Genomic DNA, 57,292 nt, shown 5'->3' with positions numbered 1-57,292 from the left:
GGCGCCATCTATTGGCATTTCGAGAACAAGGGCGAAGTGCTCGATGCCCTGCTGCTGCGAGCCAAGACGCCGGTGCAGCACCTGGAGGAAGCCAGTCGCAGCAGTGATGAGCCCGACCCACTCGGGCGCCTGCATGCCCTGCTGGCGGAAGTCTTTCGCCAGGTCGAATGCGACCCATCCGCGCGGCGCATCAACGAGATCATAATTCATAAGTGTGAATATACCGACCAGATGTGTGATCTGCGTGAACATATGCGCCTGCTGCGCCTGCAATCGCTGCAGAAGCTGGAAAGCACCCTGCGCAACGCCATCAGCAAGGGGCAGCTACCGGAACAGCTGGATGTGTCCATGGCTGCCCGTTCCCTGCATGCCTACATCATTGGCACCCTGGATACCTGGTTGTTGCGCCCGGAAGACTTTTCCCTGGCCGAGCAGGCCGACCGTCTGGCCAGCGGGATCATCGATATCATGCGCCACAGCCCCGCGTTGCTACTGCCGGCATGCTAGCGCCAACTGATAACCATCCCCTGCCGCTATGCCGCCTTGCTGCCCTGGACGATCCGGGCAGCAAGGGTTTCGTGGTACAGGGCCGACAATTGTTCGCCGTGCGCCAGGGGTCCCAGGTGTTCGTCTACGAGAATCGCTGCCCGCACCGTGGCATCCCGCTGGAATGGGTAGCCGACCAGTTTCTCGACAGCTCCGGAAAACTGATCCAATGCGCCAGCCATGGTGCGCTGTTTCTGCCCGAGTCCGGCGAGTGCGTGGCCGGCCCCTGCAGCGGCGCCAGCCTGACCCCAGTTGCCAGCCACATCGAGGCCGGGCAGGTGTGGCTGGATTCAGACCAGTAGTCCTTCATCCAGGGGCTGCTCCCGTTTCATTTGCCAGTAGCAAAGGGGTTCATCACGGGCACACCGTGGCACCGCTGCCAACCCACTGCCGCGCGGTACTGGCGATCTTCTCCGCCAACTGGTCAATCGCGCGCTGATGGGCCAGTACCAGGCTATCAACCTCCACCGTCGCCGGCTGGCTAATGACGCTGGCACAGGTCAGCGCCGGGCGTGGCGGCTGATGATTGCCAAGTTCCAGACTCCAGACCACATCCAGCGCCGCATGCATGCCGGGCAGGGAGTCAAAACGGCGCACATCGGTACGCACGATCACCACCGGCTGCACCGCATTGCCCGGCAGGCCCGCCAGATCACGCACACCGAGGCGATGTTCCAGCGCGAAGGCCAGCGCGTCATGGAACTCATCCGCCGGCGGCGAAGCCCAGAGGACGTTATCCAGAATCGCCAGGCGTCCGTCACTCTCGCGTACCACCAGTCCCGGTTGGTCGACCTGCACAGGGATGCGCACCGGCATCAACTGCAACTGGAAGTCAGCCTGCGCGCCGCCGGCGGCGGTCGGCTGGGTCGGAATCAGCGTGTGGTAGCGCATGGGCGTTGAACTGCAGGCACTCAACAGAAGACAGCCCAGAATCAGCAGATGGGAACGCAGGGTCATTATTGAAGCTCCGTATTGAGTTCACGCGAGGTCGCACCGCCCTTGAAGCTCGGCGGCGCGGCATCGTTGCCACGACCCCGGATCAGGGATTCGGGATGGCGCCCCAGATAGTCCGACAGCACCCGTACGGAACGTACAGCACGCTGCATCTCCTCCAGGGTATCGGTCAACTGCTGGCGCTGGGGCGAGCCATCGGCCATGGCCCGGTTGGCGTTCTGCAGGGTCTGCTCCGAGCGCTCCAGGGTGCTTTGCAGTTGCGGCAGCACACTGCCATTGACCTGCTCCATGGTCTTGCGCAGCTCGTTCAGGCTACCGTCGAGGTTGTTGGCCAGCGAGTCGATAGGCAGTTTGCTGAGCTTGTCCACCACCGCCTGCAGTTGCTCCTGCAACTTGTCGAAGCTGCCGGGAATGGTGGGGATCATCAGCGGTCGAGCGTGCGCATCAAACACCACGGCGGGGGCACGGCGATCGAAATCCAGTGATATGTACAACTGGCCAGTCAACAGATTGCCGGTACGCGCCTGGGCCCGCAGCCCGCGCTCGACGAACACCTGCATCAACTGCGCATTGCGCTCCTCACCGTCGCCGTCGATCTGCGCCAGCAGCTTGTCCTGCGCGCCACCGAGCCGGTTGGGGTAGATAAGCGCACCCACCACCACCGGAAAACTCTTGCTCTGCTCGTCATAGTCGAGGTCGACCGCCACCACATGTCCAATCGGCACGCCAAGAAACTCCACCGGCGCATCGACATTGAGCCCGCGCAGAGTCTGGTCGAAACGCATCTGCACGAAACGCGCCGGCCCATCATCGGGCGCCATCGCCTGACTCATATCGTTGAACAGCTGAAACGCACGGCCCTCGGCGGCTGGTTCGGGATCAGGACTGTAGTTGGGCGCGCGAAAGGCAATACCGCCAGCCAGAATCGCCGACAGCGACTGGGTATTGACCTTGAAGCCATCAGCGGCGAGCGAGACATCCACGCCACTGGCGTTCCAGAAGCGCGTGTCGCTGGTCACGAAGTCATCGTAGGGCGCATTGACGAATATCTGCACCACCACGCCCTTGCCATCATCGCTCAGGGCATAGGAGACCACCTGGCCTACCGGAATGCGGCGGTAGTAGATGGGCGACCCCACACCCAGCGAGCCGAGGTCGCTGGTGCGCAGGGTAAAGCGCTTGCCTTCCACACCGAAGGTCACCGGCGGCGGCTCTTCCAGGCCGATGAACTCACGCTGGGTGCCCTGTGCGTCCCCCGGGTCCGCGCCGATGAACGAGCCGGACAGCAGGGTATCGACTCCGGACACACCACTGGCACCAATGCGCGGGCGCACCACCCAGAACTGGGCATCTTCGCGGGTAAAGGCCTCGCTACCCTGATCCAGCTCGATATTGGCAATCACCCGGGTGCGATCCTCGCTGAGCGTGATGCCGGTAACGCGACCAATGACCACGTTCTTGTACTTGACCTGGGTCTTGTTGGCCTCAAGCCCCTCTGCCGTCAGAAAGCTTACCGTGATCTGTGGGCCGGCGGACAGCCAGTTCTGCACCACCATGGACAATCCCACCAACGCGGCAACGATAGGCACCAGCCACACCAGTGAAATGCGCACCCGGCGCTGCCTGATATCCGGCTCACCGGTACGGGTGGAGGCGGGGTCATACGGGTTATCTGACATCGTTTTTCTCTGCATCCCAAATCAATCGAGGATCGAAGCTCATGGCGGCCATCATCGTCAGCACCACCACCAGGCCAAAGAACAGAATGCCCAGCCGCGGCTCTATGGTGCTCAATGCACGAAATTGCACCAGCGCCGCCACCAGAGCGACCACCAGTACATCAAGCATCGACCAGTAACCGATGATTTCAATGAAACGGTATAGCCGCGAACGCTCCGGCATGGCCCAACGGCTGCGGCGCTGGACAGTGACCAGCAGCAGCCCCAATACAAAAAATTTTATGCAGGGCACCACCACACTGGCGATGAAGATCAGCACGGCGATATCCCAGGAGCCACCCCGCCAGAACTCGATGACGCCACTGAGAATGGTACTTTCGCTGCCGTTGCCGAGCATGTCGGTATACATCACCGGCAGCAGGTTGGCCGGCAGATAGAGAATCAACGCACCGATCAACAGCGCCCAGGTGCGAACCAGACTGTTCGGCTTGCGCGGGTGCAGCACAGACCAGCAGCGTGGACACTCGTGCGTATCGAGGAGGCAGACCTTGTCACAGGTGTGGCACAGCTGCAGGCCGAGTTCACCGGCATAGGGCGGCGCACTCATGGACGCCCTACTCCCAGTTCGTCCCACAGCCCGCGCACATCACGGCCGCCGATCAGGATGATCAGCACCGTGAGCATGGACATGGCCCACAGCCCGATCCCCGGATGCACCTCAAGCATGCCTGCCAGCTTGATGATAGCCACCAGAATACCGAGCAGGCAGACCTCCAGCATGCTCCACGGCCGCAGGTGCTCCAGCGCACGCATGCAGGCGCGAAACCCCGGCGCCACCCGTCCGGCTCGGGCATGGACCAGCACCCAGGCCAGCAGAATGATCTGCAGCGCTGGCGCGAAGATAATGCTCAGACCGGTCACCAGCGCGATCAGGGTGATACGTCCCTGCGCCAGTGCCTCGACGGTTTGCCACAAGGTCGCTTCGTTACTCAGCCCCTGCATGCTGATGCCCATGATGGGAAAGGTATTGGCAAACAGGAATACAATGGCCGCGGCCATGGTCAGCGCCAGCAACTGGTCGGTACTCAAACGTCTCCCCCGCGCCAGCAAGGCGCCGCACCGCTGGCAGTGGGCCGTCTGCTTGCGGGCCAACACAGGGCGTTGATAGACCGAATCACAATGTTCGCAAATGACCAGCGGTGCTCGACTTGCCTCTGCCTCTGCCATGACTACTCCTGCGGGCGCTCAAGAACAGCACGTCTTAGAGACTGTTAGCGCAGCGTCGCAATCTGCATTGCTGCGGCCGCGTGAGTGGGCTGTTCAATTCCCCGAATAATCCACCGGCAACTGCCCGGCCACTTCCAGCCCCCGTGGCGAAGGCCGTACCGACCAGGCCAGCACCTGCACCCCGGCGGCCTGCGCCTCGCGCAGCAGACTGCCGTACCGCGGATCGATCTCGTCCGCCGGTCGCACCCGGGTGATGCCACTGTGCATCACGCAGAACAGCAGGCAACTGCGCTGACCGCTCTGCGCCAGCTCGGTCAACTCACGCAGATGCTTCTGCCCGCGCAGACTGACCGCATCGGGGAAGGCCCCCTCGCCGTCACCCAGCGCCAGGGTCACGCTCTTGACCTCGACCACGCAGCTGTCTTGTCCATGCCCGCTCAACAGGAAGTCGAAACGGCTGCCACCCGGGGCCAGGGTGACCTCGCGGCGGATATCCGTATACCCGGCCAACGGCAGGATCAGGCGCTCGGCCAGCGCCGCGGCGACCACCGCATTGGCCCGGGCGCTGTGCACGCAGGCCAGTTGCCCCGGCGCAGTCTCCACCAGCTCCCAGGTGCCCGGCAACTTGCGCCCGGGGCGCTGGTGCAGGTCGACCCATACCCGGCTGCCCGGCTCACCGCAGTTCTTCATCGAGCCGGTATTCGGGCAGTGCAGGGTCAGTTCATGACCGTCATCCAGCCGGATATCCGCCAGGAATCGCTTGTAGCGGCGGACCAGGGTGCCGCCGAGCAGCGGCTGCGCAAAGGGAATCAGCATCCCGGCCAGCTCTGCAGACCGCGGGCGATGCGCTCCGCTGCCTGCTCAAGGCGCGGCAGCGAGTTGGCATAGGCGAAACGGACATGTTCGGCGGCCCGATGATGACCGAAGTCCAGGCCCGGGGTGATCGCCACATGCTCGCTCTCGATCAGGTGCCGGCACAGCTGCTGGCTGTCGGGACCAAAGGCGCTGCTGTCGGCATACAGATAGAAGGCGCCAGCCGGGGTATTGGGAATACCGAAGCCCAGTTCGCGCAATACCGGCAGCAGGAAGTCACGGCGCTGGTGGAAGGCCTCGCGCCGCGCCTCGCAGATCGCCAGCGTCTCCTCGCTGAAGGCCGCCAAGGCCGCCTGTTGCGACAGGTGCGGCGCACAGATGTAGAGGTTCTGCGCCAGCTTCTCCAGTTCCGGCACCGCCTCTTGCGGGGCAACCAGCCAGCCCAGCCGCCAGCCGGTCATGCCGAAGTATTTGGAGAAGCTGTTGAGTACCCAGGCGTCGTCCGCCACCTCCAGTACCGAGGCTGCATCGCAGCCATAGGTGAGTCCGTGGTAGATCTCGTCGACGATCAACTGGCCGCCCAGGCGCCGGGTGGTATCGGCCATGGCCTGCAGCTGCTGGCGGCTGAGCACGCTGCCCGAGGGGTTGGCCGGCGAGGCGCTGAGCACCGCGACACTGTCGGCATCCCAGTATTGCTCGATCAGCGCCGGGGTCAGCTGGTAGTCGCTGTCCGGCCCGGTGGGAATCAGGGTGGCTCCGCCTTCGACCAGGCGCAGGAAGTGCCGGTTGCACGGGTACGCCGGATCGGCCATCAGCACCCTGGTGCCGGCATCCACCAGCAGCGCGCTGACCAGCAGCAACGCCCCCGACCCACCGGGAGTGATCACCACCCGCCGCGGGTCCAGGTCGATGCCGTAGCGTTGCTGATAGAAGGCCGCCACCGCCTCGCGCAATGCCGGCAGGCCCAGCGCTGGCGTATAGCTGGTGTGCCCCGCTGCCAGGGCCGCCTGGGCGGCACGCATGATCGGCTCGGGCGTGGTGAAGTCTGGCTCGCCGATCTCCATGTGGATGACATCATGGCCCTGCGCCTGCAGCTGCTTGGCCCGTTCCAGTACCGCCATCACATGAAAGGGTTCGATATCCCCTATCCGCTGTGCCCAGCGTCGTTTCAGCATGCCCACCTCCGTTACCACCACCGGCAAAAAGCGCCATGATACCCGCCGCGGCGACGATTGGCCCGCCCCGAGCCGCATTCGGCCGCAGTACCGGATACCGGCAACGGAGGGACATTGCGAAAGCTCGACAGCCCCGGTCCATTTTCGAGCTATGCTGACATCATGAAATGATCTTTAAGTCGGCAAAAAGTAGCTTCGCTGATCGGGTTCTGGTAGTTTTGCCCGCTTGCAGGCCACAGGCCGCACCCCCGCAGGTCAGCAGAGGTTTCGACCTGGCACAGGATGATTGAGCTAAGAGTGAGGCTGTTCTATGCCCAGCAATACCAAAGAGAAGAACTCATTGTTGATTCGCGGCTTCGTTCCCTATCAGGAAGAGAAAGGCGAGGAGTACATGAACGAGCGTCAGCTCGCGCATTTCGCCGACATCCTGAACAGCTGGAAGCGTGAGCTGATGGAAGAAGTCGATCGCACTGTGTCCTATATGCAGGACGAGGCAGCCAACTTTCCCGATCCAGCCGACCGCGCCAGCCAGGAAGAGGAGTTCAGCCTGGAACTGCGCACCCGCGACCGCGAGCGCAAACTGATCAAGAAGATCGATCAGACCCTGCAGCGCATCGAGGATGATGATTACGGGTTCTGCGACTCCTGCGGTGTCGAAATCGGCATCCGTCGCCTGGAAGCCCGCCCCACGGCCACCCTGTGCATCGATTGCAAAACGCTGGCCGAAATCAAGGAAAAGCAGATCGGCGGCTGATCTGCACCCGATCGGCGGCATGGCCTGCCCGACTGTCGCCGATCACCTCTGCGCAAGGCATTGCGGCCATGCCCTCCCCAGCCTATATCGGGCGCTTCGCCCCCACCCCCAGCGGTTATCTGCATTTCGGCTCCCTGCTCGCCGCCGTCGCCAGCTATCTGGACGCCCGCAGCCAGCAAGGCCAATGGCTGGTGCGCATCGAGGACCTGGATACACCACGCAATGTCGCCGGTGCCAGCGAACATATCCTGCGTACCCTGCAAGCCTACGGCCTGCACTGGGATGGCGAGGTGGTACGGCAAAGCCAGCGGCTGGCCTTGTACGAGAGCGTGATCGACCACTGGCTGGAGACCGGCCAGGCCTATCATTGCGACTGCTCACGACGCCAGATCATCGCCCATGACGGCATCTACCCCGGCACCTGCCGCGATCGCCAGCTACCGGCGGCGGCGGACCACGCGGTACGCGTCAAGGTCAGCGCGCAGACCCTGAGCTTCGATGATCGACTGCAGGGGCGCTTCAGCCAGGAGCTGGCCAGCAGTTCGGGTGACTTCATCATTCGCCGGCGCGACGGCATCATCGCCTACCAACTGGCGGTGGTGGTCGACGACATCGCCCAGGGTGTCACCGATATCGTGCGCGGTGCCGACCTGCTCGACTCCACGCCGCGGCAACTGTGGCTGTATCACTTGCTGCGCCAGCCGGCGCCGCGCTATCTGCACGTACCACTGATCATGCGCCATGAAGGCGAGAAACTCAGCAAGCGCCTCGGCTCGACCCCGCTGGAACCGGCACAGGCCTCGGCCACCCTGTACCGCGCGCTGCGCATCCTCACCCCGCAGCCACCCACCGCGCTGGCTGCGGCGCCGGTCGCCGAGCAGCTGCAGTGGGCCATCGACCACTGGCAACCACAACGCCTGCCGGCCACCCGGCAGATACTGGAGCCAAGCTAGCAGACCCCGGGGGTGACAAGCCAACCCGGCCTGATTACCATCGCTGCACAGCCTGAGGACACCCCCCATGTATATCTACCGACTGGTATTGCTGCTGGTCATCGGTATCTACCTGTTTTCACCCGCCATCATGGACTGGTGGATCGAGCCCATGGGCGCCTGGTACCGCCCCTACGTACTGTGGCTGATCCTGATCATCGCCGGCATGCTGCTGCAGAGCCCAAGGGATACCGATGAGCTTTGAACTGAGTCTGCTGATACTGCTCAGCGTCGCCTACCTGATCATCCTGTTCAGTGTGGCCTGGGCCACCGAGCGCGGCCTGCTGCCCCGCTCACTGGTACGCCATCCGGCGATCTACACCCTGTCGATCGGTGTGTATGCCAGCGCCTGGGCCTTCTATGGCACGGTCGGCCTGGCCTACCAGTACGGCTATGGCTTCCTTACCTATTATCTTGGGGTGTGCGGCGCCTTCCTGCTGGCACCGGTGCTGCTCAACCCGATCCTGCGCCTTACCCGTACCTATCAGCTGTCATCGCTGGCTGATCTGTTCGCGTTCCGCTTCCGCAGCACCTGGGCAGGCACCCTGACCACCCTGTTCATGCTGGTCAGCATGCTGCCGCTGCTGGCGCTGCAGATCCAGGCGGTCGCTGACTCGGTGCAGATCCTCACCCACGACCCACGCCAGCGCCCGGTGGCGCTGGGCTTCTGCCTGCTGATCATCCTGTTCGCCATCCTGTTCGGCGCACGCCACATCTCGGCCCGGGAAAAGCATGAAGGCCTGGTGTTCGCCATTGCCTTCGAGTCGGTGGTCAAGCTGGTGTGCCTGTCGGCGGTCGGCCTGTATGCGCTGTTCGTGGTGTTCGAAGGCCCCTCCGGGCTGGAGCTGTGGCTCAGCCACAACCAGGAGGCGCTGAAGACGCTGCACAGCCCGCTGCAGGAAGGCCCCTGGCGCACCCTGCTGCTGGTGTTCTTCGCCGCCGCCATCGTCATGCCGCACATGTATCACATGGCTTTCACCGAGAACCTCAACCCCCGGGCGCTGAGCGCGGCCAGCTGGGGGCTGCCGCTGTTCCTGCTGCTGATGAGTCTGGCGGTGCCGCCGATCCTCTGGGCCGGCCTGTACCTGGACGTGCCGACCAACGCCGAATACTACACCCTGGGTCTGGGGGTCGCCGCCGGTGCCGACTGGCTGACCCTGGTCGCCTTCATCGGCGGCATCTCCGCCGCCAGCGGGCTGATCATCGTGGTTACCCTGGCGCTGTCCGGCATGGTGCTCAACCACATCGTGCTGCCGGTCTACCAGCCCAGCGCCGACAACAATATCTATCGCTGGCTGCTGTGGACCCGGCGCAGCCTGATTGCCGCCATCATCATGGCCAGCTATGGCTTCTACCGGCTGCTGGGTACCGACCAGCACCTGTCCAACCTGGGTATCACCTCGTTCGTCGCTACCGTGCAATTCCTGCCCGGCGCGCTGTCGGTGCTGTATTGGCCGCAGGCCAACCATCGCGGCTTCATCAGCGGCCTGATCGCCGGCATGGCGGTCTGGGCCCTGACCCTGCTGCTGCCGATGATCACCGGCGTCGAGACCCTGCAGATGATGGGCCTGGAGGTGACCCTGGACTCCGAGTCCTGGCACATCGCCGCGATCGTCTCGCTGACCACCAATATCGTCGTGTTCACCCTGATCTCGCTGTTCACCCAGCGCTCCACCGACGAGGTCAGTGCCGCCGAGGCCTGCCTGGTGGACAACGTCCGCCGCCCGCAGCGCATGGAGCTGGTCGCCAGCTCGCCGCAGGAGTTCGCCCAGCAACTGGCCAAGCCGCTGGGCAACCGCGCCGCGCAACAGGAAGTGGAGCAGGCCCTGCGCGACCTCAAGCTGCCGTTCGACGAGCGCCGGCCCTATGCCCTGCGCCGCCTGCGTGACCGCCTTGAGGCCAACCTGTCCGGGTTGATGGGCCCGGCAGTAGCCCAGGAAATGATCGAAACCTTCCTGCCGTTCAAGCTGGCGCGCAACGGCTACGTCACCGAGGACATCCATTTCATCGAGAACCGTCTGGAGGACTACCACTCGCGGCTGACCGGCCTGGCCGCCGAGCTGGATGCACTGCGCCGCTACCACCGCCAGACGCTGCAGGACCTGCCGATGGGCGTCTGCTCGCTGGCCGAGGACAGCGAGGTACTGATGTGGAACCGGGCGCTGCAGGCGCTGACCGGTATCGCCGCCGACAGCGTAGTCGGCTCGCGCCTGGAAAACCTGCCGGCGCCCTGGAACGAGCTGTTGCAACGCTTCGTCGCCGACGAGTCGGCGCACCTGCACAAGCAGAAGCTGCTCAACAATGGCCAGACCCAGTGGCTCAGCCTGCACAAGGCGGCGATCGACGAACCGGGCAATGCACGCGGTGGTCTGGTACTGTTGATCGAGGACCAGACCGATACCCAGATGCTCGAGGACGAACTGATCCACTCCGAGCGCCTGGCCTCGATCGGCCGGCTCGCCGCCGGCGTCGCCCATGAAATCGGCAACCCCATCACCGGCATTGCCTGCCTGGCGCAGAACCTGCGCGAGGAATCCGAACAGCCGGAAGCGCATGAGGCGGCCGAGCAGATTCTCGAGCAGACCCGTCGGGTCTCGCGGATCGTGCAGTCGATGGTCAACTTCGCCCACGTCGGCAGCCGGCACAACAATGCCAATGATGAGGTCGACCTGGCCGCCTGCACCAACGAGGCCATTCACCTGCTGTCGTTGAGCCGCAAGGGTCCGGAGATCAATTATGTTAACCTGTGCGATGCCAGCCACCGGGTCGCCGGCGACAGCCAGCGGCTGGTGCAGGTGCTGATCAACCTGCTGGGCAATGCCCGCGACGCCAGCAGCGACGGTGACAGCGTCACCGTGCGCACGGTCCAGGATGAACATCAGATCCTGCTGAGCGTGGAAGATCAGGGCAGCGGCATCGACCGGGCATTGATGGATCGCCTGTTCGAGCCGTTCTTCACGACGAAGGCACCAGGGACGGGAACCGGGCTGGGACTGGCGCTGGTGTACTCGATCATCGAGGAGCATTATGGTCAGATCACGGTAGACAGCCCCATCGACGAGGCCACGCAGCGGGGCACCCGATTCACCATCACCCTGCCGCGCTATGGCGTCTTTAGTTCCGGTACCTCCGCTTGATGGATGTCGGACGGTCACCGCAAGAGGTAGATATGTCGCATATTCTGGTTGTTGAAGACGAACCCATCATCCGCTCCGCGTTACGACGGCTGCTGGAACGCCACCAGTACCAGGTCAGCGAGGCTGGCGCCGTTCACGAAGCCGTGGAAAAGTACGACCTGGACCAGTTCGACCTGATCATCAGTGACCTGCGCCTGCCCGGCGAGCCCGGGACCGAGTTGATCCGCCGGGCGGAAAACACCCCGGTGCTGATCATGACCAGCTACGCCAGCCTGCGCTCGGCGGTGGACTCGATGAAGCTCGGCGCAGTGGACTACATAGCCAAGCCCTTCGACCATGAGGAAATGCTGCAGACCGTGGCACGCATCATCGAGGCGAGCCAGCAGCGCAGACAGGCCAAGGACCAGCCGGCAGCACCGCCCGAATACCACGCCGAGCAGTCCGACAGCCAGGACATGGGCATCATCGGTGCCAGTCCGGCGATGCTCACGCTGTTCAAGCGCATCCGCAAGGTCGCCCCGACCATGTCCACGGTGCTGATCCGCGGCGAATCAGGCACCGGCAAGGAGCTGGTAGCCCGCGCCCTGCATGAGAACTCGCCACGGGCCCATGCGCCGATGATCTCGGTCAACTGCGCGGCGATTCCGGAAACCCTGATTGAGTCCGAACTGTTCGGCCATGAAAAGGGCGCCTTCACCGGTGCGGTGGCCGGCCGCACCGGCCTGGTCGAGGCCGCCAATGGGGGCACCCTGTTCCTCGACGAGATCGGCGAGCTGCCGCTGGAGGCCCAGGCACGCCTGCTGCGCGTACTGCAGGAAAGCGAAATCCGCCGAGTCGGCTCGATCCAGTCGCAGAAGGTCGACGTACGGCTGGTCGCAGCGACCCACCGTGACCTCAAGAGCATGGCTCGCCAGGGCCTGTTCCGCGAGGATCTGTACTACCGTCTCAACGTGATCGAACTGCGCCTGCCGCCACTGCGCGAGCGCGACGATGACGTCATGCTCATCGCCGAGGCGCTGCTGGCAAGCATTGGCCGCAACATGAACACCCCGACACTGCACTTCAGTCGCGAGGCAGCCGAGTCGATCCGTCACTACCAGTGGCCCGGCAACGTGCGCGAACTGGAAAACGCCATCGAGCGGGCCGCCATCCTCTGCGACGAGGATGAGATATCCACCGATCTGCTGGGGATCGAACCGGATATCGAACAGGAACGTACCTCGCACGCCACCAGCGCCCTGGAATCCATGCGCAGCCCGGATACCGTCAGCAGCGAACCGGCGGAGAACCTGTCGCTGGAGGACTACTTCCAGCACTTCGTGCTTGAACACCAGGAACACATGACCGAAACCGAGCTGGCTAACAAGCTCGGCATCAGTCGCAAGTGCCTTTGGGAACGCCGCCAGCGCCTGGGCATCCCGCGCAAGAAGACCGCCAACTCCTGAACACTGCCGGCCCTCCACACCGAGGGCCGTTGCCGGGGGGACCGCCCGACAACAAGTGTTACCTGTTACCCACACCCCAGGGAGAAAAGTGTTACCCCTAGTCCAAATGAGGTAACACTTTAACGAGGCGTACGGTAACACCCCCTCCCTCCCGCCTCGTCCACCAATCCACAAAAAACACCAAGTCATTGTTTTTAAAGCAAATTAGAAACATGGCACGGCAAATGCTTTATTACAGACACAACAAGAATAAAAACCAGCAAGACCCCATAACAAAAACAAGATTCAGCTCCACACCTAACAAGAACAAAACGTGCGAGTGCAGCAAACTGATTTTTTTGGAGAATGGGAACACAGCAAGCGAACGATCTGTTCGACGGGATGCCCGAAAGGGCACAGAGAAGAATAAAAGTTGCCCAAGCAACCTACCGATCCCGATGCCAAGTCTGGCCACTGCTGTCTCCTGAGCGTCCAAAGCAATCCGCTTGCTTTAGGCAACCCGGGATGGGTTTAACGGGGTGGCACTGTCACCCAGCCCAAAAGAACAAGAAACAGCTCAGAAAATAAAAACAAAAACCATTAGGGGGAGTGAATACTCCCCTTGAGCTTTCCCCTCCGGCCTCACCTTCCTTACACTTCCCCGGTCATTCACGCTAGAATGTGCGCTTGTTGATACAGGCAACACTGTATTCGAACCCGAACGCGTGTCTATCCAGTGCTTTGCCCATGACCTTCATGCATGTTAACTTCGGCTTCCTGAAGCCTCGGTAAAGTGTACCCAGCCAGGGACATAGGCGAATCCAGCGATCCAGCAGCATGTACGATAGTAGATGCGCATGACCGGCAGGATTCCCGGCTGCACCTGGGCCGCCATTTTCCCGGGCTCACAGGCCCTGGGGTTGGATACGCCGGTGGACTACCCGCTCATATGATTCGCAAGCTACTGAAAAAGATTCCCTCTCCTTTCGGGCGTCCCGCCCACAGGCGTACCACGCCTGCGATAATCCCTGCCAACCAGCATGCTCTCAAGCGCAGCCAGATCAGCCGCAATGCGGTGACCGTGGTCGAGCGCCTGCAGCAGGCCGGCTACCAGGCGTTCGCCGTCGGCGGTTGCGTCCGCGACCTGCTGCTCGGGCTCGATCCGAAGGATTACGATGTGGCCACCAGCGCCACCCCCGAACAGGTGCGCGCCACCTTTCGCAACTGCCGCCTGATCGGCCGGCGCTTCAAGCTCGCCCACGTGTATTTTGGCCGCGAGATCATCGAGGTGGCGACCTTCCGCGCCGGCCATGCCGATGGCAACGACAGCGACCTGGGCCGCGAGCAGTCGCTGCAGAGCGAATCCGGCCGCCTGCTGCGTGACAACGTGTATGGCAACCTGGAACAGGATGCCCAACGGCGCGACTTCACCATCAATGCGCTGTACTACGATGTGTGCACCGGCAATATCCATGATTACGCCAACGGCGTGCAGGATATCCGCAACGCCCGCGTACGCCTGATCGGCGACCCGGTGCAGCGCTACCAGGAAGACCCGGTGCGCATGCTGCGCGCCGTGCGCTTTGCCGCCAAGCTGGATTTCGAGATCGAGCCGCACACCGCCGCGCCCATCGAGGAGCTGGCCGAGCTGCTGTACGACATACCGGCAGCGCGCCTGTTCGACGAAGTGATGAAACTTCTGCTCAGCGGCCAGGGTGAACGCACCTTCGACCTGCTGCTGGAATATGATCTGTTCGCGCCGCTGTTCCCCGATACCGACGAGGCCATCGACGAGCAGCCGGACTACACCCTGAAACTGGTTCGCCAGGCCCTGCGCAACACCGACGAGCGTATCCGCGAAGAGCGCCCGGTAACGCCGGCGTTCCTGTTCGCCGCCCTGCTCTGGCCGGCCCTGCCGCAACGCACCCGCGAGCTGGAGCAGCAGGGTATCCCGACGATTCCCGCGCAGCAGCAAGCAGCCCATGAGCTGCTGGCCGAACAGTGCCGGCATACTGCCATTCCCAAGCGTTTCAGCCTGCCGCTACGGGAAATCTGGGACATGCAACCCCGCCTGGAACGGCGCAATGGCCGACGCGCCGACCAACTGCTGGAGCATCCGCGCTTCCGTGCCGCCTACGACTTCCTGCTGCTGCGTGAAGCCGCTGGCGAGGACACCGGTGGCCTGGGCCGCTGGTGGACTCGCTACCAGGAAGTCGGTGCCGATGAACGCCGCCGCATGATCCAGCAACTGAGCAGCGGCGAACCGGCTGCCAAGCGCTCGCGCCAACGGCGCAAACGCAAACCCGGCGGTGGAGCCCAGCAGTAATGCAGCGTTGCTTCATCGCCCTGGGCAGCAACCAGGCCGATCCGGCGGTCCAGGTCACCAAGGCCTGTGCCGAGCTACGGGCGCTACCGCAATCACGACTGCTGGCCTGCTCGTCACTGTACCGCAGCGCACCGCTGGGGCCGCAGGACCAGCCGGCGTTCATCAATGCGGTGGCCATGCTCGACACCCAGCTGGAACCCGAGGCACTGCTCGATGCATTACAGGACATCGAGCAGCGCAGCGGCCGGGTACGCAAGGCCGAACGCTGGGGGCCACGCATTCTGGATCTTGATCTGCTGCTATACGCCGACCGGATTATCGATACGCCGCGCCTGCAGGTACCGCATTATCATATGCATGCCCGTTCCTTTGTACTGTATCCGCTGGCAGAATTGGCAGCGGATCTGACCATGCCTGATGGCACACCGCTACAGCAGCTGCTGCAGGCCTGCCCGCCCAGCGGGCTGGAACGCCTGCCAGGTACCGCTGGACAGGGTTGAGACATGTATTTTCTGGAGCATCATCGTTCAAGTCAGGAAGACTATACTGCTGAGGCTGTTATCAACCTGAGCAATCGGAGCGACAGACAGTCCGCCTGCCTGCCGATCACAGCCATGTTGCCTCTCGAAGGCCGAACTACTGGAATCTGCCATGCCTGACATTACCGTGACCACGCTGAACAAGCTCAAACAGAGCGGTGAGAAATTCGCCTGCCTGACAGCGTATGACGCCACCTTCGCCCATCTGGAAAGTACCGCCGGAGTGGAAGTGCTGTTGATTGGTGACTCCCTGGGAATGGTCCTTCAGGGGCACGACAGCACCCTGCCGGTGACCGTCGAGGAGATGGCCTACCACACCGCAGCGGTCAAGCGCGGCAACCGTGGGGCGCTGATCATGGCGGACCTGCCGTTCATGTCCTACGCCACCCTGGACCAGGCCATGCTCAACAGCGCACGGCTGATGCAGGCCGGTGCCCACGTGCTCAAACTGGAAGGCGGCCGCTGGCTGAGCGACATCACCACCACCCTGACCCGCAACGGCATTCCGGTGTGCGTGCACATGGGCCTGACCCCGCAGACCGTCAATGTGCTCGGTGGCTACAAGGTCCAGGGGCGCGAGCAGGATCAGGCCGAAGCCATGCTCGAAGATGCCATCGCCCTGGAAGCGGCCGGTGCCGCCATGCTGCTGCTGGAATGCGTACCCAGCGAGCTGGCCAACGCGATCACCCAGGCGGTGAGCATTCCGGTGATCGGCATCGGTGCCGGCAGTGGCACCGATGGCCAGGTGCTGGTGGTGCATGACATGCTCGGCCTGTCGATCAGTGGCCGCCTGCCGCGCTTCGTGAAGAACTTCATGGCCGGCCAGCCGGATATCGCCTCTGCCATCGCCGCCTACGTCAGCGCAGTCAAGGCCGTCGAGTTCCCCGCCGCCGAGCACGAGTTCTGAGCCGATGAACACATTGCATTCGATTGCGCAGCTGCGCGCTGCGCTGGCGCGCGCCCGTCAGGAAAACAAGCGCATTGGCCTGGTGCCAACCATGGGCAACCTGCACGCCGGGCATATCGCCCTGGTGGAAAAGGCCCTGCAACGCACCGATTACGTGGTGGTGAGCATCTTCGTCAACCCGCTGCAGTTCGGCCCCAACGAGGACCTGGACAGCTACCCGCGCACCCTGGCCGAGGATCAGCGCAAACTGCTGGATGCCGGCGCGCACATGGTGTTCGCGCCCAGTGTCAATGAAATGTACCCCGAAGGCATGGATGGCCACACCCTGGTCAGTGTGCCGGTGGTCTCCGAGGGCCTGTGCGGTGCTAGTCGGCCGGGGCATTTCGATGGTGTTTCCACTGTGGTCAGCAAGCTGCTGAACATCGTCCAACCCGACCTGGCGGTGTTCGGCGAGAAGGATTTCCAGCAACTGGCGGTGATCCGCAAGATGGCCCATGACCTGTGCCTGCCGGCACAGATCATGGGCGCACCGATAGTGCGTGCCGACGACGGCCTGGCGCTATCCTCGCGCAATGGCTACCTGGACGAGGCCCAGCGCCGCAGCGCGCCGCGCCTGTACCAGACCCTGCAACACATCCGCGAGCAACTCAGCAGCGGGCGCCGCGACTTCGCCGCAGTAATCGAGGAAGCACGGATCATTCTCACCGAGGCCGGCTTCAGGCCCGACTACCTGGACCTGCGCGACGCCAACACCCTGCAACCGGCAACCAGTCAGACGCAGGACATGGTCGCACTCGCCGCGGCCTTCCTCGGCACCACCCGCCTGATCGACAACCTGCGCTTCAGCCTCGCCTGATCCCCCCTGGCCGGTACCCGCTACCGGCCAAGGTACCCTTTCATATCCGACCAAAGCAGGGTTGAATTACCTTCCCTTCTAGTCAAATCTTGTGATGTAGCCAGCCAGTGACCTGTATAACCTCAGGCCCCATGAGCCCGACAATAACAACAGAGGAAGATCCATGTACAAGATCGAGAACCACAAGGTATCCGAGAATACTCGTCGCCAGACCCATCTGGACGCCGACGGATATGAACGCATGTACCGCCAGTCCATAGAACAGCCGGATGCATTCTGGGCCGAGCAGGCCAACCGCTTCGTCGACTGGATGGAGCCCTGGTCCAAGGTCCATGAAAGCGACCTGCAGCAGGGCCATGCCGCCTGGTTCATCGATGGCAAGCTGAACGTCAGCGTCAACTGCATCGACCGCCATCTGGAAAAGCGCGGCGACCAGACCGCCATCATCTGGGAAGGCGACGATCCCAGCGAAGATCGCCACATCACCTACCGCCAGCTGCATGAGCAGGTCTGCCGCCTGGCCAACGTGCTCCGCGCCCGCGGCGTGAAGAAGGGTGACAGTGTCTGCCTGTACATGCCGATGATCCCCGAAGCGGCCTTCGCCATGCTCGCCTGTGCCCGCATCGGCGCCGTGCATACCGTGGTGTTCGGCGGCTTCTCCCCCGATGCGCTGCGTGATCGCATCCAGAACGCCAACTGCCAGACGGTGATCACCGCCGACGAGGGTGTGCGTGGCGGCAGAAAGGTCCCGCTCAAGAGCAACGTGGAGAAGGCCCTGGCCAGTTGCCCCGATGTGCATACCGTGGTCACCGTCAAGCGCACCGGTGCCGATATCGCCTGGCACGAACACCGCGACATCTGGTACCACGAGGCCTGTGCCGCGGTCAGCGACCAGTGCGAGCCAGAGGCCATGGACAGCGAGGACCCGCTGTTCATCCTGTATACCTCCGGTTCGACCGGCAAGCCCAAGGGCGTACTGCATACCACCGGCGGCTACCTGCTCAGCGCCGCGCTGACCCATCACTACGTGTTCGACTATCACGATGGCGAGGTCTACTGGTGTACCGCCGATGTCGGCTGGGTTACCGGTCACTCCTATATCGTCTACGGCCCGCTGTGCAATGGCGCCACCACCCTGATGTTCGAAGGGGTGCCGACCTACCCGGACGCCTCGCGCTGCTGGCAGATCGTCGACAAGCACAAGGTCAACGTGTTCTATACCGCGCCGACCGCGATCCGCGCGCTGATGGCCCTCGGCGAAGAGCCGGTCAAGTCCAGCTCGCGTGCCAGCCTGCGCCTGCTCGGCAGCGTCGGCGAGCCGATCAACCCGGAAGCCTGGGAGTGGTACTACCAGGTGGTGGGCGACTGCCGTTGCCCGATCGTCGATACCTGGTGGCAGACCGAGACCGGCTCGATCCTGATCGCACCGCTGCCTGGTGCCTGCGACCTCAAACCCGGTGCCGCCATGCGTCCGCTGTTCGGTGTGGTTCCGGGGCTGGTGGACAATGACGGCAACGAGCTGCATGGCGCAGCCGACGGCAACCTGGTGATCAAGCAATCCTGGCCGAGCCAGATCCGTACCGTGTACGGCGACCACCAACGGATGATCGACACCTACTTCAGCACCTACAAGGGTGTCTACTTCACGGGTGACGGTGCCCGCCGTGACGAGGATGGCGACTACTGGATCACCGGTCGCGTGGATGACGTACTGAATATTTCCGGACACCGCATCGGTACCGCCGAAGTGGAAAGCGCGCTGGTGCTGAACGACTACGTTGCCGAAGCGGCAGTGGTCGGTTGCCCGCACGATATCAAGGGCCAGGCCATCTACGCCTACGTCATGCCGATGAAGGGAGTGACCCTGACCGACGAGATAATGGCCGAACTGAAAGCAGCCGTCAGTGAGCAGGTAGGCGCCTTCGCCAGACCGGACTTCATCCAGCCGACCACCGGGCTGCCGAAAACCCGCTCGGGCAAGATCATGCGGCGCATTCTGCGCAAGATCGCCTGTGATGAGCTGGACACCCTGGGCGATACTTCGACATTGGCCGATCCGGCGGTGGTCGACGCGTTGATCGAGCAGCGTCTGAATCGTGCTTCGTGATCGAAGGTGATTGTCCAATCCAGGCGAGACCTCTATTCTTGCCGTTCTCAGGACAACAACAGAGGTAGCGTGCATGCATGAGGTCGTGATTGTGGCTGCCACCCGAACTGCCATCGGCAGTTTCGGTGGCCAGTTCGCCGGCGTTCCCGCCCATCAGTTGGGCGCAACCGTCATCCGGGCTCTGCTCGACCAGACCGGAATCGATCCGGCCAGTGTGGACGAGGTCATTCTCGGCCAGGTATTGACCGCCGGCTGCGGGCAGAACCCTGCCCGCCAGGCCTCGGTACATGCCGGCCTGCCGCACAGCGTTCCGGCGCTGAACATCAACAAGGTCTGCGGCTCGGGGCTGAAGGCGGTGCATCTGGCCGCCCAGGCCATCCGTTGCGGCGATGCGCAGATCATGATCGCCGGTGGGCAGGAGTCGATGAGCCTGTCGCCGCACCTGCTGCCGACTTCCCGCACCGGACAGCGCATGGGCAACGGCCAACTGGTCGACAGTATGATCAATGACGGCCTGTGGGACGCCTTCAACCATTACCACATGGGCATTACCGCCGAGAATCTGGCCGAGCGCTACGAGATCAATCGCCCGCAACAGGACGCCTTCGCCCTGGCCTCGCAGCAAAAAGCCGTGGCCGCCCAGGAGGCTGGGCGCTTCGCTGCCGAGATCACTCCGGTACTGGTGCCCCAGCGCAAGGGTGATCCCCTGAGCATCGACCAGGACGAGCAGCCCCGCGCCGCCACCACCCTGGAATCGCTGGGCAGGTTGCGCCCGGCATTCAAGGCCGATGGCACGGTCACCGCCGGGAATGCCTCGAGCCTGAATGATGGCGCCGCCGCCGTCATGCTGATGAGCGCCGAGAAGGCCAGCGAGCTGGGCCTGCCGGTACTGGCCCGGATCGCCGGCTATGCCAGCTCCGGGGTGGACCCGGCGGTGATGGGTATCGGTCCGGTCAGCGCCACCCAGCGCTGCCTGGGCAAGGCCGGCTGGAAAGTCGAGGAACTGGACCTGGTGGAGGCCAACGAAGCCTTCGCCGCCCAGGCCCTGGCAGTGGCCAGCGAGCTACGCTGGGATCTGGACAAGGTCAATGTGAATGGTGGCGCCATCGCCCTGGGGCACCCCATCGGCGGTTCGGGTTGTCGCATCCTGGTGACATTGCTGCATGAGATGCAGCGCCGTGACGCCCGCAAGGGCCTGGCGACGCTGTGCATCGGCGGCGGTCAGGGCGTGGCCCTGGCGCTGGCACGCGACTGAATCCTCCGCTCAGAGCAACCTGAAGCGCTGGAGCACCTCGTAGCGCACGCCCTGGTCGCCACGACTGCTGAGAAACAGGCAGATGTGGTCGACCGGGAAGGCCGGCAGTGACAGCTGCGCATGCCGCTGCAGAAACGCCTGCAACGGCATGCCTTGCCGAACTCGTGCCAAGGTGATGTGAGGCGTGTAGGAACGCTCATCCGGCACCAGCCCGAGCGGTAGCAGGCGCGCCTCCAGCCGTTGCTGCAACTGGTAGAGCAATGGCGTCCCGGCAACCCCGGCCCAGAGCACCTGCGGTCGCGCGGGAGTACCAAAGTAACCCACACCCTGTACCTTCAACTCGAACTGCGGGCCGGGCACATCCACCAACACCTCGGCCATCCGTCGGGCATGTTCCTCATGCACCTGACCAATGAAGTTCAACGTCAGGTGCAACTGTTCCGGCTGGTGCCAACGGGCCCCGGGATGCGCCTCACGCACCTTGGCCAGGGCCTGTTTGACCACGTCCGGCAATTCGATACCGACAAATAAGCGCAGCATGGCAACCCCATTGAACATGTCTGAACAGGTCTATAATAGCGCTCCATGCGCCTCGACCAATTCATTGCCAAACATACCGAATACAGCCAGCAAACCGCCCGGCTGCTGATCGCCGCTGGCCGGGTACAGGTCAACCATCAAACCGCCCGTGACGGGCAACAGAACATTGACCGCTTCACCACCGTGCAACTGGACGACAGGCTGCTGCAGCAACAGACCGCGCTGTACTTCATGCTGCACAAGCCCGGCGGTTATCTCAGTGCCACCCGCGACCCGGTTCACACCACCGTGATGGAGCTGTTTGCGCAGCCACTACGCCAGCACCTGCATATCGCCGGACGACTGGACCGCAGCACCACCGGCCTGCTGATCCTGACCAATGACGGTCTCTGGTCCCGACACCTTACCGAGCCTGGCAGACGCATCCCCAAGGTGTATCTGGTGAGCACCGCCGAACCGATCGCCGGGCACGCCACCGCGTGCTTCGAACGAGGTATTCACCTGGCCCGCGAAGGCGTTGATACCTCCCCGGCCCAGCTGCAGCTGCTCTCCCCTTGCCAGGCCCGCCTGACCATCCATGAGGGCCGCCATCATCAGGTCAAGCGCATGTTCCATGCGGTCGGCAACCGGGTAGTGGCCCTGCACCGGGAAAGCATGGGCGAGATCGCGCTGGATACCAGGCTGGCACCCGGCGAATATCGGCCATTGAGTGCCCAGGAGGTCGATTCGGTGGGGCGGTAAGGCCCTGCCCCTCGCCGCTTGGTTTGCCGGAAAGCCAATTGCTATGCTGAAGAGACCACAGCAATCCGAAGGCGACGCTCATGCATACCATCATTGCGGGACGATTCGAGCTGCAGGATCAGGCAGATGCCGCTCTGGCGGCGCTACGACGAGCCGGCTTCCACAACGAAGCCCTGGCTGCGTTCTACCTCAACCCCAACGGCCAGCATGACATCTACCCCATCGGCGGTGACGATGAAAGCTCTGCCGGTGCCCGCCATTCCGGGGTCGGCGCGGCCAAGGGCGGCGGCATAGGTGCTGCGGTCGGTGCTGCAGCCGGTGCGGTGGCAACTCCGGTCATCGGTCCTGTCGGTATCGCTATTGGCGCCGGTGTCGGTGCTTATACCGGTTCACTGATCGGTGCCGTCAGCAGTACCGACGAGGAATCGGATGTGGACGAGCAGACCGGCCGCCCCTCCGCCGAACAGCCGAAGGTGACCGAACGCGCGCCAGGTGTGCTGGTCGCGGTGCGGGTTGACGAGCAATCCCGCCAGACCGCCATCGATACGCTGAGAAGCAGCGGTGCCGCGGATGTGGAACAGACCGTCGGTGACCTGCGCAACAGTCAATGGCACGATTTCGATCCGCACACAGTGGTCAAACGGGTCTGATCAGGAAACCAGCCAAGCCTGCGCCTCCGCTTCCTGTTCTGGAGCGAAGGATTTCACCTGCAGGCCGGGAATCACTGCTCCCTCGATTTCGCTGAGCTTTCTGATCCAGTCCTTGGCGCAGACCACTGCACAGCGGTCGAACTGCCGCACCAGACGGAACAGTTGCGGCAGGTGCGACAGTTCCACACCCAGGGCTCCGGCCGTGGGCATCTGGAAATCACCCACGCGTATCAGCATGCGTCCATGCTCAATGCCGCGCGCCTGACTGAACAGCTGGCCCAGGCAGGCGCGCATGCCTTCCTTGTCCAGCTTGCCGGAGAACACCATATCCAGCCGATTGTCACCGTTGCGGGTTATCTCGAACATGTCCCCTCCTGATCGTCTGTGTGTCGTACTCATCAGCAGTATAGACAAGCCTCGCCATTAGCCTGTCGCCGATTTAACGATCATGCCGCCACCGGCACCCCGAATAATGAAAGTCCGCAGCGGCGTGATCGTTCCCTCTTCCGACGCTGCGCGCCACCTTCTCCCAGGACGGGAGAAGGTCATCAGATGGCGTCGCTGCGCGACTTTCACGCTAAAGATGGAATCTTTTCGCCGGCGCCAGCGTCAACCGAAGACATAGACGCGGAGGTGAAATGATGAACAGGCATCCCCATGAGCCCGATGAGCAAGCCCTCACCGAAGCCGCTCGGCGCCAGGCCGAAGCCGACAATCGTGAGGCGCCCGATGACCGGCCAATGGGCCCGGTCGGCAACGTCCCCAGTCGATCCGAGTCCGCCGAGCGCGCCGGCGAAGCCGGGCTGACCGAGGCCTCCATACCCGGCCATGGCCCGACAGCCGACGACGCCACCCCGGAAACCCTGATGCCGGATGATGGCTCCCGCTCGCCACAGGAGGCCGCCGCCGATGCAGGTGCGGCGGATGCCGAGCTGACGGAGGTCGGCAAGGGCGGCGCCGGTGGTCGCTATGGATTGGATGAAGCAGAGCTGGGACGGGTCAAGCCGCTGGATGGCAAAGCCTGGGATGGTGATCCGAGCGAACCACTGTCACCGGAAACCGCCACCGAGGAAGGACTGAAGGCCCCGCCCAGCAGCGAACCGGATCAGTCCGATTGAGTAAACCGCAGACATGAAAAACCCCGGCGCAGCAACTGGCCGGGGTTTGTTCAGACGCCGCTGGCGGGCAGCGGCGCGCAGGTTGCGTCAGACGCCGCTGTTTTCAGCCGCTTCGACGTCCTTCATCGACAGCTTGATACGGCCGCGGTTGTCCACGTCCAGTACCAGTACCTTCACTTCCTGGCCTTCCTGCAGTACGTCGGTGACCTTCTCGATACGCTGGTTGGCGATCTGCGAGATGTGTACCAGACCGTCCTTGCCCGGCAGGATGCTGACGAAGGCACCGAAATCGACGATGCGCTCGACCTTGCCGGTGTAGACCTTGCCGATCTCGGCCTCGGCAGTGATACCGTCAACCCGCGCCTTGGCGGCATTGGCGGCGTCCTTGCTGGCGGCGAAGATCTTCACGGTGCCGTCGTCGGTGATGTCGATCGAGGCGCCGGTCTCTTCGCAGATGCCGCGGATGGTCGCGCCACCCTTGCCGATCACGTCGCGGATCTTGTCCGAGTCGATCTTCATGCTGATCATGGTTGGGGCGTTGGCCGACAGTTCCTTGCGCGACTCGGGCAGCACGTCGTTCATCTGCTTGAGGATGTGCAGACGCGCGTCGTGGGCCTGATGCAGGGCCAGTTCCATGATCTCTTCGGTGATGCCCTTGATCTTGATGTCCATCTGCAGCGCAGTGACACCCTTCTCGGTACCAGCCACCTTGAAGTCCATGTCGCCCAGATGATCCTCGTCACCGAGGATATCGGTCAGTACCGCAAACTTCTCGCCTTCCTTGACCAGACCCATGGCGATACCGGCTACCGGTGCCTTCAGCGGTACACCGGCGTCCATCAGTGCCAGCGACGCGCCACAGACCGAGGCCATGGAGCTGGAACCGTTGGACTCGGTGATCTCGGAGACCACGCGGATGCTGTAGGGGAACTGGTCCATATCGGGCATGACCGCCTGGATACCGCGGCGGGCCAGACGACCATGACCGATTTCACGACGACCGGTGCCACCCATGCGACCACACTCGCCCACCGAGTAGGGAGGGAAGTTGTAGTGGAACATGAAGGGATCTTTCTTCTCGCCTTCCAGGGTGTCCAGCAGCTGCGCATCGCGGGCGGTACCCAAGGTGGTGACCACCAGCGCCTGGGTTTCGCCGCGGGTGAACAGCGAGGAGCCGTGGGTGCGATCCAGCACGCCGACTTCGATGTTCAGCGGGCGCACGGTCTTGGTGTCACGGCCATCGATCCGCGGGTTGCCGTTGACGATGCTCTCGCGCACGGTGCGGTATTCGATTTCGCCGAAGGCGTCCTTGACTGCACCGGCAGAGGGCTTGCCTTCTTCATCGCCGGCCAGCGCCGCGATGGCGGCATCACGCAGCTCGCCCAGACGGGTGTAGCGCGATTGCTTGTGGGTGATGGTGTAGGCTTCGCTGATACCGGCGCCGAACTGGGACTTGATGGCATCCAGCAGCACGGTGTTTTCCGCAGCCGGCTGCCAATCCCAGGCAGGCTTGCCTGCTTCGGCGGCCAGTTGCTTGATCGCCTCGATGGCCGGCTGGAATTCCATGTGGGCGAACAGTACCGCGCCCAGCATCTGGTCTTCGGTCAGTTCCTGTGCTTCGGATTCAACCATCAGCACGGCGTCTTCGGTACCAGCCACGACCATGTCCAGACGCGAGGTCTTCAACTGCTCGTAGGTAGGGTTCAGCACGTAGCCCTGGACGTCGTCGAAGCCGACGCGAGCACCTGCGATCGGGCCGTCGAAGGGGATACCGGAAATGGCCAGCGCGGCGGAGGTGCCGATCATCGCGGCGATATCCGGATCGGTGGTCTTGTTGGTGGAGACCACGGTGCAGACTACCTGGACTTCATTCATGAAGCCTTCGGCGAACAGTGGGCGGATCGGGCGGTCGATCAGACGGGAAGTCAGGGTTTCCTTCTCGGTGGGCCGGCCTTCACGCTTGAAGAAGCCACCGGGGATGCGGCCTGCCGCGTAGGTCTTTTCGATGTAATGGACAGACAGGGGGAAGAAGTCACGACCGGCATCGGCGTTTTTCGCGCCCACCACGGTTACCAGGACGCTGACTGCATCATCAATGCTGACCAGAACCGCACCCGAGGCCTGGCGCGCAATGCGACCGGTCTCCAGGGTAATGGTGTTATTGCCTAACTTGAACTTTTTGATAACCGGTTTCACGGTGTCTTCTCTCTCTATTTGCTGTATTTGCCCTTCGGGAAACTCTGGGCACGGTCGGGTTTCGGACCCGACCATGTCCAAACGGGACTGGTCTTAGCGACGCAGACCCAGGCTGCCGATCAAGCTGCTGTAACGGGCCAGATCCTTGCTCTTCAGGTAGTCCAGCAGCTTGCGACGCTGGTTAACCATGCGGATCAGGCCGCGACGGGAGTGGTGGTCCTTCTTGTTGTCCTTGAAGTGACCCTGCAGCTTGTTGATGTTTGCAGTCAACAGAGCTACCTGGACTTCCGGAGAACCGGTATCGGCTTCACCACGTGCATACTCGGATACGATTGCAGCTTTTTCTTCAACGCTCAGTGCCATGACAGCTATTCCTCTGAGGTAACAGGCCGGGATTTGCGTCCCGTGTTTTAAATCGAGCAATGACCGTGCCTGTTGACAGCCACCCTCGTTGTGACCCTCATGGGTCCACTTCCAGCCGGCGCTACTGCAGCGCCGGCAAAATCATTCAGCCATTGAAGCGCATCAGGCGCTTGGGTGCCACCCGGGCGTCATCAGTCATCTCGCCGATGCCGATGAAGCGCCCCTGGTGATCGCACAGCCGCACCATGCCGAACGCCGGGCTACCCGGCACGCGTACCGCCTGACCGTGATTGAGGTAGTAGGCAGTCTGCTCGGTGAGATTGACTATGGGCCAGTCCTCGAGCCCGCTGTCGATCGGCAGCAACAGCCGGTCCAGCGCCAAGGCGCCCCCCTCGGCATGCAGCGCCTCGAGTGTTTCCAGGGTCACTGCCCGGGCCAGATCGAACGGCCCGGCCTGTACCCGGCGCAGCTCGGCGACGTGCGCACCGCAACCCAGAGCGGCGCCAAGGTCCTCGACCAGCGTGCGGATATAGGTGCCCTTGCTGCAGTGTACCTGCAGGCGCAAACGGTCCCCTTCCAGCCCGAGCAGCGTCAATTGGCGTATGGTAACAGATCGGGGCTTGCGCTCCACTGTTTCACCGGCACGGGCCAGTTTGTACAGCGGCTGGCCATCATGCTTGAGTGCCGAGTACATCGGCGGGATCTGCTCGATCTCGCCGGTAAAGCGCGGTAGCAGTGCCTGCACCTCGGCCAGGGTGACCTGGCAGGGCTTGATTTCCAGCACCTCGCCCTCGGCATCACCGGTACTGGTGGTCATGCCCAGCCGCGCCTCGGTGATATAGGTCTTGTCCGCATCCAGCAGGTACTGGGAGAACTTGGTCGCCTCGCCCAGGCACAGCGGCAGCACGCCACTGGCCAGTGGGTCGAGACTGCCGGTATGGCCGCCCTTGCTGGCATTGAACAGCCAGCGCACCTTCTGCAGGGCGGCATTGGAGGACATACCCAGCGGCTTGTCGAAAATCAGTATGCCGTCGACATCACGGCGTTTGCTGCGTGGCGCCGACACGTCTACTCCTCATCATCCCTGGCATGCTGGCGATCCTCTGCCACCGCACGCTCGATAAGGGAGGACAGGTGCACGCCGCGGCGCACACTTTCATCATAATGAAAATGCAGCTGTGGAATGCTGCGCAGCTTCATGACACGCCCCAGCTGTACCCGCAGGAAGCCGGAAGCATCCTTGAGCGCTGCCAGATTGAGCGCGATATCCTCGTCACTGGCCTCACCCATCAGGGTAATGAAAATCTTCGCGTGCGCCAGGTCGCGGCTGACTTCAGCGGCGGTGACGGTAATCATGCCCACCCGCGGGTCGCGCACTTCGCGCTGGATCAGCAGGGCCAGTTCGCGCTGCATCTGATCCGCCACCCGTTGGGTACGGCTATATTCTTTGGCCATATCTAAACCCCTGGCTGCAAGCCTTCAGCGGCAAGCAGCGAGCTGTTGGCTGCAAATCGTCACTGGCGCCTGCAACCCTGTATTGATACCTGCTGAATAGACGACAAACGGCCCTTTCCGGACCGCTTGTCGCTTGCAGCTTGGTGCTTGTCGCCGGGTTACAGCGTGCGTGCCACCTGGACCCGCTCGAATACCTCGATGCGGTCGCCGACCTTCACATCGTTGTAGTTCTTCACGCCGATACCGCATTCCATGCCGTTGCGTACTTCGGCGACGTCATCCTTGAAGCGGCGCAGCGATTCCAGCTCACCCTCGTAGATGACCACGTCTTCGCGCAGTACACGAATCGGACGGTTGCGATACACGGTACCCTCGATGACCATACAACCGGCCACCGCGCCGAACTTGGGCGAACGGAACACGTCACGCACTTCGGCGACGCCGAGGATCTGCTCGCGCACATCGCTGCCCAACATGCCGGACAGGGCCTTCTTGACGTCATCGATGATCTCGTAGATCACGCTGTAGTAGCGCAGGTCCAGGCCCTCGGCCTCGATTACCTTGCGCGCCGAAGCATCGGCACGGACGTTGAAACCGAAGATCACCGCGTTCGACGCCAGCGCCAGGTTGGCGTCGGTTTCGGTGATGCCACCCACGCCGCCGGACACGATCTTGACCTGAACCTCGTCGTTGCCCAGCTCGTTGAGCGAACCCTGCAGCGCCTCGAGAGTACCGCGCACGTCGGTCTTGATGACGATGTTGAGCGTCTTCTTCTCGCCCTGGCCCATGTTCTCGAACATGTTCTCCAGCTTGGCCGACTGCTGCCGGGCCAGCTTGATCTCGCGGAACTTGCCCTGACGGAACAACGCCACTTCACGGGCCTTCTTCTCGTCGGCGACCACGGTCATCTCGTCGCCGGCTTCCGGCGTACCATCAAGACCCAGGATCGCCACCGGAATGGATGGACCCGCTTCCTTGACGTTGTTGCCATTCTCGTCAAGCATGGCGCGCACCCGGCCATGGTTGACCCCGGCCAGCACCACGTCGCCCTGACGCAGGGTACCGTTCTGCACCAGCACGGTAGCGATCGGGCCACGGCCCTTGTCCAGGCGCGACTCGATCACCACACCACGTGCAGGTGCCGCCGGCTGAGCCTTGAGTTCGAGCACTTCAGCCTGCAGCAGGACCGCTTCGAGCAGCTCGTCGATACCGGTACCGACCTTGGCCGAGACGTGGACGAACATGGTGTCGCCACCCCATTCTTCCGGAATCACATCGCGGGCAGCCAGGTCGTTCTTGATCCGATCGGGATCGGCTTGCTCCTTGTCGATCTTGTTCACCGCCACCACCAGGGGTACACCGGCGGCCTTGGCGTGCTGTACGGCTTCCTCGGTCTGCGGCATCACGCCGTCATCGGCGGCTACGACCAGGATCACGATATCGGTGGACTGGGCACCACGTGCACGCATCGCGGTGAACGCGGCGTGACCGGGGGTATCCAGGAAGGTGACCATGCCGCGCTCGGTTTCCACGTGGTAGGCGCCGATGTGCTGGGTAATCCCGCCCGCCTCGCCGGAGGCGACCTTGGTGCGACGGATATAGTCCAGCAGCGAGGTCTTGCCGTGGTCGACGTGGCCCATGACGGTCACCACCGGGGCGCGACTGACTTCCTCGCCCTCGAACTGCATGGCCGCCGCCAGGCGGTCTTCCAGGTCGCTTTCCTTGACATGCTTGACCTGGTGTCCCATGTCCTCGGCGACGATGGTCGCGGTGTCCTGGTCCAGCACCTGGTTGATGGTCACCATGTTGCCGTTCTTGAACATGTACTTGATGACCTCGGCCGCCTTGACCGACATCTTCTGGGCCAGCTCGGCCACGGTGATGGTTTCACCGATTACCACTTCTCGCACTATAGGTCCTGTCGGCTTCTCGAAGCCGTGCTGATTACGTTTCTTCTGCGCCTTGAGCTTGCCGGCACCACCACGACGGCGGGCACCTGCCTCGTCGTCATCGGCCCGCGCACCACTGCGGCCCTTGCCCGGGCCACCGGCGCGCTTGCGGCTGCGCTCGTCTTCCTCGGCACGGTCCTTACGGCGCTGCTCGTCCTTCTTCTTCGCCGCCGCGGCCGGGGATGGAGCGGCCTCTGCACGCGGCTCTTCGGCTACCACGGTCGGCGGCGCCTCGACCACAGACTCGGCGGGCGCTGCGGGCTCGGCCTGCTGCGCCTGAGCCTGCGCCTGGGCGGCCTGTTCTTCGGCGGCCAGACGCGCCGCTTCCTCGGCAGCCTTGCGGGCTTCCTCTTCCTCGGCCAGACGCCGCGCCTCGGCGGCAGCCTGACGGGCTTCTTCGGCGGCGCGCAGTTCTTCCAGCTCGCGCTGGCGCTCGGCTTCCAGGTCTACTTCATCACGCTTGACGTAGGTGCGCTTCTTGCGTACTTCCACATTGACGGTTTTGCTACCCGCCACTTTCAGGGTGCTGACGGTTTTACGCGTCAGGGTAATCTTGCGCGGCTCCTGCGCGGAGTCGCCATGGGCGCTTTTCAGGAACGTCAACAGGCGCTGCTTTTCTTCGTCCGACACGGACTGTTCCGCACGGGTATGTGTCAACCCTGCTTCCTGCATCTGTTGCAACAGGCGCTCTACCGGCGTGCCTGTTACCTGAGCCAATTCTTTGACCGTCACTTCCGCCATTCACTTTCTCCTCAGTCGGGGACCTGGCGTTACCGCCGGGTGATGCTGCTGCCAGCCGACCGGTTTATTCAAACCAGGGTGCCCGGGCTGCCATGATCAGGGCACCGGCACGGGCTTCGTCGATTCCATCTATGTTCAGCAGGTCATCCACGGATTGTTCCGCGAGGTCTTCCATGCTGAGAATGCCTTGGGCGGCGAGCTGGAATGCCAGGGCGCGATCCATGCCCTCCATGTTCAGCAGATCGTCCGCAGGCTGGACCTCTTCCAGTTTTTCCTCGTTGGCAATCGCCTTTGTCAGCAGGCGATCCTTGGCCCGAGAGCGCAATTCGTTGACGATATCCTCATCGAAACCGTCGATTTCCAGCATCTCCTCCATGGGTACGTAGGCAATTTCCTCCAGGGAGGTGAAGCCCTCGTCGACCAGGATCTGCGCCAGTTCCTCGTCCACGTCCAGCTCGTCGATGAAGCTGCGCAGCACATCGCCGGTCTCGGCTTCCTGCTTGGCGCGAATGTCATCTTCGGTCATGACGTTCAGTGTCCAGCCGGTCAGTTGGCTGGCCAGCCGGACGTTCTGGCCGCTACGGCCGATGGCCTGGGCCAGGTTGTCCTCGGCCACGGCGATATCGATGGTATGGGTATCTTCGTCCAGGATGATCGAGGCCACCTCGGCCGGGGCCATGGCGTTGATCACGAACTGGGCCAGGTTGTCGTCCCACAGCACGATATCCACGCGCTCGCCACCCAGTTCGCCGGATACCGCCTGCACGCGCGAACCACGCATGCCGATGCAGGCGCCCTGCGGATCGATGCGCTTGTCCTTGGAGCGTACCGCGATCTTCGCACGGGAACCCGGATCACGGGCCGCGCCCATGACCTCGATCAGTTCCTCGGAGATCTCCGGCACCTCGATGCGGAACAGCTCAATGATCATTTCCGGACAGGCGCGCGACAGCACCAGCTGCGGGCCGCGGTTCTCCACACGAATATCCTTGAGCAGTGCACGGATACGGGTACCGGTACGGAAGGTCTCGCGCGGGATCATTTCCTCACGCGGCAGCACCGCCTCGGCATTGTTGCCCAGATCGACGATGACGCTGTCACGGGTAACCTTCTTCACCGTGCCGCTGATGATCTCGCCGAGACGGTCACGATAGGCATCGACCACCTGGGCGCGCTCGGCCTCGCGGACCTTCTGCACGATGACCTGCTTGGCGATCTGCGCAGCAATACGTCCGAACTCGACGGATTCGATCTTCTCTTCGACCACATCACCGACGTTCAATGCAGGATCGCGCTCGTGGGCCTGATCCAGAGCCAGTTGCATACCGGGTTCTTCAAAGTCGTCATCCACCACCACGGTCCAGCGACGGAAGGTGTCGTAGTTGCCGGTCTGGCGGTTGATCGCCACCCGGACATCCACTTCATCTTCGTAGCGCTTTTTGGTGGCCGTGGCCAATGCCAGCTCCAGAGCCTCGAAAATGACTCCGGGCGGTACGCCCTTCTCATTGGAAACGGATTCCACAACCAGCAGCACTTCTTTGCTCATCGTATGCCTCGCCTAACGCCATCCATTGGGGCCACTGGAGCCCGAAAAATGCTCAAAACCGCGGAATGATATGACTCTTGTCGATGGAATCGATCGGCAGCAGGTACTCATGATCCTCAACCTGCAACACCACCTCATCGCCTTCCACCCCGCGGATGACACCCTGAAAATTCCGCCGGCCTTCATAGGGCACGCGCAATCTGATCTTCGCCTGCTCGCCGACATAGGCGGCAAACTGTTCGAGAGTGAACAGCGGCCTGTCCATTCCCGGGGAGGACACCTCCAGAGTGTAATCACCACTGATCGGGTCTTCCACGTCCAGCACCGCGCTGGCCTGCCTGCTGACCGTCGCACAGGCTTCCACGCTGACGCCATCGGGGTGATCGATATACACGCGCAGCAGGCTGTGACGCCCCTGCGACAGGAACTCGATCCCCCAACAACGATAGCCTAGAGCCTCGACAATCGGGACCAACAGGCTCTCCAACTCGGTAACTTTGCCGGACAATTTCACCGCCTTTCTTTCACGAATAAAAAATGGGCCTGAAAGCCCATCCTGGTTCCGGCCACTTCATCTCAGTGAAGTCCGGAGTTAACAAAAAGCCCCTGAAAAGGGGCCTTTGACTGGTTGCGGGGGCAGGATTTGAACCTACGACCTTCGGGTTATGAGCCCGACGAGCTACCAGACTGCTCCACCCCGCGGCGAATCCGAGGCATGAATTATACGCCCGGCGACCAAACAAGACAACCTGACGCATTCTGCCTGAAAGCAACAAGGCCTGCATGACGCAGGCCTTGTCTGATTGGTGCGGAAGATGGGACTCGAACCCATACACCCTAAGGCACTACCCCCTCAAGATAGCGTGTCTACCAATTCCACCACTTCCGCAAAACTGTTGGCTCAATCGACGACAGGTACATCGTCCGTCGCAGGAGCCTGAGGAGCCCGCTCTTCAAGAACAGGTACATCTTCACTGACTGGAGCCACCGGCTGGCTCTGCAGGGCCGGAACCGGCAAGCCTGCATCGCGAACCTGACCGGCCTTGTGACTGGCATAGTAAGCCAGACCCAGCGAGGTCAGAAAGAATACAGTGGCCAGCACCGCTGTCAAGCGGCTCAGAAAAGTCGCCGAACCCTGGCTGCCAAAAACCGTGCCGGACGCGCCCGAGCCAAAGGAAGCACCGGTCTCCGCGCCCTTGCCCTGCTGAATGAGGATCAACCCCACCAGCGCAATAGCGACCAGAAGATGCACAATCACAACAACGGTTTCAATCATTAAACTTGTCCCGCGGCACGAGCGATCGCACCAAATTCATCTGCGTTGAGAGAGGCTCCACCCACAAGCCCTCCGTCGATATCCGGCATGCCGAACAATGCCTCGGCATTCTCCGCCTTGACACTGCCGCCATAGACGATCTGCACACACTGCGCCTGTTCGTCATCCTGCAACGCCAGACGTGCACGGATCATCGCATGCACTTCCTGCGCCTGCTCCGGTGTAGCGGTCAGACCGGTACCAATCGCCCAGACCGGCTCGTACGCCACCACACCCTGGGCCAGCCCGCCAACGCCGAAGATATCCAGCACCGCCTGCAACTGACGCCCGACCACTTCCGCGGTCTCGCCCGCATCATACTGCTCGCGCGTCTCGCCGACACACAGGATCGGACGCAGACCACAAGCCAGCGCGGCGGCGAACTTGCGACAGATCACCTCGTCGGTCTCGCCGAACAGACTGCGCCGCTCGGAATGACCGACCAGCACATATTCACATCCCGCATCGCGCAGCTGAGCCGGAGATATCTCACCGGTCAACGCACCTGGCTCGGCCTGGTGGGCGCAACTCTGGCCGGCCAGTCGCAGCGGCGATGCAGTCAGCGCTTCGCGGCATTGCTGGACATACAGTGCCGGCGGAGCGATCAGCAGATCAACCTGTTCCGGCCACTGCTGCGCATTCAACCCGGAGAGCAACTCATCAACGGAGTGCCGTGTACCGTACATTTTCCAGTTTCCGGCGACCAGCGGACGACGCATGCCTAACCTCTCTGCTCAAGCGGGCGCCAATGTTAACCAAGTTGCCAGCACGACACAACCGCCTTTTCAGCCAGCGGCGAACATTTTCTCCACCTGCGCCGCCAGCGCCTCGGCCTCCCGACTAACCTGGGCGGCATCCTGGCCTTCGACCATCACCCGGATCACCGGCTCGGTCCCGGACAGGCGCAGCAGCACCCGGCCAGCCTTGCCCAGCCGGCCCTCGGCATCGGCCACCGCCGACTTCAGCGCCGGCGACTCCAGCGGCGAGCCGCCGTTGTTCTGATAGCGTACGTTGATCAGCTTCTGCGGACATTTGTTCATGCCCTTGCACGCCTGCCCCAGGGTCTTGCCCGACATACGCAGCGCGCGCAGCACCTGCAGCGCGGCGATGATGCCGTCGCCGGTGGTGGTATGGCGCAGGCACACCAGATGCCCGGAGGACTCGCCACCCAGCGTCCAGCCGCGCTGCTGCAGTTCGGCCATCACATAGCGGTCACCGACCTTGGCGCGGACAAAGGGAATGTCCCGCTCACGCAGGGCCAGCTCCAGACCCAGATTGCTCATCAGCGTGCCGGCGACACCACCTTCCAGCAGGCCGCGCTCGTACAGGTCCAGGGTCATGATGTACAGCAGCTCATCACCGTCGACCGAATTGCCCTCGGCATCGACCATCATCACCCGGTCGCCATCACCATCGAAGGCGATACCCAGGTCAGCCTGGCGCTCGACCACCGCGCGGCCCAGCGCCGCCAGATCGGTGGAACCGACGCCAGCGTTGATATTCAGCCCATCCGGTGCTGCGCCGATCACGCTGACCTGCGCGCCGAGCTCGGAGAACACGCTGGGGGCTACCTTGTAGGTGGCGCCGTTGGCGCAATCGAGCACTATCTTCAGGCCCTTGAAGCTGGTACTGGTCGGCACACTGCTCTTGCAGAACTCGATATAGCGGCCCGAGGCATCCTCGACCCGCGCCACCTTGCCCAGCGCACTGGACTCGACCACCTGCATGGGCGAATCGACCAGGCGCTCGATCTCGTGTTCGAGGGTATCCGGCAGCTTGGTGCCCTGGGCGGAAAAGAACTTGATGCCATTGTCGTAGTACGGATTGTGCGACGCACTGATGACGATCCCCGCATCGGCCTTGAAGGTCCGCGTCAAGTAGGCGATGGCCGGGGTCGGCATCGGCCCGAGCAGCTGCACCTGGGCACCTGCGGCGGACAGCCCGGCCTCCAGTGCCGACTCGAACATGTAACCGGAAATCCGCGTGTCCTTGCCGATGACCACCCGGCACTGACCGTCGTGCCTGAAGGCGGTGCCGACCGCCCAGCCGAGCTTGAGCATGAATTCCGGGGTAATCGGGTGGGTGCCGACCAGGCCTCGAATGCCGTCGGTGCCGAAATAGCGCTTTTCCATATAGGAGTGTCCTGACTCAGTAAAAATCGGTGAAAACCCGGTGGCGACCGGCTGTCAGCCCTGCCCCGCCGCCATCACCGCCTCCGCCATGCGCACGGCATCGACGGTTTCCGCTACATCATGCACCCGAATGATACGCGCACCCTTGGTCACCGCAAGTACCGCCAGCGCCAGACCACCGGCCAGACGCTGGTCCACCGGTCGGTCCAGGGTCTGGCCGATCATGCTCTTGCGCGACACGCCGACCAGGATCGGCAGGTCGAGGGGACGCAGATGCTGCATGGCGGCAAACAGCTCGAGGTTGTGCTGCAGGCTCTTGCCAAAGCCGAATCCCGGGTCCAGAACCAGCTTGGCGCGGTCGATGCCAGCGTCCAGGCAGGCTTGGACACGCTGTTCGAGGAAGGAGTTCACTTGCCCCAGCACCGATTCATACTGCGGCGCCTGCTGCATGGTCTGTGGCTCGCCCTGCATGTGCATCAGGCATACCGCCAGACCCGAGTCGACCGCCGCCTGCATGGCGCCCGGACGACAGAGTGCGCGAATATCGTTGATCAGCCCGGCACCGACCGACGCCGAGCCGCTGATCACTTCCGGGGTACTGGTATCGATCGACACCACGGTATCGAAGCGCGCCTTGATGGCCTCGACCATGGGCACCACCCGATCGACTTCCTCCTGCACGCCGACCAGCGCGGCGCCGGGCCGGGTCGACTCGCCGCCGATATCGATCAGCGTCGCGCCGGCGGCCAGCATCTGCTCGACATGCGCCAAGGCGGCATCGCGCCGAGTGTAGCGGCCACCGTCGGAAAACGAATCAGGGGTGATATTCAGAATACCCATGACCTGGGTACGGGAAAGGTCAAGCTCCCGGTCGCCGCAAGGCAACCGGGAGTTATTGCGGACTTGTGTCATGCTGCTCTCAGTGTTCGCCTGCCGGACCGCCGATCACACCGTCATCACGGGGCTCGTCCTTCGACTCTGGCGCAGCATCGTCCTGTGAGCTTGCCGCCGTGCCGGGACCACGACGGTCGTCGTCCGCCCAGCCCTTGGGCTCGCGTGCCGGCTTGCCGGCCATGATGTCATTGATCTGCTCGACATCGATGGTCTCGTACTTCATCAACGCTTCAGCCATACGGTCCAGCTTGTCGCGGTTCTCCTCCAGCAGGCGCTTGGCGGTGTCATAGCACTCGTCAATAATGCGGCGCACCTCCTCGTCGATCAGCCGCGCTGTCTCACCGGATACGTTGGTGTGCTGGCTGCCGGCACTGCGACCAAGGAACACCTCACCTTCTTCCTCGGCATACATCAGCGGACCAAGCTTCTCCGACAGGCCCCACTTGGTCACCATGTTCCGGGCCAACTGGGTGGCGCGCATGATGTCGTTGGAGGCGCCGGTGGTCACACCATCGAAGCCCAGGGTCATTTCCTCGGCAATACGGCCGCCGAACAGCGAGCAGATCTGGCTGATCAGTGCACGCTTGGACAGGCTGTAGCGATCTTCCTCGGGCAGGAACATGGTCACACCCAGCGCCCGCCCGCGCGGAATGATCGAGACCTTGTACACCGGGTCATGCTCGGGCACCAGGCGCCCGACGATCGCATGTCCCGACTCGTGATAGGCGGTGTTGAGCTTTTCCTTGTCGGACATGACCATCGACTTGCGCTCGGCGCCCATCATGATCTTGTCCTTGGCCATCTCGAATTCGTTCATCTCGACCAGACGCTTGCCGGCACGGGCAGCGAACAGCGAGGCCTCGTTGACCAGGTTGGCCAGGTCGGCGCCGGAGAAACCAGGGGTACCACGGGCAATCGAAGACGGAACCACGTCGTCACCCAGCGGCACCTTGCGCATATGCACCTTGAGGATCTGCTCGCGACCGCGGATATCGGGCAGGCCGACCACCACCTGGCGGTCGAAACGGCCCGGACGCAGCAATGCCGGGTCGAGCACGTCAGGGCGGTTGGTCGCGGCGACCACGATGATGCCGTCGTTGGCCTCGAAACCGTCCATTTCCACCAGCAACTGGTTCAGGGTCTGTTCGCGCTCGTCGTGACCACCACCCAGCCCGGCACCACGATGCCGACCCACGGCATCGATCTCGTCGATGAAGATGATACAGGGCGCGTGCTTCTTGGCCTGTTCGAACATGTCACGCACACGGCTGGCACCGACACCGACGAACATTTCCACGAAGTCCGAACCGGAGATGGTGAAGAACGGCACCTTGGCCTCGCCGGCTACCGCCTTGGCCAGCAGCGTCTTACCGGTACCCGGCTGCCCGACCATCAGCACACCGCGGGGGATATGCCCACCCAGGCGCTGGAACTTGCCCGGATCGCGCAGGAATTCGACCAGTTCGCTGACCTCTTCCTTGGCCTCGTCGCAACCGGCGACATCGGCGAAGGTGGTCTTGACCTGGTCCTCGGACAGCATCCGTGCCTTGCTCTTGCCGAAGCTCATCGGCCCGCCGCGGCCACCGCCGCCGCCCTGCATCTGGCGCATGAAAAACATGAAGATGGCGATGATGATCAGGATCGGGAAGCTGGCGATCAGCAGCTGGGTCCAGATGCTCTGGCGCTCGGGCTGCTTGCCTTCGACCACCACGTTGTTGTCCAGCAGGTCGCCGATCAGGCCATTGTCCTGGATCGCCGGGCGCACGGTCTTGAACGTTTCGCCGTCGCGACGCTTGCCGGTAATGACGAAGCCGTCCACGGTCACGCGTTCGACCTGGCGATCGTTCACCAGCTCGAGAAATTCGGTGTAGTTCAGCGTACGCGGCTCGGCGGGACTGCTGAAATTGTTCATCACAGTCACCAGCACCGCAGCGATGATCAACCACAGAATGAGGTTTTTCGCCATGTCGTTCAAATTGCTATCCTCTTGCCCCGCCACCTGGATGATCGGAGCCTGGCTGTATTCGTCGTTTATCCGGCCTGTCTACCTTACACCAGATTCCACTACCACGGCAGTTCCGGCTGTGTAACGCGCTATGTCACCTGTTGCTGGTCACTCGCCCTTGAAGCCACGACCCAGCAGGTAGGTTTCCCGCGAGCGATCCCGGGAAGCACCCGGCTTGCGCGTGACGATCTTGTCGAAACGACTGCGCATCTCCCGGAAATACTCGTCGAAACCCTCGCCATGAAACACCTTGATCAGGAAATCGCCACCGGGACGCAATACCCGACCGGCCATGTCCAGCGCCAGTTCGCACAGATACATGGCGCGCGGCTGATCGACGGCAGGCGTACCACTCATATTGGGGGCCATGTCGGAAATAACAAGGTCCACCGGCTGACCGCCGATCGCCCCGAGGATCGCCTCGAACACCTCATCCTCGGTAAAGTCACCCTGGATGAACACCACATCCGCGATACTGTCCATCGGCAGGATATCGGAGGCGATGATCCGCCCCTTCTCGCCGATCAGCCGACTGGCGACCTGCGACCAGCCACCCGGCGCCGAGCCCAGGTCGAGCACGGTCATACCCGGGCGCAGCAGCCGATCCTTCTCCTGGATCTCCAGCAGCTTGTAGCTGGCTCGGGAGCGATAGCCGTCCTTCTGCGCCTGTTTGACATAGTGATCGTCGAAATGTTCTTTCAGCCAGCCCTTGCTGGTCTTTGATCTTGCCACGGAATACCTCATGCAGCGGATCGCGCCGCCGGTTATACTAGGCTCCTTTATCGATACTCATCTCTCGACACTCATCGAACAGGAACTCATACGGATCATTATGGCGCTCAGCTCTGAACAGAAGAAAGCCTACAAACGCATTGCCCACCACCTCAAGCCGGTAGTGATCGTCAGCGAGCAGGGTGCCAGTGAAGGCGTTCTGGCCGAGCTGGATCGCGCCCTGAGCGATCATGAACTGATCAAGATACGCATCACTGTGGGCGACCGCGAGACCAAACAGGCGCTGATTGGCGAAGTCTGCCAGGCCACGGGGGCGGAGCTGGTGCAGGTGATCGGCAAGATGGTCGTGCTGCTGCGGCGCAACAAGAAGCCCAACGCCAATCTGTCCAACCTGGTGCGTTTCAAGGACCTCTGAGCTGTCCTCTGCCACCGCTGATCGCGCCGGGGCGGTGCTCCCACAAAAGGGCATGCCGCTTCAGCAGCCACTCGTGGGAGCGCCGCCTCGGCGCGATAGACCTTCACCACAGCACACTCAGCGCGACACATCCTCATCCGGCCGCGGCTGCAGTATCAGCACCAGGCCGGCAAAGGCCAGCACCAGATAACTGAACAGCTGCCAGTAGACGCCATTGGCCAGCCAGCCCACCGCGAAGAACACCGCCGCCGTCAGCATCACCAGCAGCAATAGCTGACCGCGCAGATCACGCCACACCGCCAGCCCCAGCACCGACCAGGCCACCAGATACTGCAGCAGTGCACACACTGCGGCAAAGCCGACCATCAGCGGCCGCATGAAGCTGGCGATCTCATCGATCAGCAACGGCGCCAGCCCGAACCGCTCCAGCGCCGGCAGCAGGACGAAATGCAACATCCAGAGTCCACCAACCCACAGGGTCTGGGCCAGCTGCCAGGCTACCCGGCCGCTACGCATGGGCGACAGGGCAGCCGTGGTGCTCACAGGTGCTGCACCTCGACCACTTCATACTCGACCACGCCGCCCGGCGTGCGCACCGCCACCACGTCGCCTTCTTCCTTGCCAATCAGCGCCCGGGCAATCGGCGAGGTCACGGAAATCTTGCCTTCTCTGATCTCCGCCTCGTCCTCACCGACGATCTGGTAGCGCACTTCTTCGTCGGTATCGACATTGGCGATGGTGACCGTGGTACCGAAGATCACCTTGCCGGTATAGGGGATGCTCAGCACATCGATCACCTGGGCCGCCGACAGGCGACCCTCGATATCACTGATGCGTGCCTCGACCATGCCCTGCTGCTCACGGGCGGCATGATACTCGGCGTTTTCCTTCAGATCACCCAGCTCGCGCGCCTCGGCGATGGCCTCGGTAATCTGCGGCCGCATCACCGACTTCAGGTGCTTGAGTTCGTCTTCCAGGGCCTGGGCGCCCTGCTTGGTCATGGGATATTTCATGGTCTTACAATCTCTCGTGCAGATCCTGCAGGCGACGTACTGCCCGCTCGGGTCCGAATTTCAACGCCATGCATACCGCCTGGCCGCCGGCCAGCGTGGTGGTGGAGTACACCTTGTGCTGCAGGGCGTTGCGACGAATGGAGTAGGAATCAGCGATCGACTGGCGACCTTCGGTGGTGTTGATCACCAGGCTGATTTCATCATTCTTGATCATATCGACGATGTGCGGACGACCCTCGGTCACCTTGTTCACCCGACGCACCGGCAGGCCAGCGGCCTCGATGATCTTGGCGGTACCCGCCGTGGCCACGATCTCGAAACCCAGCTCGACCAGCTCGCCAGCCATCTCGGCAACGAAGGGCTTGTCGTCTTCGCGCACACTGATGAACACCGTGCCACTGGTCGGCAGCACTTCGCTGGCACCCAGCTGGGACTTGGCGAAGGCTTCGGCAAAGCTGTCGCCGACGCCCATGACCTCGCCGGTGGATTTCATTTCCGGCCCGAGGATGGGGTCGACACCCGGGAACTTGGCGAACGGGAACACCGCTTCCTTGACACTGTAGAAGTTGGGAATCACCTCTTCGGTAAAGCCCAGCTCCTTGAGAGTCTTGCCCGCCATCACCCGTGCGGCGATCTGCGCCAGCGACTGGCCGATGCACTTGGAGACGAAGGGCACGGTACGCGAGGCCCGCGGGTTGACTTCGATGACGTAGATGGTGTCACCCTGCAGCGCCAGCTGCACGTTCATCAGACCGACCACGCCCAGCTCCAGCGCCATGCGCTTGACCTGGTCGCGCATCTGGTCCTGGACCTCGGCGGACAGCGAGTACGGCGGCAGCGAACAGGCCGAGTCACCGGAGTGCACACCCGCCTGCTCGATATGCTGCATGATGGCGCCGATCACCACATCGGTACCATCGGATACCGCGTCCACATCGATCTCGATCGCGCAGTTGAGGAAGTGATCCAGCAGCACCGGGCTGTCGTTGGAGACCTTCACCGCATCGCGCAGATAACGCTTGAGCTCGTCTTCCTGGTAGACGATCTCCATGGCGCGACCACCCAGCACGTAGGACGGGCGTACCACCAGCGGGTAACCGATCTTGGCCGCGGCACTGATCGCCTCGTCTTCGCTACGCACGGTGGCGTTCGGCGGCTGACGCAGCTTCAGGCGCTCGACCATCTGCTGGAAGCGCTCACGGTCCTCGGCCCGGTCGATGGCCTCGGGGCTGGTACCGATGATCGGCACGCCGGCCTCTTCCAGGGCCCGCGCCAGTTTCAGCGGGGTCTGGCCACCGTACTGCACGATCACGCCCTTGGGCTGTTCGACGCGGACGATTTCCAGCACGTCCTCCAGGGTCACCGGCTCGAAATACAGGCGATCGGAGGTGTCATAGTCGGTGGATACGGTTTCCGGGTTGCAGTTGACCATGATGGTTTCGTAACCATCCTCGCGCATGGCCAGTGCCGCGTGCACGCAGCAGTAGTCGAACTCGATACCCTGGCCGATACGGTTCGGCCCGCCGCCCAGCACCATGATCTTGTCACGGTTCGAGGGATTGGCCTCGCATTCTTCCTCATAGGTGGAGTACATGTAGGCGGTATCGGTGGCGAACTCGGCGGCGCAGGTATCGACGCGCTTGTAGGTCGGGAACACACCCAGCTTCTGCCGCTGCGAGCGCAGGTTCTTCTCGCTCACACCCAGCAGTTGTGCAAGGCGGGTATCGGAGAAGCCCTTGCGTTTGAGGCGGAACATCAGATCGCGGTCAACTTCGGCCAGGCCCATTTCGCTGACACGCTTTTCGTCCTTGATCAGATCCTCGATCTGCACCAGGAACCAGGGGTCGATCTTGGTCAGCTCGAAGATGCGCTCGACACTCATGCCGGCACGGAAGGCATCACCGATATACCAGATACGCTCGGCGCCCGGCACGGTCAGTTCACGAGTCAGCGTGGTGGTGGCGTCGGCAGCGCTCAGGTCCAGTTGCGGATCGAAGCCGCAGGAGCCGACTTCCAGCCCGCGCAGGGCTTTCTGCATGGATTCCTGGAAGGTACGACCGATGGCCATGACCTCGCCCACCGACTTCATCTGCGTGGTCAGGCGCGCATCGGCATTGGGGAACTTCTCGAAGGCGAAACGCGGCACCTTGGTGACCACGTAGTCGATCGACGGCTCGAAGGAGGCCGGGGTACGCCCACCGGTAATATCGTTCGACAGCTCATCAAGGGTGTAGCCCACCGCCAGCTTGGCGGCGATCTTGGCGATAGGGAAGCCGGTGGCCTTGGAGGCCAGTGCAGACGAGCGCGACACCCGCGGGTTCATCTCGATCACCACCATACGGCCATCGACCGGGTTGATGCCGAACTGCACGTTGGAACCACCGGTCTCGACACCGATCTCACGCAGCACCGCCAGCGAGGCGTTGCGCATGATCTGGTATTCCTTGTCGGTCAGGGTCTGGGCCGGGGCGACGGTGATGGAGTCACCGGTGTGCACACCCATAGGGTCGAAGTTCTCGATCGAACAGACGATGATGCAGTTGTCCTTTTTGTCGCGGACAACTTCCATCTCGTATTCCTTCCAACCGATCAGCGACTCGTCGATCAGCAGTTCGTTGGTCGGCGACAGGTCCAGACCGCGGGTGCAGATTTCCTCGAATTCTTCACGGTTGTAGGCGATACCGCCACCGGTGCCGCCCATGGTGAAGGACGGGCGGATGATGCAGGGGAAGCCGACCTTGTCGAGCACGCCGTAGGCTTCATCCATATTGTGGGCGATACCGGAGCGTGGGCACTCCAGGCCGATGGCACGCATGGCCTTGTCGAAGCGCGAACGATCCTCGGCCTTGTCGATGGTATCGGCGTTGGCACCGATCATCTCAACGCCGAATTTTTCCAGAACGCCGTGCTTTTCCAGGTCCAGCGCGCAGTTCAGCGCGGTCTGGCCACCCATGGTCGGCAACAGCGCATCAGGGCGCTCCTTCTCGATGATCCGCGCCACGGTCTGCCACTTGATCGGCTCGATGTAGGTAGCGTCGGCCATCGCCGGATCGGTCATGATGGTGGCCGGGTTGGAGTTCACCAGAATGACGCGGAAGCCTTCCTCGCGCAGCGCCTTGCAGGCCTGGGCGCCAGAGTAGTCGAACTCACAGGCCTGGCCGATGACGATGGGGCCGGCGCCGAGGATCAGGATACTTTTGATATCAGTACGTTTTGGCATAGTGTGCAATTAATCCTTGGGGATAGACCGGCGACTCAGGCGCTCTTTTTCATGGCGGCGATGAAACGCTCGAACAGCGGCGCCACGTCACCCGGACCGGGGCTCGCCTCGGGGTGGCCCTGGAAGCTGAAGGCCACCTTGTCGGTGCGCTCGATGCCCTGCAGGGTGCCGTCGAACAGCGATTTGTAGGTGGCGCGGACATTGGCCGGCAGACTGGCCTCGTCCACCGCGAAACCGTGGTTCTGGCTGGTGATCATCACCACACCGCTGTCCAGGTCCTGTACCGGGTGGTTGGCACCATGGTGCCCACTGGCCATCTTCATGGTACGGGCGCCGGAAGCCAGCGCCAGCAACTGGTGACCCAGGCAGATGCCGAGAATCGGCGTATCGGCCTCCAGCAGCTCCTGGATCGCCTTGATAGCGTAGTCGCAGGGCTCAGGGTCACCGGGACCGTTGGCCAGCAACACGCCGTCGGGGTTCAGCGCCAGCACCTCGGCCGCAGTGGTCTGCGCCGGCACCACGGTCAGCCGGCAGCCGCGGCCGACCAGCATGCGCAGGATGTTATACTTGACGCCGAAATCGTAGACCACTACATGGTAGGGCAGCTCGGCCGCATCGAATTCCGGGTGGCTGTCGGTAGCCAGATCCCAGGGGCCGGAGCGCCACTCATAAGCCTGCTTGACGCTGACTTCCTTCGCCAGGTCCATGCCTTTCAGGCCGGGGAAGCTGCGCGCCAGTTCCAGGGCCTTCTCTTCGCTGGCATCCTCGCCCGCCATGATGCAGCCATTCTGGGCACCCTTCTCGCGCAGGATACGGGTCAGGCGGCGGGTATCGACGCCAGCGATGGCAACAGTGCCATTCTCCTTAAGGTAGTCCGGCAGCGATTGCTTGTTGCGCCAGTTACTGGCGACCAGCGGCAGGTCACGAATGACCAGGCCCGCAGCCCAGACCTTCCAGGACTCGGCATCTTCCGGGGTAGTACCGGTATTGCCGATGTGCGGATAGGTCAGCGTGACGATCTGGCGCGCGTAGGACGGATCGGTGAGGATCTCCTGATAACCGGTCATGGCCGTATTGAAGACGACCTCGCCGACGCTATGACCGTCGGCGCCGATGGCCTCACCGCGGAAGATACTGCCGTCGGCTAGGGCGAGAATGGCGGGCTTGGACAAGAAAACCTCCGAAAGACTGACACGTTTTTGCCAAACGCGGGCTGCACAAAAGCGGGAATGATGTGTTCTCCACTTCACCCCACTGCAAAGGCATTGTCAGATACGCGCTGAGATAGACAGATTAGCCCGGCATTTTACCGGTTTGATCAGTAAATATCCACACCGACTATCCAGCGCTCTGCCGGCTGGCAAGACGCTTCCGCATTCTGTTTCATAATCGCCACGAACATGCTAAAACTGCATGCGGATCAGATTTCCCGGCCTGCAGAGCACGGGAACATTCTGCCGACCGGGTCCGCATTGCGTCCTGGCCGGATCAGGATTTACAACAAAAACAGGGACTCCGAACAATGAAAAACCATCTGAAGTACCTTCTGCTCCTGTTGTTTCTCGTTTTCGCCGGGCAGGCTCATGCCAGTGTGCAGCAGGCGCAGAACCTGCACGAACTGCGCAGCGAGGGTTATCGCGCCGCCACCTTCCTGCTGATCGACAACAACCTCTATGAGCGCGTTCGCGAGCCGGGCAACCGTGAAGCCTACAATGCGGCACTGGCAAACATGGAAAAACTGCTGCGCCTGCTGGACAACCCCAGCGAGCTGCGCGTGCCCTACAACGAATTCATCGGCCTGATTCGTGAACTGGAGAACCAGACCCAGGAAGAGGCGCACTACCACCTGGCCACGGTCAACCGCATCATGATGGCCCACGCCAGTCTGGACAAGGCCGCCGCCGCCCAGTATTCGGCACTGGCAGGCGAGATCGGCGAGAACCTGCATGCCCTGCACCAGCAGAGCCTGGAAACCAGCCAGATCCTGCTGCTGTACCAGAACAGCATGTTCAGCTCCATCGGCGTGTACTTCATCGAGACCGGCGAAAGCGTATTCCAGACCATGGACGCCAGCATCACCCAGCGCTCGGCTGCGCTGAAATCCCTGCTGCCGGAGCTGTCACCCGCGCTCGACGACCTGGACAAGCAGTACAGCTTCATCCAGCCACGCCTGCTCAATCATCGTTCGGACTGGGTGCCGACCATCGCCGCCTTCTATCTGCTGCGTAATACCGAGACGCTGAACGACATGGCCCGCGAGCAGGTGCGGCAGAGCAAGACCAGCTGACCAGCAGATAATAGAAAGCCCGGCTCAGGTCTCCCTGGCCGGGCTTCATTCCTTCTCGCCGCGTCAGTCGCGCAGCGACAGCACATCCTGCATGTCGTACAGGCCGTTGCTACGGCCCGCCAGCCAGATCGCCGAACGCACCGCGCCCTTGGCGAAGGTCATGCGACTGGACGCCTTGTGGGTGATCTCGACCCGCTCACCCTCGGTGGCGAACAGTACGGTGTGGTCCCCCACCACGTCACCGGCACGCACAGTGGCAAAGCCAATGGTGTTGCGATCCCTGGCACCGGTCTGGCCCTCGCGACCATACACCGCGACTTCCTGCAGATTACGACCCAGCGCATCAGCGACGACCTCACCCATGCGCAACGCGGTGCCTGACGGCGCATCCACCTTGTGCCTGTGATGAGCCTCGATGATTTCGATATCCGCCTCGTCGCCCATGACCCGGGCGGCCATATCCAGCAGCTTGAGGGTCAGGTTGACACCAACGCTGAAGTTCGGCGCGAATACCACAGGCACATCCTGCGCCGCATGGGCAATCAACTGCTTCTCGTCTTCGGAGAAGCCGGTGGTGCCGATCACCATCGCCTTGCCCGCCGCACGACAGGCCTCGAGGTTGACCAGGGTGCTGGTGGGATGGGTGAAATCGATCAGCACATCGAACTGATCCAGCACTGCATCCAGCTCACCGACGATGTTCACACCGAGCTTGCCGACGCCGGCCAGCTCACCGGCATCGGCACCGATCAAGGTGCTTTCCGGGCGCTCGATCGCCGCCGTCAGGCTGGCACCTTCCGCCTGCCCGATGGCCTCGATCAGAGTCTTGCCCATGCGTCCGGCTGCGCCGATTACCGCTATTCTTCTCATGTTTGCCCCGGTCAGAACTTCATGTCTTCAAAAAAATTCTTCACACCTTCGAACCAGCTCTTGGCCCGCGGCGACTGGTTACTGCCTTCGGCCTGCAGCGTGTCACGCAGCTCGCCCAGCAGCTCACGTTGGCGCTTGGTCAGGTTCACCGGCGTCTCGACCACTACCCGGCACAACAGGTCACCAGCAGAACCTCCACGCACCGGCACCACGCCCTTGCCGCGCAGGCGGAACAGCTTGCCGGTCTGGGTGCCGTCGGGGATCTTCAGCTTGACCCGGCCATCCAGGGTCGGCACTTCCAACTCACCACCGAGCGCCGCATCGGCAAAGCTGATCGGCACTTCGCAGTACAGGTTCTTGCCGTCACGCTGGAAGATCTTGTGCTCGCGCACCGACACCACCACGTACAGGTCACCGGATGGCCCACCATTGACGCCCGCCTCACCCTCGCCAGCCAGACGAATGCGATCGCCGGTGTCCACGCCCGCCGGCACCTTGACCGACAGCGTCTTGTGCTCCTCGACCCGGCCCTGACCATGGCAGTCCTTGCACGGATCGGTGATCATCTGCCCGGTGCCATGGCAACGGGGGCAGGTCTGCTGTACCGAGAAGAAACCCTGCTGCATGCGTACCTGGCCATGACCACCACAGGTGGTACAGGTCACCGGACTGGTACCCTTCTTGGCGCCGCTGCCATCGCAGGTCTTGCAACTGACCAGGGTCGGTACCCGGATAGTGACCGAGGTGCCGCGCACCGCCTCTTCCAGGTCCAGCTCCAGGGTATAGCGCAGGTCACTGCCGCGCTGCACGCTGGAACGGCCACGGCCACCACCGCCGCCACCGAAGATGTCGCCGAACACATCACCGAAGATATCGGAGAAATTGCCACCGCCGAACCCACCGCCGCCGGCACCCATGTTCGGATCGACACCGGCATGACCGTACTGGTCGTAGGCTGCCCGCTTGCTGGCATCGGTCAGGATCTCGTAGGCCTCGTTGGCCTCCTTGAATTTCTCCTCCGCTTCCTTGTCATCCGGATTGCGATCCGGGTGGTACTTCATTGCCAGCCGGCGATAGGCCTTTTTCAGCTCGGCTTCACTAGCGCCGCGCTCCACGCCCAGCACTTCATAATAGTCACGCTTGGCCATATATCCTGTTTCCTTTAGAAAGCCCTACGGCACAAACGGCAACGCGGGAATAGCTCCCGCGTTGCCTTGCCGCGTTGTGCACCGGACCATGGCCAGGGCCTGGTCCGGTCACGCAAGGACTACTTGTTGTTGTCCTTGACCTCTTCGAACTCGGCATCCACTACATCGTCCGCGTCGGCCTGGCTGTCACCGGCATTGGCCTGGGCATCACCCTGGGCGGCCTGCTCCTCGTACATCTTCTGCACCACTGGTGCGGAGACTTCGGACAGGACATTGATCTTCGCTTCGATCTCCGCCTTGTCATCACCCTTGACCGCCTCTTCCAGGTCAGTCAGCGCTTTCTCGATAGCCGCTTTCTGCTCATCGGTGGCCTTGTCGCCGACCTCGGCAAGGGTCTTGCGTGTCGCATGCACCAGTTGATCGCCCTGGTTGCGCGCAGTGACCAGCTCCTCGAACTTGCGATCCTCCTCGGCATTGGCCTCGGCGTCGCGCACCATCTGCTCGATCTCTTCATCGGACAGACCGGAGTTGGCCTTGATCACGATGGACTGCTGCTTGCCGGTCGCCTTGTCCTTGGCGGACACGTTGAGGATACCGTTGGCATCGATGTCGAAGCTGACTTCGATCTGCGGCACGCCACGCTGCGCCGGCGGAATATCGGCCAGGTCGAAGCGGCCCAGCGACTTGTTCTGCGACGCCTGCTTGCGCTCACCCTGCAGCACGTGAATGGTCACGGCGGTCTGGTTGTCGTCAGCAGTGGAGAACACCTGCGACTTCTTGGTCGGGATGGTGGTGTTCTTCTCGATCAGCGTGGTCATCACGCCGCCCATGGTTTCGATACCCAGCGACAGCGGCGATACGTCCAGCAGCAATACGTCCTTGACGTCACCAGCCAGTACCGCACCCTGGATCGCGGCACCCACGGCAACCGCTTCATCGGGGTTGACGTCCTTGCGCGGCTCCTTGCCGAAGAACTCGGCAACGGTCTTCTGCACCAAAGGCATACGGGTCTGGCCACCGACCAGGATCACTTCGTTGATCTCGGACACGTCCAGCCCGGCATCCTGCATGGCGATACGGCACGGCTCGATGCTGCGCTTGACCAGATCCTCGACCAATGACTCCAGCTTGGCGCGGGTGACCTTGACCTGCAGGTGCTTGGGTCCGGTGGCGTCAGCGGTGATGTACGGCAGGTTGACATCGGTCTGCTGACTGGAAGACAGCTCGATCTTGGCCTTCTCTGCCGCCTCTTTCAGGCGCTGCAGAGCCAGCGGATCGTTGTGCAGATCAACGCCGTTTTCCTTCTTGAACTCGTCGGCCAGGTAGTCGATCAGGCGCATGTCGAAGTCTTCGCCACCGAGGAAGGTGTCACCGTTGGTCGCCAGTACCTCGAACTGGTGCTCGCCATCGACTTCGGCAATCTCGATGACCGACACGTCGAAGGTACCACCACCCAGGTCATACACCACCACGGTGGAGTCGCCACGGGCCTTGTCCATGCCGTAGGCCAGCGCCGCGGCGGTCGGCTCGTTGATGATCCGCTTGACGTCCAGACCGGCGATGCGACCGGCGTCCTTGGTGGCCTGACGCTGACTGTCGTTGAAGTAGGCCGGCACCGTGATCACCGCCTCGGTGACGGTCTCGCCCAGGTAGTCCTCGGCGGTCTTCTTCATTTTCTTCAGCACTTCGGCGGAAATCTGCGGCGGCGCCATCTTCTCGCCCTTGGCTTCGACCCAGGCATCGCCGTTGTCGGCCTTGACGATCTTGTAGGGCACCAGCTTGATGTCCTTCTGTACCACGTCCTCATCGAACCGACGGCCGATCAGACGCTTGACCGCGTTCAGGGTGTTCTGCGGGTTGGTGACCGATTGACGCTTGGCGGACTGGCCGACCAGGGTCTCACCATCGTTGGTATAGGCAACGATGGAAGGCGTGGTGCGACCGCCCTCGGCGTTCTCGATCACCTTGGCTACGCCATTTTCCATGACAGCGACGCAGGAGTTGGTGGTCCCCAGGTCGATACCGATAATCTTACCCATGTGTTGTCTCTCCGAATATGCTGGCCGCGCATTGCTCAGCGGCGCTGTACGATCTGTGTATGAGCCCTAGATGGGGCCGGGAAAAATCAATTTCAAGCCTGTTCGTTAATCGAGCCGCCCGACTGTCCGGCACCGGCCTTGCTGACGACCACCATGGCCGGACGCAGCAGGCGCTCGTTGATGGTGTAGCCCTTCTGGAACACCTTGATCACGGTATTGGGCTCGACATTGTCGCGCTCCTCCATGGTCATCGCCTGGTGCAGATCCGGGTTGAAGGGCTCACCGTGCGGGTCGACCGCAACCACGTGATAGCGCTCCAGGGTGTCAGCGAACAGTTTCAGAGTCAGCTCCATGCCGTCACGCATCGGCTTGAGCGCCGGGTCGTCATCGCTGGACAGTTCCAGGCCACGCTCCAGACTGTCAACCACGGCCAGCAGGTCGTTGGCAAAGCGCTCCAGAGCGAACTTGTGGGCCTTGGTCACTTCCTGCTCGGCGCGGCGCCGCGCGTTCTGCACATCGGCTGCGGCACGCAGGGCCTGATCCTGGGCGGCGGCCAGTTGCTCTTCCAGACCAGCGATGCGGGCCAGCAGATCCTCGTCCTGCGCAGCAGCGCCCTGCTCCTGCTCGACGATGGCTTCCTCGTCCTGCAACTCCTGCCTCTGTTCGTCCACCATGTATATCTCCTGTCTGACAATATGAAGGCGATGCGGCCCGCGGGGCCGAACTCATGGCTCCTATATGGGGGCCGCAATCCGCTGTTCAAGGGGCTTGAACAACAAAGCACCACTACTGTATAAATAACCAGAACAACAATTCTCGAGGAACGACTCCATGCTGCTGCACCTGGCGGTGAACAACTACGCGATCGTCGACCATCTCGAGCTGGAACTGGACCGGGGCATGAGCGTCATCACCGGCGAAACTGGTGCCGGCAAATCCATCATGCTCGATGCCCTGTCACTGACCCTCGGCGACCGGGCCGACAGCGGCGCAGTGCGCCCCGGCGCCGACAAGGCCGACATCCTCGCCACCTTCGACATCAGCGACATACCCGAAGCCGTGCAGTGGCTGGAGCAGCGCGACCTGGCCAGCGCCGAGCCGCAGGTGATCCTGCGCCGGGTGGTCACCGCCGAGGGCCGCTCGCGCGCCTATATCAATGGCAGCCCCTGCCCGCAGCAGGACCTCAAGGCCCTGGGCGAAATGTTGATCGATATCCACAGCCAGCATGAACACCAGTCACTGCTGAAAACCGATACCCATCGCCGGCTGGTGGACGAGTACGCCGGCGCCAGCGACCTGGCCCGCCAGGTGCAACTGGCCGCCCAGCGCTGCCGGCAGACCGAGCTGGCCTTGAAGCAGGCCAGTGATACCAGCGAAGAGCAGAACGCCCGCGTGCAGCTGCTCAGCTACCAGCTGGAGGAACTCGACAACCTGAGCCTGCAGGAGGGCGAGCTGGAGCAACTGGAAAGCGACCAGCGCCAGTTGGCCAACGCCGAGCTGATCATGCAGTCCTGCCAGCAGATCATCAATATGTGTAGCGAGAGTGACAGCGGCAGCGTACTGCAGGCGCTGACCTCCAGCCTCAGCCGCCTCGGCAGCCTGCGCGAACACAGCCGCAGCCTGGATGAAGCCCATGACCTGCTGGCCGGTGCGCAGATCCAGGTCGAGGAAGCCGTCGGTGAATTGACCCGCTATCTCGATCATTTCGAAGCCGACCCACAGCGCCAGCAGCAGGTCGAGGAGCGCCTGGGCGTGATCCATGACCTGGCGCGCAAGCACCGGGTCAACCCCGAGGAATTGCTCAGCCTGCAACAGCAACTGATAGACGAACTGGAAGGCATCCAGCAGCACGGCGCCGACAAGGAGCGCCTGGCTGAAGAGTTGCAAGCCTACCGCGAACATTATCAGACATTGGCAACCAAACTTTCCGACAAGCGGCGCAAGGCCGCGCAGCGACTGGCCAAGGCCGTCACCGGCGAAATCCAGCAGTTGGGCATGCCCGGCGGGCAGGTACAGGTGCAGCTGCACCCGCTGCGGGCAGAGCAATATCCGTTGCAGGGCCTGGAGAATATCGAATTCCTGGTCAGCGCCAACCCCGGCCAACCGGTCAAACCTCTGGCCAAGGTCGCCTCGGGCGGCGAACTGTCACGTATCAGCCTGGGCATACAGGTGATCACCGCCCAGACCTCGCGGGTCCCGACCCTGGTGTTCGATGAGGTGGATGTGGGCATCGGCGGGCCGACTGCCGAGATCGTCGGCAAGCTGCTGCGCCAACTGGGAGAGCGTGGCCAGGTGCTCACCGTCACCCACCTGCCGCAGGTCGCTGCACAGGGACATCAGCATCTGTTCGTACGCAAGGAGCAGCAACGCGACTCGACCCGAACCTGTATCGACAGGCTGGATCAGGAAGGCCGGGTCAAGGAAGTGGCACGCATGCTCGGCGGCGTGGACCTGACCGAAGAATCCCTGGCCCACGCTCGCAGACAGCTGGCCAGATAGCAAGGCTGGCGAGATAGGCGTATCGGGGTGTAGCGCACCCGCGCTACGCCCCGGAGTTATTCAGCGCGGCCCGATGACCCTGGGCCGGGGCGGCAGTCCCTCGCCCACCCGAGCACCTTGAATCAGCTGCCCTTTTTCTTCACATAGAGCACCAGGTTGTGGTCGACCATCTCGTAGCCATGCTCCTTGACCACTTCCTGCTGGCGGCGCTCGATTTCCGCATCGAAGAACTCGATTACCTCACCGGTATCGACGCATACCATGTGGTCGTGATGTTCACCGTCAGCCAATTCGAAGACAGCATGACCGCCGTCGAAGTTGTGACGCACCACCAGACCAGCAGCTTCGAATTGGGTCAGGACCCGATAAACGGTAGCCAACCCAACATCCTCGCCAGCCTCCATCAGCGACTTGTATACGTCCTCCGCACTCATGTGGCGGTCTTCGGTATTGTCCAGCATCTGCAGGATCTTGACGCGCGGCAGGGTAACCTTGAGCCCTGCTTTACGCAGTTCTTGATTTTCAACCATGGTCTGTTTCTCTCTCAACGCTTCGCAGCACCGGATCAGTCGGGTATGATTCAGGGCCATTCAGCAAACTCTCGATAGTGGATGTTACCACGCGATGCCAAATAGTCTGAACCGTGTCCTTTGTATCCTAGTATTATGTGCCGCCGGCGCCAGTCTTTCCGGTTGCGGCTTTCCCGGTGTATACAAGATCGATGTCCAGCAGGGCAATGTCGTCACCCAGGAAATGATCGACCAGTTGCGCCCCGGCATGACCACCCGCCAGGTGCGCTTCATCATGGGCACGCCCCTGATCCAGGATACCTTCGAACCCAATCGCTGGGATTACCTGTACAGCATGAAGGCCGGGCACAACCCGCGCGAGCAGGAACGCATCAGCCTGGTATTCGAGGACGACCGCCTGGTCGGCCTGGCCGGCGACTTCACCCCCGGCACCAGCCGCGACGAGGCGATCATGGGTGGCGCAAGCGAGCAGGAGCCGGCAGCCAGCAGCTACCCGGTCGACCTGGGCGCACCACTCGGCACCGGCGAAGAGTAAGCGGCAGAGGCGGAGCCCACTCCGCCATCCATCGACATCACCCTTGCCCGGCTTCCCCCCGGGCCTTGGCGGCGCGCTGCTTGCGTATCTCCTTGGGGTCGGCGATCAGCGGTCGATAGATTTCCACCCGCTCGCCCTCCTGCAATACCCGCTCCGCCGGCCTGGCTTCCGCCTTGCCGAAGATACCCATGGCGCTATTGTCGATATCCAGCTCGGGGAAGTGCTCGACGATGCGCGACAGGCGCACCGCCTCGAGCATGCTGGTGCCGGCCGGCACGGCGAGGCGGATGATGCGCTGCCGGTCCGGCAGGGCATAGGCCACCTCCACGCTGATACCCTCCTCAACCACCGTACAGCTCGTGAGCACGTTTGGAGAATGCCTCCACCATGGTATTGGCGGCGTGGTTGAACAGCGGTCCCAGGGTCGCCCGCACCAGGGTACCCGAGTAATTGAACTTGAGATCCAGGGTGATCTTGCAGGCCTGCTCGCTCAGCGCCTGAAATTCCCAGACCCCATGCAGCTCGCTGAAAGGGCCATTTTCCAGGTGCATGTCGATGCGTTTGCCAGGTACCAGCTCATTGCGAGTGGTGAAATTCTGATGCAGACCCGCCTTGCCCACGGTCAGGCGGGCGCGCATCAATTCGTCAGTCTCGCTGATGATTTCCGCCTTGGTGCACCAGGGCAGGAATTCGGGGTAATGCTCGACCCGATTGACCAGGTCGAACAGACGCTCCGCCGGAAAAGGCAGCAGAGCCGAACGCTTGATATGCGTCATAGAGTATTCACTTGAACAGTTCGGTTATCAAAATCGTCTCAATCCTGCGGACGCGACATAGCCTACCAGCGAACAGGCCAACCGGAACAGGCGCAATTCTCCGCAGCCAGCTTCGCCAGCCGGCGGCAGTCACTATCATGATAGTCGCTGCCAGCCCGCGATCAGAGATAGCCGAACACAGCGCCAACCCCTATAATACGCCGCCTATGAGCAAGCAAAAGAAACCCCAGGCCAACAGCGGCACCATCGCGCTGAACAAACGCGCCAAGCATGAATACTTCATCGAGGATCGCTTCGAGGCCGGCATCGCCCTGGCCGGTTGGGAAGTGAAAAGCCTGCGCGCCGGCAAAGCCCAGCTGGTCGACAGCTACATCCTGCTGAAAAATGGCGAGGCGTTCCTGCTCGGCGCCCATATCACCCCGCTGAAGACCGCCAGCACCCACGTGATCGCCGACCCCACCCGTACGCGCAAATTGCTGTTGCACGCCCGGGAACTGGACAAGCTGATCACCGGCGTGGAACAGAAAGGCTACAGCTGCGTCCCCATAGCGCTGTACTGGAAGAAGCACCTGGTCAAGTGCGAGATCGCACTGGTCAAGGGCAAGAAGGACTACGACAAGCGCGAAACCGAGAAGAATCGCGACTGGGACAGGGAAAAGCAACGCCTGGTGCGCGAAGCCAACCGCTGACCACCTCCCGGACCAGCGCAGCTATACGCCGGGGAACCTTTAGCGTAGAATGGCGTCTGACTCACCAAGCACCACGGTTTTGGGGCCGATTAGGACTCGACGACGGTTACAAAGCTTGAGGGGCATGCCGAGTTGGTAACAGAACTCGTAAATCCACTGTTGCAAACTAATAGTTGCCAACGACGACAACTACGCCCTAGCCGCTTAAGTCGGCTAGCAGCCTCTAGGGGATGCCTGTAAACCCGAAGATCTGGCTGTCATATAGAACAGGATCGCCGCCAAGTTCGCTGTAGACGTAACGGCTAAAACTCATACAGCTCGCTCCAAGCGCCCTGCCACTCGGGCCGCGAGGAGTTAACTAAATAGAGATGGCTACGCATGTAGAACCGATAGTGGCGGACTGGCGGACGGGGGTTCAAATCCCCCCGGCTCCACCAAATATACATCTAAAGACGTCTCCGGACGTCTTTTTTTGTGCCTGAAATCCAGTAAATACGGGGCTTTCAGGTCTATTGTTGTCCATGGACGTCCATCTGCAGCCACGACTTTTGGTATACCAAATGGTATTCCAAGGGTTGATCTGGTATTTTTTGGAATACCAAGACCAGCTGTGGAATACCAAATGCGTGCCCAAGCGATTCGCCTGACAGAAGCCAAGATCAAAAACGCCAAAGCCCAAGAGAAGGACTATGTAATGGGCGATGGCGATGGCCTTCAAATGCGAATACGAATCAATGGATCAAAGCTGTGGAACTTTAACTACTACCACCCAGTGACCAAGCAACGCCTCAATATGGGCCTGGGCGCCTATCCCGAGATATCGCTCTCTCAAGCTAGAAAGATGACGATAGAAGCCAGAGAGCTGATCGCAAAAGGGATCGACCCGAAGGAACAACGCGATCAGGTACGCCAGGAGCAAAAAGCAGCCGTCGAGCACACCTTGGAGAAGGTTGCCGAGGCTTGGTTTGACCTGAAGAAAGAGAACGTCACCGTAGCCTACGCCGAAGATATCTGGCGCTCCCTGAATCTGCATGTCTTCCCGGATCTTGGCCAAACCCCTATCTCCAAGATCACCGCTCCCAAGGTAATTGACCTGCTACGCCCCTTAGAGACTGTAGTGGTCTAATGAAACCGGACACCAACTAGGCGACAATGTTCGCCACGGAGAGGTGTTCGATGACTAGAAAGCGACGTACGTTTACCCCTGAGTTCAAACAGGAAGCAGCCAGCTTGGTGCTGGACCAAGGCTACAGCATTACCCAGGCCAGCACATCGCTGGGCGTGGTTGAAAGCGTCCTGCGCAAGTGGGTGAAACAGCTGGCCGAGGAGCGCCAGGGTGTCACCCCCAAAGGCAAAGCCATGACGCCAGAGCAGCGGCGCATTCAGGAATTGGAAGAGCGTTGCCGGCGGCTGGAAATGGAGAAATCCATCCTAAAGAAGGCTACCGCTCTCTTGATGTCGGACGATTGGAAACGTACACGCTGATTGACCAGTTGAGAGAGCAGGCCCCGGTTGACATGGTGTGCGCAGCCTTTGATATCAATCGTTCCTGTTATTACGAATACCGCCAGAGGGTACAGCGTGTGGATGCTGAACGGGTAGCCCTGAGGGCCCAGGTTAACGAGCTGTTCAACAAAAGCCGCAGCTCCGCAGGTAGCCGTACCATACAGGGTCTACTGAACGACCAGGGAGTCGGCATCGGTCGCTTCAAGGTGCGACGGCTGATGAGCGAGCTGGGCTTGGTCTGCAAACAACCGGGGCCTCACGCGTACAAACGAGCAACAGTGGAGCGGCTGGATATCCCTAACCGACTGGATCGGGAGTTTGATGTGGCACAGCCTGATCAGGTTTGGTGTGGTGATATCACTTACATCTGGACGGGGCAGCGCTGGAGCTATCTGGCGGTAGTAATGGATCTATATGCCCGTCGGGTGGTCGGTTGGGCTATGTCTGATACCGCCGATGCAGATCTGGTTGTTCAGGCTCTGGATCATGCTTGGGAACAGCGTGGGCGCCCTCATGGGGTTATGTTCCATTCTGACCAAGGGTCGCAGTATGCGAGTCGCAAGTTCCGGCAAAGGCTCTGGCGTTACCGCCTGGTGCAAAGCATGAGCCGTCGTGGCAACTGCTGGGACACTCAATCTACTATGCTCTCGAACGTCAGCCCAATCTGACCCGTGCTGGGATTGGCTTGCTGGATTGC

At 62.2% G+C, this 57,292-nt stretch carries 52 protein-coding genes, 2 tRNA genes, 1 other RNA gene and 3 pseudogenes (1 of these 58 cut by a window edge); 24 read left to right on the top strand and 34 right to left on the bottom strand.

The window, feature by feature from the left end; translation table 11 throughout:
• On the top strand, window positions 1-507 hold the 3' portion of the coding sequence (locus tag H6X51_RS15190; RefSeq protein WP_185268314.1) for a TetR family transcriptional regulator. Its footprint begins 135 nt before the window's first position; only the last 507 of its 642 coding nucleotides appear in the window; its start codon lies beyond the left edge, outside the window; the stop codon is at window positions 505-507.
• The gene (locus tag H6X51_RS15185; protein WP_185268313.1) at window positions 501-848 is read left to right on the top strand and encodes a Rieske (2Fe-2S) protein; all 348 of its coding nucleotides are present in this window, start codon (window positions 501-503) and stop codon (window positions 846-848) included. The genes H6X51_RS15190 and H6X51_RS15185 overlap by 7 nt, the downstream gene beginning before the upstream one ends.
• A 52-nt stretch (window positions 849-900) precedes the next feature.
• Here H6X51_RS15185 and H6X51_RS15180 read toward each other — a convergent pair whose 3' ends face one another.
• The 6 genes from H6X51_RS15180 to H6X51_RS15155 form a co-directional block, all read right to left on the bottom strand.
• On the bottom strand, window positions 901-1,503 hold the full coding sequence (locus H6X51_RS15180; protein ID WP_185268312.1) for a PqiC family protein: 603 nt from the start codon (window positions 1,501-1,503) through the stop codon (window positions 901-903).
• Entirely contained in the window at window positions 1,503-3,179 is a 1,677-nt protein-coding gene (locus H6X51_RS15175; RefSeq protein ID WP_185268311.1) for a PqiB family protein, read from the bottom strand. The genes H6X51_RS15180 and H6X51_RS15175 overlap by 1 nt, the downstream gene beginning before the upstream one ends.
• On the bottom strand, window positions 3,169-3,786 hold the full coding sequence (locus H6X51_RS15170) for a paraquat-inducible protein A (RefSeq protein WP_185268310.1): 618 nt from the start codon (window positions 3,784-3,786) through the stop codon (window positions 3,169-3,171). The genes H6X51_RS15175 and H6X51_RS15170 overlap by 11 nt, the downstream gene beginning before the upstream one ends.
• A complete protein-coding gene (locus tag H6X51_RS15165) occupies window positions 3,783-4,406 on the bottom strand; it encodes a paraquat-inducible protein A (RefSeq protein ID WP_185268309.1) in 624 nt (207 codons plus the stop codon). Before H6X51_RS15165 ends, H6X51_RS15170 begins: the two co-directional genes overlap by 4 nt.
• 93 nt (window positions 4,407-4,499) lie before the next feature.
• Window positions 4,500-5,222 (bottom strand): DNA/RNA nuclease SfsA, encoded by a 723-nt coding sequence (gene sfsA / locus H6X51_RS15160; protein ID WP_221627372.1) that lies wholly within the window; start codon window positions 5,220-5,222, stop codon window positions 4,500-4,502.
• Window positions 5,216-6,394 carry a pyridoxal phosphate-dependent aminotransferase gene (locus tag H6X51_RS15155; protein ID WP_185268308.1) on the bottom strand — a complete coding sequence of 393 codons (1,179 nt, stop codon included), beginning with the start codon at window positions 6,392-6,394 and terminating at the stop codon, window positions 5,216-5,218. Before H6X51_RS15155 ends, sfsA begins: the two co-directional genes overlap by 7 nt.
• Before the next feature lie 310 nt (window positions 6,395-6,704).
• On the opposite strand from H6X51_RS15155, the gene dksA reads away from it, so the two are divergent.
• The 11 genes from dksA to H6X51_RS15100 all read left to right on the top strand — a co-directional run bounded on the left by dksA (window position 6,705) and on the right by H6X51_RS15100 (window position 20,691).
• Entirely contained in the window at window positions 6,705-7,148 is a 444-nt protein-coding gene (dksA, locus tag H6X51_RS15150) for an RNA polymerase-binding protein DksA (RefSeq protein ID WP_105646596.1), read from the top strand.
• A 68-nt stretch (window positions 7,149-7,216) separates the two neighbouring features.
• On the top strand, window positions 7,217-8,101 hold the full coding sequence (gluQRS, locus tag H6X51_RS15145; protein ID WP_185268307.1) for a tRNA glutamyl-Q(34) synthetase GluQRS: 885 nt from the start codon (window positions 7,217-7,219) through the stop codon (window positions 8,099-8,101).
• Window positions 8,102-8,168: 67 nt separating this feature from the next.
• Window positions 8,169-8,345: a hypothetical protein gene (locus H6X51_RS15140; protein WP_036993100.1), complete on the top strand. Its 177-nt coding sequence runs from the start codon at window positions 8,169-8,171 to the stop codon at window positions 8,343-8,345.
• On the top strand, window positions 8,329-11,277 hold the full coding sequence (locus H6X51_RS15135) for a sensor histidine kinase (protein ID WP_185268331.1): 2,949 nt from the start codon (window positions 8,329-8,331) through the stop codon (window positions 11,275-11,277). The genes H6X51_RS15140 and H6X51_RS15135 overlap by 17 nt, the downstream gene beginning before the upstream one ends.
• Before the next feature lie 32 nt (window positions 11,278-11,309).
• Window positions 11,310-12,722, top strand: a complete 1,413-nt coding sequence (locus H6X51_RS15130; RefSeq protein WP_185268306.1) for a sigma-54-dependent transcriptional regulator — start codon at window positions 11,310-11,312, stop codon at window positions 12,720-12,722.
• Window positions 12,723-13,650: 928 nt separating this feature from the next.
• On the top strand, window positions 13,651-15,027 hold the full coding sequence (locus H6X51_RS15125) for a polynucleotide adenylyltransferase PcnB (protein ID WP_185268305.1): 1,377 nt from the start codon (window positions 13,651-13,653) through the stop codon (window positions 15,025-15,027).
• Window positions 15,027-15,527, top strand: a complete 501-nt coding sequence (folK, locus tag H6X51_RS15120) for a 2-amino-4-hydroxy-6-hydroxymethyldihydropteridine diphosphokinase (RefSeq protein WP_185268304.1) — start codon at window positions 15,027-15,029, stop codon at window positions 15,525-15,527. Before H6X51_RS15125 ends, folK begins: the two co-directional genes overlap by 1 nt.
• 151 nt (window positions 15,528-15,678) lie before the next feature.
• Window positions 15,679-16,473, top strand: coding sequence for a 3-methyl-2-oxobutanoate hydroxymethyltransferase (panB, locus tag H6X51_RS15115; protein WP_185268303.1), 795 nt, complete (start codon window positions 15,679-15,681; stop codon window positions 16,471-16,473).
• A 4-nt stretch (window positions 16,474-16,477) separates the two neighbouring features.
• On the top strand, window positions 16,478-17,329 hold the full coding sequence (gene panC, locus H6X51_RS15110) for a pantoate--beta-alanine ligase (RefSeq protein ID WP_185268302.1): 852 nt from the start codon (window positions 16,478-16,480) through the stop codon (window positions 17,327-17,329).
• 163 nt (window positions 17,330-17,492) lie between these two features.
• Window positions 17,493-19,436, top strand: coding sequence for an acetate--CoA ligase (acs, locus tag H6X51_RS15105; RefSeq protein WP_185268301.1), 1,944 nt, complete (start codon window positions 17,493-17,495; stop codon window positions 19,434-19,436).
• A 73-nt stretch (window positions 19,437-19,509) separates the two neighbouring features.
• On the top strand, window positions 19,510-20,691 hold the full coding sequence (locus tag H6X51_RS15100; RefSeq protein ID WP_185268300.1) for an acetyl-CoA C-acetyltransferase: 1,182 nt from the start codon (window positions 19,510-19,512) through the stop codon (window positions 20,689-20,691).
• Window positions 20,692-20,700: 9 nt separating this feature from the next.
• Here the strand turns inward: H6X51_RS15100 and thpR are convergent, their stop codons facing one another.
• Entirely contained in the window at window positions 20,701-21,231 is a 531-nt protein-coding gene (gene thpR / locus H6X51_RS15095; RefSeq protein ID WP_185268299.1) for an RNA 2',3'-cyclic phosphodiesterase, read from the bottom strand.
• A gap of 45 nt (window positions 21,232-21,276) precedes the next feature.
• On the opposite strand from thpR, the gene H6X51_RS15090 reads away from it, so the two are divergent.
• Both H6X51_RS15090 and H6X51_RS15085 read left to right on the top strand, forming a co-directional pair.
• Window positions 21,277-21,972 (top strand): pseudouridine synthase, encoded by a 696-nt coding sequence (locus H6X51_RS15090; protein ID WP_185268298.1) that lies wholly within the window; start codon window positions 21,277-21,279, stop codon window positions 21,970-21,972.
• An 80-nt stretch (window positions 21,973-22,052) separates the two neighbouring features.
• The gene (locus H6X51_RS15085; protein WP_185268297.1) at window positions 22,053-22,622 is read left to right on the top strand and encodes a hypothetical protein; all 570 of its coding nucleotides are present in this window, start codon (window positions 22,053-22,055) and stop codon (window positions 22,620-22,622) included.
• Here H6X51_RS15085 and H6X51_RS15080 read toward each other — a convergent pair whose 3' ends face one another.
• Window positions 22,623-22,988, bottom strand: a complete 366-nt coding sequence (locus tag H6X51_RS15080) for a SpoIIAA family protein (protein ID WP_185268296.1) — start codon at window positions 22,986-22,988, stop codon at window positions 22,623-22,625.
• Between the two features lie 275 nt (window positions 22,989-23,263).
• On the opposite strand from H6X51_RS15080, the gene H6X51_RS15075 reads away from it, so the two are divergent.
• Window positions 23,264-23,740 carry a hypothetical protein gene (locus tag H6X51_RS15075; RefSeq protein ID WP_185268295.1) on the top strand — a complete coding sequence of 159 codons (477 nt, stop codon included), beginning with the start codon at window positions 23,264-23,266 and terminating at the stop codon, window positions 23,738-23,740.
• Window positions 23,741-23,827: 87 nt separating this feature from the next.
• Here H6X51_RS15075 and pnp read toward each other — a convergent pair whose 3' ends face one another.
• The 15 genes from pnp to rlmE form a co-directional block, all read right to left on the bottom strand.
• The gene (pnp, locus tag H6X51_RS15070) at window positions 23,828-25,936 is read right to left on the bottom strand and encodes a polyribonucleotide nucleotidyltransferase (protein WP_185268294.1); all 2,109 of its coding nucleotides are present in this window, start codon (window positions 25,934-25,936) and stop codon (window positions 23,828-23,830) included.
• Between the two features lie 93 nt (window positions 25,937-26,029).
• Window positions 26,030-26,299, bottom strand: coding sequence for a 30S ribosomal protein S15 (gene rpsO, locus H6X51_RS15065; RefSeq protein ID WP_185268293.1), 270 nt, complete (start codon window positions 26,297-26,299; stop codon window positions 26,030-26,032).
• 145 nt (window positions 26,300-26,444) lie between these two features.
• Window positions 26,445-27,365, bottom strand: coding sequence for a tRNA pseudouridine(55) synthase TruB (gene truB, locus H6X51_RS15060; RefSeq protein WP_185268292.1), 921 nt, complete (start codon window positions 27,363-27,365; stop codon window positions 26,445-26,447).
• 2 nt (window positions 27,366-27,367) lie between these two features.
• Window positions 27,368-27,754 carry a 30S ribosome-binding factor RbfA gene (gene rbfA, locus H6X51_RS15055; RefSeq protein WP_185268291.1) on the bottom strand — a complete coding sequence of 129 codons (387 nt, stop codon included), beginning with the start codon at window positions 27,752-27,754 and terminating at the stop codon, window positions 27,368-27,370.
• A 158-nt stretch (window positions 27,755-27,912) separates the two neighbouring features.
• Window positions 27,913-30,444, bottom strand: a complete 2,532-nt coding sequence (infB, locus tag H6X51_RS15050) for a translation initiation factor IF-2 (protein WP_185268290.1) — start codon at window positions 30,442-30,444, stop codon at window positions 27,913-27,915.
• Between the two features lie 64 nt (window positions 30,445-30,508).
• The gene (gene nusA / locus H6X51_RS15045; protein WP_185268289.1) at window positions 30,509-31,990 is read right to left on the bottom strand and encodes a transcription termination factor NusA; all 1,482 of its coding nucleotides are present in this window, start codon (window positions 31,988-31,990) and stop codon (window positions 30,509-30,511) included.
• A gap of 52 nt (window positions 31,991-32,042) precedes the next feature.
• The gene (gene rimP, locus H6X51_RS15040; RefSeq protein WP_185268288.1) at window positions 32,043-32,498 is read right to left on the bottom strand and encodes a ribosome maturation factor RimP; all 456 of its coding nucleotides are present in this window, start codon (window positions 32,496-32,498) and stop codon (window positions 32,043-32,045) included.
• A 117-nt stretch (window positions 32,499-32,615) separates the two neighbouring features.
• Window positions 32,616-32,692, bottom strand: a tRNA-Met gene (locus H6X51_RS15035).
• Between the two features lie 102 nt (window positions 32,693-32,794).
• Window positions 32,795-32,879: transfer RNA gene (locus tag H6X51_RS15030), tRNA-Leu, on the bottom strand.
• 12 nt (window positions 32,880-32,891) lie between these two features.
• The gene (secG, locus tag H6X51_RS15025) at window positions 32,892-33,266 is read right to left on the bottom strand and encodes a preprotein translocase subunit SecG (RefSeq protein ID WP_185268287.1); all 375 of its coding nucleotides are present in this window, start codon (window positions 33,264-33,266) and stop codon (window positions 32,892-32,894) included.
• Entirely contained in the window at window positions 33,266-34,024 is a 759-nt protein-coding gene (gene tpiA / locus H6X51_RS15020) for a triose-phosphate isomerase (protein WP_185268286.1), read from the bottom strand. The genes secG and tpiA overlap by 1 nt, the downstream gene beginning before the upstream one ends.
• A gap of 66 nt (window positions 34,025-34,090) precedes the next feature.
• Window positions 34,091-35,437: a phosphoglucosamine mutase gene (gene glmM, locus H6X51_RS15015; RefSeq protein ID WP_185268285.1), complete on the bottom strand. Its 1,347-nt coding sequence runs from the start codon at window positions 35,435-35,437 to the stop codon at window positions 34,091-34,093.
• A 54-nt stretch (window positions 35,438-35,491) separates the two neighbouring features.
• Window positions 35,492-36,349, bottom strand: coding sequence for a dihydropteroate synthase (gene folP, locus H6X51_RS15010; protein ID WP_185268284.1), 858 nt, complete (start codon window positions 36,347-36,349; stop codon window positions 35,492-35,494).
• A gap of 7 nt (window positions 36,350-36,356) precedes the next feature.
• On the bottom strand, window positions 36,357-38,297 hold the full coding sequence (gene ftsH / locus H6X51_RS15005) for an ATP-dependent zinc metalloprotease FtsH (RefSeq protein WP_185268330.1): 1,941 nt from the start codon (window positions 38,295-38,297) through the stop codon (window positions 36,357-36,359).
• A 147-nt stretch (window positions 38,298-38,444) separates the two neighbouring features.
• Window positions 38,445-39,068, bottom strand: coding sequence for a 23S rRNA (uridine(2552)-2'-O)-methyltransferase RlmE (gene rlmE, locus H6X51_RS15000; protein ID WP_185268283.1), 624 nt, complete (start codon window positions 39,066-39,068; stop codon window positions 38,445-38,447).
• 100 nt (window positions 39,069-39,168) lie between these two features.
• On the opposite strand from rlmE, the gene yhbY reads away from it, so the two are divergent.
• Window positions 39,169-39,483 (top strand): ribosome assembly RNA-binding protein YhbY, encoded by a 315-nt coding sequence (gene yhbY / locus H6X51_RS14995; RefSeq protein ID WP_185268282.1) that lies wholly within the window; start codon window positions 39,169-39,171, stop codon window positions 39,481-39,483.
• A 117-nt stretch (window positions 39,484-39,600) separates the two neighbouring features.
• Here the strand turns inward: yhbY and H6X51_RS14990 are convergent, their stop codons facing one another.
• The 4 genes from H6X51_RS14990 to carA are packed head-to-tail and all read right to left on the bottom strand — an operon-like array spanning window position 39,601 to window position 44,888.
• Entirely contained in the window at window positions 39,601-39,999 is a 399-nt protein-coding gene (locus H6X51_RS14990) for a DUF4149 domain-containing protein (protein ID WP_185268329.1), read from the bottom strand.
• Window positions 40,000-40,022: 23 nt separating this feature from the next.
• On the bottom strand, window positions 40,023-40,496 hold the full coding sequence (gene greA, locus H6X51_RS14985; protein ID WP_185268281.1) for a transcription elongation factor GreA: 474 nt from the start codon (window positions 40,494-40,496) through the stop codon (window positions 40,023-40,025).
• 4 nt (window positions 40,497-40,500) lie between these two features.
• Window positions 40,501-43,716, bottom strand: a complete 3,216-nt coding sequence (carB, locus tag H6X51_RS14980; protein ID WP_185268280.1) for a carbamoyl-phosphate synthase large subunit — start codon at window positions 43,714-43,716, stop codon at window positions 40,501-40,503.
• Window positions 43,717-43,751: 35 nt separating this feature from the next.
• A complete protein-coding gene (gene carA, locus H6X51_RS14975) occupies window positions 43,752-44,888 on the bottom strand; it encodes a glutamine-hydrolyzing carbamoyl-phosphate synthase small subunit (RefSeq protein ID WP_185268279.1) in 1,137 nt (378 codons plus the stop codon).
• A 350-nt stretch (window positions 44,889-45,238) separates the two neighbouring features.
• Here carA and H6X51_RS14970 point away from each other — a divergent pair, with 350 nt between their 5' ends.
• The gene (locus tag H6X51_RS14970) at window positions 45,239-46,003 is read left to right on the top strand and encodes a hypothetical protein (RefSeq protein ID WP_185268278.1); all 765 of its coding nucleotides are present in this window, start codon (window positions 45,239-45,241) and stop codon (window positions 46,001-46,003) included.
• A 63-nt stretch (window positions 46,004-46,066) separates the two neighbouring features.
• On the opposite strand, the gene dapB is transcribed toward H6X51_RS14970, so the two are convergent.
• The 4 genes from dapB to grpE form a co-directional block, all read right to left on the bottom strand.
• Window positions 46,067-46,873, bottom strand: coding sequence for a 4-hydroxy-tetrahydrodipicolinate reductase (gene dapB / locus H6X51_RS14965; protein ID WP_185268277.1), 807 nt, complete (start codon window positions 46,871-46,873; stop codon window positions 46,067-46,069).
• Window positions 46,874-46,884: 11 nt separating this feature from the next.
• Window positions 46,885-48,021 (bottom strand): molecular chaperone DnaJ, encoded by a 1,137-nt coding sequence (dnaJ, locus tag H6X51_RS14960; protein WP_185268276.1) that lies wholly within the window; start codon window positions 48,019-48,021, stop codon window positions 46,885-46,887.
• A gap of 119 nt (window positions 48,022-48,140) precedes the next feature.
• Complete coding sequence (gene dnaK / locus H6X51_RS14955; RefSeq protein ID WP_268898613.1) at window positions 48,141-50,099, bottom strand: molecular chaperone DnaK; 1,959 nt, start codon at window positions 50,097-50,099, stop codon at window positions 48,141-48,143.
• A 53-nt stretch (window positions 50,100-50,152) separates the two neighbouring features.
• On the bottom strand, window positions 50,153-50,734 hold the full coding sequence (gene grpE, locus H6X51_RS14950; RefSeq protein WP_185268274.1) for a nucleotide exchange factor GrpE: 582 nt from the start codon (window positions 50,732-50,734) through the stop codon (window positions 50,153-50,155).
• A gap of 157 nt (window positions 50,735-50,891) precedes the next feature.
• Between grpE and recN the strand changes: the two genes are divergently transcribed.
• Window positions 50,892-52,559, top strand: a complete 1,668-nt coding sequence (gene recN, locus H6X51_RS14945) for a DNA repair protein RecN (protein WP_185268273.1) — start codon at window positions 50,892-50,894, stop codon at window positions 52,557-52,559.
• A gap of 122 nt (window positions 52,560-52,681) precedes the next feature.
• Here the strand turns inward: recN and fur are convergent, their stop codons facing one another.
• A complete protein-coding gene (gene fur, locus H6X51_RS14940) occupies window positions 52,682-53,089 on the bottom strand; it encodes a ferric iron uptake transcriptional regulator (RefSeq protein WP_185268272.1) in 408 nt (135 codons plus the stop codon).
• Window positions 53,090-53,183: 94 nt separating this feature from the next.
• Here fur and H6X51_RS14935 point away from each other — a divergent pair.
• Window positions 53,184-53,556: pseudogene (locus H6X51_RS14935) on the top strand (outer membrane protein assembly factor BamE); the annotation flags it as partial.
• A gap of 105 nt (window positions 53,557-53,661) precedes the next feature.
• Here H6X51_RS14935 and H6X51_RS14930 read toward each other — a convergent pair.
• Window positions 53,662-53,973 carry an RnfH family protein gene (locus H6X51_RS14930; protein ID WP_185268270.1) on the bottom strand — a complete coding sequence of 104 codons (312 nt, stop codon included), beginning with the start codon at window positions 53,971-53,973 and terminating at the stop codon, window positions 53,662-53,664.
• Window positions 53,966-54,400, bottom strand: coding sequence for a type II toxin-antitoxin system RatA family toxin (locus H6X51_RS14925; protein WP_185268269.1), 435 nt, complete (start codon window positions 54,398-54,400; stop codon window positions 53,966-53,968). The genes H6X51_RS14930 and H6X51_RS14925 overlap by 8 nt, the downstream gene beginning before the upstream one ends.
• A 206-nt stretch (window positions 54,401-54,606) precedes the next feature.
• On the opposite strand from H6X51_RS14925, the gene smpB reads away from it, so the two are divergent.
• The 4 genes and pseudogenes from smpB to H6X51_RS14900 all read left to right on the top strand — a co-directional run.
• Window positions 54,607-55,089: an SsrA-binding protein SmpB gene (gene smpB / locus H6X51_RS14920; protein WP_185268268.1), complete on the top strand. Its 483-nt coding sequence runs from the start codon at window positions 54,607-54,609 to the stop codon at window positions 55,087-55,089.
• An 81-nt stretch (window positions 55,090-55,170) separates the two neighbouring features.
• Window positions 55,171-55,526, top strand: a transfer-messenger RNA (tmRNA) gene (gene ssrA / locus H6X51_RS14915).
• A 185-nt stretch (window positions 55,527-55,711) separates the two neighbouring features.
• Window positions 55,712-56,203, top strand: a pseudogene (locus H6X51_RS14910) (integrase arm-type DNA-binding domain-containing protein); the annotation flags it as partial.
• 62 nt (window positions 56,204-56,265) lie between these two features.
• Window positions 56,266-57,224: pseudogene (locus tag H6X51_RS14900) on the top strand (IS3 family transposase); the annotation flags it as partial.
• Between the last annotated feature and the right edge of the window lie 68 nt (window positions 57,225-57,292).

The organism is Halopseudomonas xiamenensis (assembly GCF_014219065.1).
Lineage (GTDB): Bacteria > Pseudomonadota > Gammaproteobacteria > Pseudomonadales > Pseudomonadaceae > Halopseudomonas > Halopseudomonas xiamenensis.
This window is presented reverse-complemented; position numbering and strand designations above follow the sequence as displayed.

Bases quoted from the DNA above. Each gene is read 5' to 3' on its own strand.
- H6X51_RS15185 (WP_185268313.1), top strand. From the start codon at position 501: ATGCTAGCGCCAACTGATAACCATCCCCTGCCGCTATGCCGCCTTGCT.
- H6X51_RS15180 (WP_185268312.1), bottom strand. From the start codon at position 1,503: ATGACCCTGCGTTCCCATCTGCTGATTCTGGGCTGTCTTCTGTTGAGT.
- H6X51_RS15175 (WP_185268311.1), bottom strand. From the start codon at position 3,179: ATGTCAGATAACCCGTATGACCCCGCCTCCACCCGTACCGGTGAGCCG.
- H6X51_RS15170 (WP_185268310.1), bottom strand. From the start codon at position 3,786: ATGAGTGCGCCGCCCTATGCCGGTGAACTCGGCCTGCAGCTGTGCCAC.
- H6X51_RS15165 (WP_185268309.1), bottom strand. From the start codon at position 4,406: ATGGCAGAGGCAGAGGCAAGTCGAGCACCGCTGGTCATTTGCGAACAT.
- sfsA (WP_221627372.1), bottom strand. From the start codon at position 5,222: ATGCTGATTCCCTTTGCGCAGCCGCTGCTCGGCGGCACCCTGGTCCGC.
- H6X51_RS15155 (WP_185268308.1), bottom strand. From the start codon at position 6,394: ATGCTGAAACGACGCTGGGCACAGCGGATAGGGGATATCGAACCCTTT.
- dksA (WP_105646596.1), top strand. From the start codon at position 6,705: ATGCCCAGCAATACCAAAGAGAAGAACTCATTGTTGATTCGCGGCTTC.
- gluQRS (WP_185268307.1), top strand. From the start codon at position 7,217: ATGCCCTCCCCAGCCTATATCGGGCGCTTCGCCCCCACCCCCAGCGGT.
- H6X51_RS15140 (WP_036993100.1), top strand. From the start codon at position 8,169: ATGTATATCTACCGACTGGTATTGCTGCTGGTCATCGGTATCTACCTG.
- H6X51_RS15130 (WP_185268306.1), top strand. From the start codon at position 11,310: ATGTCGCATATTCTGGTTGTTGAAGACGAACCCATCATCCGCTCCGCG.
- H6X51_RS15125 (WP_185268305.1), top strand. From the start codon at position 13,651: ATGATTCGCAAGCTACTGAAAAAGATTCCCTCTCCTTTCGGGCGTCCC.
- folK (WP_185268304.1), top strand. From the start codon at position 15,027: ATGCAGCGTTGCTTCATCGCCCTGGGCAGCAACCAGGCCGATCCGGCG.
- panB (WP_185268303.1), top strand. From the start codon at position 15,679: ATGCCTGACATTACCGTGACCACGCTGAACAAGCTCAAACAGAGCGGT.
- panC (WP_185268302.1), top strand. From the start codon at position 16,478: ATGAACACATTGCATTCGATTGCGCAGCTGCGCGCTGCGCTGGCGCGC.
- acs (WP_185268301.1), top strand. From the start codon at position 17,493: ATGTACAAGATCGAGAACCACAAGGTATCCGAGAATACTCGTCGCCAG.
- H6X51_RS15100 (WP_185268300.1), top strand. From the start codon at position 19,510: ATGCATGAGGTCGTGATTGTGGCTGCCACCCGAACTGCCATCGGCAGT.
- thpR (WP_185268299.1), bottom strand. From the start codon at position 21,231: ATGCTGCGCTTATTTGTCGGTATCGAATTGCCGGACGTGGTCAAACAG.
- H6X51_RS15090 (WP_185268298.1), top strand. From the start codon at position 21,277: ATGCGCCTCGACCAATTCATTGCCAAACATACCGAATACAGCCAGCAA.
- H6X51_RS15085 (WP_185268297.1), top strand. From the start codon at position 22,053: ATGCATACCATCATTGCGGGACGATTCGAGCTGCAGGATCAGGCAGAT.
- H6X51_RS15080 (WP_185268296.1), bottom strand. From the start codon at position 22,988: ATGTTCGAGATAACCCGCAACGGTGACAATCGGCTGGATATGGTGTTC.
- H6X51_RS15075 (WP_185268295.1), top strand. From the start codon at position 23,264: ATGAACAGGCATCCCCATGAGCCCGATGAGCAAGCCCTCACCGAAGCC.
- rpsO (WP_185268293.1), bottom strand. From the start codon at position 26,299: ATGGCACTGAGCGTTGAAGAAAAAGCTGCAATCGTATCCGAGTATGCA.
- rbfA (WP_185268291.1), bottom strand. From the start codon at position 27,754: ATGGCCAAAGAATATAGCCGTACCCAACGGGTGGCGGATCAGATGCAG.
- infB (WP_185268290.1), bottom strand. From the start codon at position 30,444: ATGGCGGAAGTGACGGTCAAAGAATTGGCTCAGGTAACAGGCACGCCG.
- nusA (WP_185268289.1), bottom strand. From the start codon at position 31,990: ATGAGCAAAGAAGTGCTGCTGGTTGTGGAATCCGTTTCCAATGAGAAG.
- secG (WP_185268287.1), bottom strand. From the start codon at position 33,266: ATGATTGAAACCGTTGTTGTGATTGTGCATCTTCTGGTCGCTATTGCG.
- tpiA (WP_185268286.1), bottom strand. From the start codon at position 34,024: ATGCGTCGTCCGCTGGTCGCCGGAAACTGGAAAATGTACGGTACACGG.
- glmM (WP_185268285.1), bottom strand. From the start codon at position 35,437: ATGGAAAAGCGCTATTTCGGCACCGACGGCATTCGAGGCCTGGTCGGC.
- folP (WP_185268284.1), bottom strand. From the start codon at position 36,349: ATGACACAAGTCCGCAATAACTCCCGGTTGCCTTGCGGCGACCGGGAG.
- ftsH (WP_185268330.1), bottom strand. From the start codon at position 38,297: ATGGCGAAAAACCTCATTCTGTGGTTGATCATCGCTGCGGTGCTGGTG.
- yhbY (WP_185268282.1), top strand. From the start codon at position 39,169: ATGGCGCTCAGCTCTGAACAGAAGAAAGCCTACAAACGCATTGCCCAC.
- H6X51_RS14990 (WP_185268329.1), bottom strand. From the start codon at position 39,999: ATGCGTAGCGGCCGGGTAGCCTGGCAGCTGGCCCAGACCCTGTGGGTT.
- greA (WP_185268281.1), bottom strand. From the start codon at position 40,496: ATGAAATATCCCATGACCAAGCAGGGCGCCCAGGCCCTGGAAGACGAA.
- carB (WP_185268280.1), bottom strand. From the start codon at position 43,716: ATGCCAAAACGTACTGATATCAAAAGTATCCTGATCCTCGGCGCCGGC.
- H6X51_RS14970 (WP_185268278.1), top strand. From the start codon at position 45,239: ATGAAAAACCATCTGAAGTACCTTCTGCTCCTGTTGTTTCTCGTTTTC.
- dapB (WP_185268277.1), bottom strand. From the start codon at position 46,873: ATGAGAAGAATAGCGGTAATCGGCGCAGCCGGACGCATGGGCAAGACT.
- dnaJ (WP_185268276.1), bottom strand. From the start codon at position 48,021: ATGGCCAAGCGTGACTATTATGAAGTGCTGGGCGTGGAGCGCGGCGCT.
- grpE (WP_185268274.1), bottom strand. From the start codon at position 50,734: ATGGTGGACGAACAGAGGCAGGAGTTGCAGGACGAGGAAGCCATCGTC.
- recN (WP_185268273.1), top strand. From the start codon at position 50,892: ATGCTGCTGCACCTGGCGGTGAACAACTACGCGATCGTCGACCATCTC.
- fur (WP_185268272.1), bottom strand. From the start codon at position 53,089: ATGGTTGAAAATCAAGAACTGCGTAAAGCAGGGCTCAAGGTTACCCTG.
- H6X51_RS14925 (WP_185268269.1), bottom strand. From the start codon at position 54,400: ATGACGCATATCAAGCGTTCGGCTCTGCTGCCTTTTCCGGCGGAGCGT.
- smpB (WP_185268268.1), top strand. From the start codon at position 54,607: ATGAGCAAGCAAAAGAAACCCCAGGCCAACAGCGGCACCATCGCGCTG.